Annotated in this window: 56 protein-coding genes and 2 pseudogenes; 16 read left to right on the forward strand and 42 right to left on the reverse strand. The window is 53.1% G+C overall.

Going from position 1 to position 56,904, the window contains the following annotated elements; all coding sequences use genetic code 11:
- The 4 genes from Q0510_RS21640 to Q0510_RS21655 all read right to left on the reverse strand — a co-directional run.
- Positions 1-1,037, reverse strand: a 1,037-nt coding sequence (locus Q0510_RS21640) for a DUF6443 domain-containing protein (RefSeq protein WP_298716296.1), incomplete at its 3' end; no start/stop codon positions are given.
- Between the two features lie 319 nt (positions 1,038-1,356).
- Positions 1,357-2,079 (reverse strand): shikimate dehydrogenase, encoded by a 723-nt coding sequence (locus tag Q0510_RS21645; RefSeq protein WP_298716299.1) that lies wholly within the window; start codon positions 2,077-2,079, stop codon positions 1,357-1,359.
- Between the two features lie 71 nt (positions 2,080-2,150).
- Positions 2,151-2,915 carry a phosphosulfolactate synthase gene (locus Q0510_RS21650; protein WP_298716302.1) on the reverse strand — a complete coding sequence of 255 codons (765 nt, stop codon included), beginning with the start codon at positions 2,913-2,915 and terminating at the stop codon, positions 2,151-2,153.
- 197 nt (positions 2,916-3,112) lie between these two features.
- A complete protein-coding gene (locus Q0510_RS21655; RefSeq protein ID WP_298716305.1) occupies positions 3,113-4,483 on the reverse strand; it encodes a tetratricopeptide repeat protein in 1,371 nt (456 codons plus the stop codon).
- A gap of 243 nt (positions 4,484-4,726) precedes the next feature.
- Here Q0510_RS21655 and Q0510_RS21660 point away from each other — a divergent pair, with 243 nt between their 5' ends.
- Positions 4,727-5,098 (forward strand): hypothetical protein, encoded by a 372-nt coding sequence (locus Q0510_RS21660; protein WP_298716308.1) that lies wholly within the window; start codon positions 4,727-4,729, stop codon positions 5,096-5,098.
- Positions 5,099-5,674: 576 nt separating this feature from the next.
- Here Q0510_RS21660 and Q0510_RS21665 read toward each other — a convergent pair.
- The 3 genes from Q0510_RS21665 to pafA all read right to left on the reverse strand — a co-directional run bounded on the left by Q0510_RS21665 (position 5,675) and on the right by pafA (position 8,960).
- A complete protein-coding gene (locus Q0510_RS21665; RefSeq protein ID WP_298716311.1) occupies positions 5,675-6,337 on the reverse strand; it encodes a hypothetical protein in 663 nt (220 codons plus the stop codon).
- A 56-nt stretch (positions 6,338-6,393) separates the two neighbouring features.
- Positions 6,394-7,146 (reverse strand): enoyl-CoA hydratase-related protein, encoded by a 753-nt coding sequence (locus tag Q0510_RS21670; RefSeq protein WP_298716314.1) that lies wholly within the window; start codon positions 7,144-7,146, stop codon positions 6,394-6,396.
- 137 nt (positions 7,147-7,283) lie between these two features.
- Positions 7,284-8,960: an alkaline phosphatase PafA gene (gene pafA / locus Q0510_RS21675; protein WP_298716317.1), complete on the reverse strand. Its 1,677-nt coding sequence runs from the start codon at positions 8,958-8,960 to the stop codon at positions 7,284-7,286.
- A 138-nt stretch (positions 8,961-9,098) separates the two neighbouring features.
- Between pafA and Q0510_RS21680 the strand changes: the two genes are divergently transcribed.
- From Q0510_RS21680 to Q0510_RS21690, 3 genes are all read left to right on the forward strand, one after another.
- Complete coding sequence (locus tag Q0510_RS21680) at positions 9,099-10,340, forward strand: pyridoxal phosphate-dependent aminotransferase family protein (RefSeq protein ID WP_298716320.1); 1,242 nt, start codon at positions 9,099-9,101, stop codon at positions 10,338-10,340.
- A gap of 565 nt (positions 10,341-10,905) precedes the next feature.
- Entirely contained in the window at positions 10,906-13,248 is a 2,343-nt protein-coding gene (locus Q0510_RS21685; protein WP_298716323.1) for a TonB-dependent receptor, read from the forward strand.
- Positions 13,248-14,327 (forward strand): PepSY domain-containing protein, encoded by a 1,080-nt coding sequence (locus Q0510_RS21690; RefSeq protein ID WP_298716325.1) that lies wholly within the window; start codon positions 13,248-13,250, stop codon positions 14,325-14,327. Before Q0510_RS21685 ends, Q0510_RS21690 begins: the two co-directional genes overlap by 1 nt.
- On the opposite strand, the gene Q0510_RS21695 is transcribed toward Q0510_RS21690, so the two are convergent.
- Positions 14,313-14,897, reverse strand: coding sequence for a hypothetical protein (locus Q0510_RS21695; RefSeq protein WP_298716328.1), 585 nt, complete (start codon positions 14,895-14,897; stop codon positions 14,313-14,315). The two genes, Q0510_RS21690 and Q0510_RS21695, sit on opposite strands and share 15 nt — an antisense overlap.
- Positions 14,898-15,047: 150 nt before the next feature.
- Positions 15,048-17,285 (reverse strand): phosphoribosylformylglycinamidine synthase subunit PurL, encoded by a 2,238-nt coding sequence (gene purL, locus Q0510_RS21700; RefSeq protein WP_298716331.1) that lies wholly within the window; start codon positions 17,283-17,285, stop codon positions 15,048-15,050.
- A gap of 257 nt (positions 17,286-17,542) precedes the next feature.
- Here purL and Q0510_RS21705 point away from each other — a divergent pair, with 257 nt between their 5' ends.
- The 3 genes from Q0510_RS21705 to Q0510_RS21715 all read left to right on the forward strand — a co-directional run bounded on the left by Q0510_RS21705 (position 17,543) and on the right by Q0510_RS21715 (position 22,191).
- Positions 17,543-19,738 (forward strand): glutamine synthetase III, encoded by a 2,196-nt coding sequence (locus tag Q0510_RS21705; protein WP_298716334.1) that lies wholly within the window; start codon positions 17,543-17,545, stop codon positions 19,736-19,738.
- Between the two features lie 151 nt (positions 19,739-19,889).
- Entirely contained in the window at positions 19,890-21,431 is a 1,542-nt protein-coding gene (locus Q0510_RS21710) for a TlpA disulfide reductase family protein (protein WP_298716336.1), read from the forward strand.
- A gap of 58 nt (positions 21,432-21,489) precedes the next feature.
- Positions 21,490-22,191: a hypothetical protein gene (locus tag Q0510_RS21715; RefSeq protein ID WP_298716339.1), complete on the forward strand. Its 702-nt coding sequence runs from the start codon at positions 21,490-21,492 to the stop codon at positions 22,189-22,191.
- A gap of 397 nt (positions 22,192-22,588) precedes the next feature.
- On the opposite strand, the gene accC is transcribed toward Q0510_RS21715, so the two are convergent.
- The 3 genes from accC to efp form a co-directional block, all read right to left on the reverse strand.
- Positions 22,589-23,926, reverse strand: coding sequence for an acetyl-CoA carboxylase biotin carboxylase subunit (accC, locus tag Q0510_RS21720; protein WP_298716342.1), 1,338 nt, complete (start codon positions 23,924-23,926; stop codon positions 22,589-22,591).
- Between the two features lie 80 nt (positions 23,927-24,006).
- Complete coding sequence (accB, locus tag Q0510_RS21725; protein WP_298716345.1) at positions 24,007-24,495, reverse strand: acetyl-CoA carboxylase biotin carboxyl carrier protein; 489 nt, start codon at positions 24,493-24,495, stop codon at positions 24,007-24,009.
- A gap of 67 nt (positions 24,496-24,562) precedes the next feature.
- Positions 24,563-25,129 carry an elongation factor P gene (efp, locus tag Q0510_RS21730; protein WP_298716349.1) on the reverse strand — a complete coding sequence of 189 codons (567 nt, stop codon included), beginning with the start codon at positions 25,127-25,129 and terminating at the stop codon, positions 24,563-24,565.
- A 165-nt stretch (positions 25,130-25,294) separates the two neighbouring features.
- Here efp and Q0510_RS21735 point away from each other — a divergent pair, with 165 nt between their 5' ends.
- From Q0510_RS21735 to Q0510_RS21750, 4 genes and pseudogenes are all read left to right on the forward strand, one after another.
- Positions 25,295-25,810 (forward strand): peroxiredoxin, encoded by a 516-nt coding sequence (locus Q0510_RS21735; protein WP_298716352.1) that lies wholly within the window; start codon positions 25,295-25,297, stop codon positions 25,808-25,810.
- A gap of 118 nt (positions 25,811-25,928) precedes the next feature.
- On the forward strand, positions 25,929-26,867 hold the full coding sequence (gene mdh / locus Q0510_RS21740) for a malate dehydrogenase (protein ID WP_298716354.1): 939 nt from the start codon (positions 25,929-25,931) through the stop codon (positions 26,865-26,867).
- A gap of 263 nt (positions 26,868-27,130) precedes the next feature.
- A pseudogene (locus Q0510_RS21745) lies at positions 27,131-27,549 on the forward strand (YceI family protein).
- A 76-nt stretch (positions 27,550-27,625) separates the two neighbouring features.
- Positions 27,626-28,090 carry a MarR family transcriptional regulator gene (locus Q0510_RS21750; protein ID WP_298716359.1) on the forward strand — a complete coding sequence of 155 codons (465 nt, stop codon included), beginning with the start codon at positions 27,626-27,628 and terminating at the stop codon, positions 28,088-28,090.
- Between the two features lie 9 nt (positions 28,091-28,099).
- Here Q0510_RS21750 and Q0510_RS21755 read toward each other — a convergent pair whose 3' ends face one another.
- From Q0510_RS21755 to Q0510_RS21765, 3 genes are all read right to left on the reverse strand, one after another.
- Positions 28,100-29,344 carry an MFS transporter gene (locus tag Q0510_RS21755; protein WP_298716362.1) on the reverse strand — a complete coding sequence of 415 codons (1,245 nt, stop codon included), beginning with the start codon at positions 29,342-29,344 and terminating at the stop codon, positions 28,100-28,102.
- A gap of 103 nt (positions 29,345-29,447) precedes the next feature.
- Complete coding sequence (locus Q0510_RS21760) at positions 29,448-30,155, reverse strand: VTT domain-containing protein (RefSeq protein ID WP_298716365.1); 708 nt, start codon at positions 30,153-30,155, stop codon at positions 29,448-29,450.
- 84 nt (positions 30,156-30,239) lie between these two features.
- Positions 30,240-31,619: a cation:dicarboxylase symporter family transporter gene (locus Q0510_RS21765; RefSeq protein ID WP_298716368.1), complete on the reverse strand. Its 1,380-nt coding sequence runs from the start codon at positions 31,617-31,619 to the stop codon at positions 30,240-30,242.
- Positions 31,620-31,820: 201 nt separating this feature from the next.
- Between Q0510_RS21765 and Q0510_RS21770 the strand changes: the two genes are divergently transcribed.
- Positions 31,821-33,275, forward strand: coding sequence for an amino acid permease (locus Q0510_RS21770; RefSeq protein WP_298716370.1), 1,455 nt, complete (start codon positions 31,821-31,823; stop codon positions 33,273-33,275).
- Positions 33,276-33,416: 141 nt separating this feature from the next.
- The gene (locus tag Q0510_RS21775) at positions 33,417-34,127 is read left to right on the forward strand and encodes a YebC/PmpR family DNA-binding transcriptional regulator (protein ID WP_298716372.1); all 711 of its coding nucleotides are present in this window, start codon (positions 33,417-33,419) and stop codon (positions 34,125-34,127) included.
- Between the two features lie 241 nt (positions 34,128-34,368).
- On the opposite strand, the pseudogene Q0510_RS21780 reads toward Q0510_RS21775, so the two are convergent.
- Positions 34,369-34,541: pseudogene (locus tag Q0510_RS21780) on the reverse strand (IS3 family transposase); the annotation flags it as partial.
- 95 nt (positions 34,542-34,636) lie between these two features.
- A complete protein-coding gene (locus Q0510_RS21785) occupies positions 34,637-35,593 on the reverse strand; it encodes a D-2-hydroxyacid dehydrogenase (RefSeq protein WP_298716375.1) in 957 nt (318 codons plus the stop codon).
- Positions 35,594-35,643: 50 nt separating this feature from the next.
- Between Q0510_RS21785 and Q0510_RS21790 the strand changes: the two genes are divergently transcribed.
- Positions 35,644-35,895 carry a hypothetical protein gene (locus tag Q0510_RS21790; RefSeq protein ID WP_298716377.1) on the forward strand — a complete coding sequence of 84 codons (252 nt, stop codon included), beginning with the start codon at positions 35,644-35,646 and terminating at the stop codon, positions 35,893-35,895.
- Between the two features lie 591 nt (positions 35,896-36,486).
- On the opposite strand, the gene Q0510_RS21795 is transcribed toward Q0510_RS21790, so the two are convergent.
- From Q0510_RS21795 to Q0510_RS21810, 4 genes are all read right to left on the reverse strand, one after another.
- Positions 36,487-36,648, reverse strand: coding sequence for a hypothetical protein (locus tag Q0510_RS21795; RefSeq protein ID WP_298716381.1), 162 nt, complete (start codon positions 36,646-36,648; stop codon positions 36,487-36,489).
- Positions 36,649-37,241: 593 nt separating this feature from the next.
- Complete coding sequence (locus tag Q0510_RS21800; RefSeq protein WP_298716384.1) at positions 37,242-37,586, reverse strand: hypothetical protein; 345 nt, start codon at positions 37,584-37,586, stop codon at positions 37,242-37,244.
- A 24-nt stretch (positions 37,587-37,610) separates the two neighbouring features.
- Positions 37,611-38,531 (reverse strand): DnaJ C-terminal domain-containing protein, encoded by a 921-nt coding sequence (locus Q0510_RS21805; RefSeq protein ID WP_298716387.1) that lies wholly within the window; start codon positions 38,529-38,531, stop codon positions 37,611-37,613.
- A 117-nt stretch (positions 38,532-38,648) separates the two neighbouring features.
- Positions 38,649-41,024 carry a thiamine pyrophosphate-dependent enzyme gene (locus Q0510_RS21810; RefSeq protein WP_298716390.1) on the reverse strand — a complete coding sequence of 792 codons (2,376 nt, stop codon included), beginning with the start codon at positions 41,022-41,024 and terminating at the stop codon, positions 38,649-38,651.
- A gap of 218 nt (positions 41,025-41,242) precedes the next feature.
- Between Q0510_RS21810 and Q0510_RS21815 the strand changes: the two genes are divergently transcribed.
- Positions 41,243-41,647: a DUF1573 domain-containing protein gene (locus Q0510_RS21815; RefSeq protein WP_298716395.1), complete on the forward strand. Its 405-nt coding sequence runs from the start codon at positions 41,243-41,245 to the stop codon at positions 41,645-41,647.
- A gap of 113 nt (positions 41,648-41,760) precedes the next feature.
- Complete coding sequence (locus Q0510_RS21820) at positions 41,761-42,954, forward strand: pyridoxal phosphate-dependent aminotransferase (protein ID WP_298716397.1); 1,194 nt, start codon at positions 41,761-41,763, stop codon at positions 42,952-42,954.
- 785 nt (positions 42,955-43,739) lie between these two features.
- On the opposite strand, the gene carA is transcribed toward Q0510_RS21820, so the two are convergent.
- The 21 genes from carA to rplN form a co-directional block, all read right to left on the reverse strand.
- The gene (carA, locus tag Q0510_RS21825) at positions 43,740-44,855 is read right to left on the reverse strand and encodes a glutamine-hydrolyzing carbamoyl-phosphate synthase small subunit (RefSeq protein ID WP_298716400.1); all 1,116 of its coding nucleotides are present in this window, start codon (positions 44,853-44,855) and stop codon (positions 43,740-43,742) included.
- Positions 44,856-44,949: 94 nt separating this feature from the next.
- On the reverse strand, positions 44,950-45,786 hold the full coding sequence (locus tag Q0510_RS21830) for a hypothetical protein (RefSeq protein WP_298716402.1): 837 nt from the start codon (positions 45,784-45,786) through the stop codon (positions 44,950-44,952).
- Positions 45,787-45,882: 96 nt separating this feature from the next.
- Positions 45,883-46,365, reverse strand: coding sequence for a 50S ribosomal protein L17 (rplQ, locus tag Q0510_RS21835; RefSeq protein WP_298716404.1), 483 nt, complete (start codon positions 46,363-46,365; stop codon positions 45,883-45,885).
- Positions 46,366-46,473: 108 nt separating this feature from the next.
- Positions 46,474-47,469, reverse strand: coding sequence for a DNA-directed RNA polymerase subunit alpha (locus Q0510_RS21840; protein ID WP_298716405.1), 996 nt, complete (start codon positions 47,467-47,469; stop codon positions 46,474-46,476).
- Between the two features lie 77 nt (positions 47,470-47,546).
- Positions 47,547-48,152, reverse strand: coding sequence for a 30S ribosomal protein S4 (rpsD, locus tag Q0510_RS21845; protein WP_298716407.1), 606 nt, complete (start codon positions 48,150-48,152; stop codon positions 47,547-47,549).
- A gap of 171 nt (positions 48,153-48,323) precedes the next feature.
- Positions 48,324-48,722 carry a 30S ribosomal protein S11 gene (gene rpsK / locus Q0510_RS21850; protein ID WP_298716409.1) on the reverse strand — a complete coding sequence of 133 codons (399 nt, stop codon included), beginning with the start codon at positions 48,720-48,722 and terminating at the stop codon, positions 48,324-48,326.
- Between the two features lie 111 nt (positions 48,723-48,833).
- Complete coding sequence (rpsM, locus tag Q0510_RS21855) at positions 48,834-49,214, reverse strand: 30S ribosomal protein S13 (protein WP_298716411.1); 381 nt, start codon at positions 49,212-49,214, stop codon at positions 48,834-48,836.
- Between the two features lie 46 nt (positions 49,215-49,260).
- On the reverse strand, positions 49,261-49,377 hold the full coding sequence (gene rpmJ, locus Q0510_RS21860; RefSeq protein ID WP_072360626.1) for a 50S ribosomal protein L36: 117 nt from the start codon (positions 49,375-49,377) through the stop codon (positions 49,261-49,263).
- Positions 49,378-49,412: 35 nt separating this feature from the next.
- Complete coding sequence (infA, locus tag Q0510_RS21865; protein WP_012789309.1) at positions 49,413-49,631, reverse strand: translation initiation factor IF-1; 219 nt, start codon at positions 49,629-49,631, stop codon at positions 49,413-49,415.
- 179 nt (positions 49,632-49,810) lie between these two features.
- On the reverse strand, positions 49,811-50,617 hold the full coding sequence (gene map, locus Q0510_RS21870; protein WP_298716414.1) for a type I methionyl aminopeptidase: 807 nt from the start codon (positions 50,615-50,617) through the stop codon (positions 49,811-49,813).
- Positions 50,618-50,720: 103 nt separating this feature from the next.
- A complete protein-coding gene (secY, locus tag Q0510_RS21875; protein ID WP_298716416.1) occupies positions 50,721-52,064 on the reverse strand; it encodes a preprotein translocase subunit SecY in 1,344 nt (447 codons plus the stop codon).
- An 80-nt stretch (positions 52,065-52,144) separates the two neighbouring features.
- Positions 52,145-52,591, reverse strand: coding sequence for a 50S ribosomal protein L15 (rplO, locus tag Q0510_RS21880; protein WP_298716418.1), 447 nt, complete (start codon positions 52,589-52,591; stop codon positions 52,145-52,147).
- Between the two features lie 97 nt (positions 52,592-52,688).
- Entirely contained in the window at positions 52,689-52,874 is a 186-nt protein-coding gene (gene rpmD, locus Q0510_RS21885) for a 50S ribosomal protein L30 (protein ID WP_298716420.1), read from the reverse strand.
- Between the two features lie 86 nt (positions 52,875-52,960).
- A complete protein-coding gene (gene rpsE, locus Q0510_RS21890) occupies positions 52,961-53,479 on the reverse strand; it encodes a 30S ribosomal protein S5 (protein ID WP_298716422.1) in 519 nt (172 codons plus the stop codon).
- Between the two features lie 33 nt (positions 53,480-53,512).
- Positions 53,513-53,866 (reverse strand): 50S ribosomal protein L18, encoded by a 354-nt coding sequence (gene rplR, locus Q0510_RS21895; RefSeq protein WP_298716424.1) that lies wholly within the window; start codon positions 53,864-53,866, stop codon positions 53,513-53,515.
- Between the two features lie 148 nt (positions 53,867-54,014).
- Complete coding sequence (gene rplF, locus Q0510_RS21900) at positions 54,015-54,569, reverse strand: 50S ribosomal protein L6 (RefSeq protein WP_298716426.1); 555 nt, start codon at positions 54,567-54,569, stop codon at positions 54,015-54,017.
- Between the two features lie 115 nt (positions 54,570-54,684).
- Complete coding sequence (gene rpsH / locus Q0510_RS21905) at positions 54,685-55,083, reverse strand: 30S ribosomal protein S8 (protein WP_298716429.1); 399 nt, start codon at positions 55,081-55,083, stop codon at positions 54,685-54,687.
- An 89-nt stretch (positions 55,084-55,172) separates the two neighbouring features.
- On the reverse strand, positions 55,173-55,442 hold the full coding sequence (rpsN, locus tag Q0510_RS21910) for a 30S ribosomal protein S14 (RefSeq protein ID WP_126246779.1): 270 nt from the start codon (positions 55,440-55,442) through the stop codon (positions 55,173-55,175).
- Between the two features lie 6 nt (positions 55,443-55,448).
- A complete protein-coding gene (gene rplE, locus Q0510_RS21915; protein ID WP_298716439.1) occupies positions 55,449-56,024 on the reverse strand; it encodes a 50S ribosomal protein L5 in 576 nt (191 codons plus the stop codon).
- Positions 56,024-56,368 (reverse strand): 50S ribosomal protein L24, encoded by a 345-nt coding sequence (gene rplX, locus Q0510_RS21920; RefSeq protein WP_109698269.1) that lies wholly within the window; start codon positions 56,366-56,368, stop codon positions 56,024-56,026. The genes rplE and rplX overlap by 1 nt, the downstream gene beginning before the upstream one ends.
- A 196-nt stretch (positions 56,369-56,564) precedes the next feature.
- The coding region (gene rplN, locus Q0510_RS21925) for a 50S ribosomal protein L14 (RefSeq protein ID WP_298716444.1) at positions 56,565-56,904 on the reverse strand (340 nt) is incomplete at its 5' end.

The following is a 56,904-nucleotide window of genomic DNA, read 5'->3' on the forward strand; positions in this document are numbered from 1 at the left end:
CCCGCCGCTCCCGGGAAACGATAGTGATCATAAAAGGTTTGCGTGAGCGTATCCAGTTTTCCGGGTGGCAGGATGGTATTTTTTCCCGCCCAGTCCCGCAATGCCGCGCCCGATAAAACCGTAGTCAACACGCCGGTCAACACCGGCCGGTTCAGCGCATCGTATCCCGTGGCCATCCACCGCCCTGTGGCACGGAGGTTCCCGCTTCGCTGCAACACCAGCCTGTCGCGGGCGTCGTATACATATTCCGTTTCCGGAATGCCAGGCGTCCGCGCGGTGACCTTTCTGCCGCGGGCGTCGTATTCGAAACGAAAAGCCAGGTCAGCAGCGAGCGCCGCGCTCAGTTTCCAGCCGTTTGCCACCAACACCGCCACCAGTTCGGGCGGAAAAATATATCGCAACCGTCCCAGCGGATCGAAGAGAAAATACGTGCATGCATACCCGTTATGCCCGTTCCCGGCACCCGCCGCCACCGGTACTTTCCGCATGACGACCCGCCCTTCTTTATCCTTGTAGGCAACCTGTTGCCGTTGGTTTTCATCCACCGAAACTTCTTTCTGCAACGCACCTGTTTCGTACATACCCGCAAACATGGGGAGCGCGCCTTCCTGCAAACCGGTATTCCAGCATGCTACCTCATCCGGCTTCGTATGTGCGGGAAATAAAAACGATTGTCCCCGGCCGTTCCCCTGCCAGCTATTTCCCGGCGCGCATATTTTCCTCACTTGTCTCCCGGGTGAAGGATCGTGAGATTTGCTGCCGAAAAACACCTGCTCCTGCGGTTGCGCGGTACTCCAGTATCGGTATTGGTCCGCAAATGCAAGATGCCTGAAGCGCCCGTTGCCGCCTTCGAAAGTAAAGGGCAGGTATTCCCGTCCCTGCCCTCCCCGTGTTTCAGGAATGGCGATGGTGACGATATCTCCGCGCAGCGGGCTTTTCCCTTTATCGACGGTTTGCAGGGACCTGCCCAGTCCATCGAAATAACGCGTCTCCCACAATTCCCTTCCATCCTGCTGCAGGGCCTGTACATCGCGCACAGCGCGGGATGGCTGCCATGTTCGTATATAATTCAACGGAACTCCGGCCGGATAAGCTACAGGTAAAGCAGGCACCTGCAAACGCGGCGGTGGCGTGGCTTCCGGGACTTGCCCGGCGGTATCGGAAATGATGAAAAATAACAGGGCACAGCATGCCCGAAGCAGGTTCTTCATACACAAACAATGGCAGGCCAGTTGAGTGGCCGCGGGTTAACAATGATTTCAGCGAATGTAAACGGGAAAAAGAAAACCTCCTAAAAAAGCATCTCGCTTTTTCGGAGGTTCGTTATTAAATCAGGTTATTTCGAAATACGTATGCCTATCGGTTCCAGATTTCCCAGGAAGCCTCGGCCTGGAGGATCAGCATCTCGTGACCATTTTTTGCAACCGCTCCCTGCGCCATTCCTTTCTGCATGAAAAGCGTTTCGGGAGGGTTATAAACCAGGTCATAAAACAGGTGTTCCGGTCCCGCAACCTCGTATGGCAAAGGCGGAGCCGCGTCCACGTTGGGGTACATACCCAGCGGGGTAGTGTTCACGATCAATGTGTGCGAGGCCATCATTCCGGGAGTTACCGCTTCGTAAGTAAGCGGTCCGCTCCGGCTGATCTCCGAAAATGCGATATTAAAATCTTTCAATACATATTTCACCGCCAATGCCGCCCCCCCGGTACCGAGCACCAGTGCTTGCGTATGATGCGCTTTCAGCAAGGGTTTCAGCGATCTTCCGAACCCCAGCACATCGGTGTTATGCCCGACCAGGCGCTTGCCTTCGCGGCGGATGCAATTCACAGCGCCGATGGCCTTCGCGGCATCCGACAACTCGTCGAGATACGGGATCACAGCCTGTTTATACGGGATGGTGACGTTCAGCCCTTCGAGCGCGGGATTCTCTTCCCACAATGCGGGGAAAGCGGAAATATCGGGAATGGGAAAGTTCTCGTAGGTGCAGCCGGGGATCTGTTCACGGGAAAACTTTTCCGTGAAAAATCCTTTCGAGAAGGAATGGCTGAGCGGAAAGCCGATAAGGCCGAATAATCGCACGTTTCAGGGGATTTCGTCAGATAAAAAAAGGCCAGGGCACTGTGGTCCTGGCCTTCGATGCGTTATGTTGCTTATTCTTTGTCAAGGAACAGGTGGAAGGTATCTCCACGGAGCCCGACGCGCATGGCTTCCAGGGGAATCACTTCATTCGGGGCCAGGTTGCCCAGGTTGGCGTTGCAGCCCACGAGCTCCAGGAAGTAGAGCTGCTGGTCTTTCTGCGGCGCTTCCCAGATGATTTTCTCAGCGGGGATCTGGGTCAGGATTTCCTGCACCAGGCCTTCGCGCACCTCGCCGCTGCCGCGGTAGATGCCCACGTTGCCACCTTCGCGCGCTTCCGCTATCACGTAGCTGGAACCGGCTTCCAGTTCGGCCCGCATCAGCTCGATCCATTTGTAGGGAGGAATGATATGCTCGGCGTCCTTGCTGCCCACTTCGCTCAGCACGAGGCCGTGTTTTGTGAGTTTTTCAATATAACCGCATTTCTCCGCATGCGGGATCGTGATCGAGCCGTCAGATACTTCCATGTAGCTGATGCCGTAATCTTTGATCACGCGAACGTATTCGTCGAACTGGTTGCGGATCAGGAATGCCTCGAACAGGGTGCCACCGAAGTAGATGGGTATATTGGCGGACTGATACAATTCAATCTTGGTGCGCAGGTTGGGCGTAACGAAAGAGGTACCGAAGCCGAGTTTCACGATATCCACATGCGGGCCCGCGGCGGACAGGAAATTCTTCACTTCTTCTACGCTCAGGCCTTTGTCCATCACCATGGTCAGGCCATGGCTGCGCGGTTTGCTGGTTCTTTCCGGAATTTGCGAAAGATTAAAATTCATTTTTCACGGTTTATATTCTTCTGAATGGTCATCACCACTCTCATAAGTATCAGGAAATGTGTCTTTTACAATCCCCCTTACAGAGCGGTGCCTGCTCTAAACTGGATTGGTCAGTTGGCTTTTAAATCGTAACAAAATAAAAAAACCGCGGCAAAAATAAGAAGTAATACGGATTGCGGGGCAAAAAATGACGAGGATCACCGTTTACGCCTGTACCGCCCTATCAGTTCCACGATAATCGGGTGCTGCAGTATGGAAGGGTCCAGTTCGAGGAACCTTTTGACCTGGCGCGGGAAATGTTGCAGGGCGTTCTCCAGGTGCAGGAGCCCGTCTTTCGTGCGGCCCATGGCGATGAGGATGGCGGCCCGGTAGTAGAGGAAAACGGGCTTGCGGCCTACTTTCGCTTCTGCATTATCGAGCTGGTGCATGGCTTCGTCGGTATGCCCGGCCAGGTACAACCCGCGGATGAACTCCTTCCAGGCGGAAGTGTTCGAGGGCCGGAGGCGCACTGCGTTGAGGAACTGGACGAGCGCTTCCTTGTCCATCCCCAGCTGCAGGTAACATTGGCCCAGGGTGATATTGTATTCGGCGCTTTGCTTGTTGATGCGGAGGGCGGATTGCAGGGCGCGCACGGCGTTTTCCCAGTTTTCCTCCGTCATGTAGCATTTGGCGATTTTGAGATACAGTTTATCGTCGCTCGGACTGAGATGCACGGCCTTGCGGTAGTAATAACGCGCCTGCGTGTATTTGCGCATTTTCTCGTAGCAATGGCCGATGGCTTCATAGATGACGTCTTCCGGCTTGGCGATCTCGAGGTGTTTCTGGAGCACTTCGATGGCGTCGTTGTATTTACGGAGACGGATATATGCGTCGCCCATGTTGCGGTACGCGTAATCGAATTTTTCATCGATTACGACGGCGTACTGGTAGGCGTCGATGGATTTTTCGTAGAGTTTGAGCCCCTGGTAAGCGGTGCCGAGGTTGAACCAGGCGAGCTGGTTGTAAGGGTGCTCGTTGATGATGTTGGTATGAAGACGGATGCTCTCTTCGTTACGGCCCGTAAACTCGGTCCAGAAGCAGATTTTATGAAGCGCTTCCTCATTGTTGGGATCGTATTCGAGGAGCATTTTGAGGCAGTCGAACACTTTTTCGAATTCTTCCCAGTCGTCGTATACATCGGCCAGTTCGAGGAGGAGATCGGTACGGTCTTCCCCTTCGAAGTGTTGTATCTGTTCTTCCAGCAGGGCGGCGGCTTTCTCGTGTTGGTTCATGGCGAGATAGACGTCGGTCTTGAGGATGTACAGGTTGATATCGTTGGAATCGAGAAGGGCGGCTTTTTCGAGCAGCTGGAGCGCTTCGCGGTATTTTTTCGTTTCGATCAGGAGTGCTGATTTTTTCAGGAGCAGTGCGGAGGAGAAGGGGAACTGCTCGATGGCGATCTCTACGGCCTGCATGGCGTTGTTGAGCTCGTCGTGCTCATCGTAATAATCAATGATCTGCTCAAAGGAATCTTCGTCCAGAAAGGCGTGGGAGCGCCCTTCCTTAAGATTTTCAAATTGCTGAAGCAAGTCCCTCAAATCTTCAAAATCCTCGTTAAACTCGTTAAATGATGGGAAGTCGTGATTCATTAATGTAAATATATGCGATTTTACCAACCCGCCAAAACCCGCCTCCGGCTACCACTCGTGTATTTTTTAACATTTTATTAAGGTTTCTGCTTATCTTGCGTTAGGATTACCTTATGATAGATAAATAATTCGTATATTTGCAGTACAATGAAAACGATCAAAATCATAATGCGCACAGTTTCAATGTCTTGCCTTCTGGTGAGCGCGTTGTTCCTTGTTGGCATCCGGGTGCACGCCCATGATCTTGGCGTAGCAGAACCGGAATACTTCGACGACAACAACGACAAAACGAAGAAGACTGAAACCCCGCATCGCTTTGCGATGCCGAAAACCAGCCTCAGCCTCGACGCCAGCTCCCGCGCGAGCGGCTTTCTGAAGCAAACCTTCAACCTGAGCTCTGACAATGCCGTGAACGTGAAGTCTACCATGACGATCCGGAAGGGCAACGTTACCTATATCCTCCCCTACACTGTTAAAGTGGCGCCGCAAGTGACTCCGCTGCCCGAAATGCAGTACCATCACCTGCAGGTTAAGCTGCCGTTCAGAAAGGGATAAGGTTTTTTTTGAAAGAGATTTTATGAAAAGGCTGCCGCAGGGCGGCCTTTTTCATTTCCACCCATTCCCGGCTGCCTGTCCGGCCCCGCCTCCTGCGCAATACGGCACAATTTCCCCGTATATCCCAACCTGATTTCGTATTGCCAGCACACAACTACCCGCATCATCCGGGGTCCCTTTCCATATGCTTTCCGTCAATCTCCCCGCTAAAGTAAAGTTATCCCCCCGCTACCACCGGCTTTCCGTATATATGTCCTGCCTTTATCCTGCCTTTGACCTGGGTCTGCCCTGCCTATATCCTGCCCTTTATAAGAGGCAGGATATAGGCAGGATACAAGCATGGTAAAAGCATGGCAAAGGCCTCTTTTTTATACTTTATCGGACCTTTTCCCTGGAGGCACCCTGCCTGCAAATGGAGTTGATACGAGGCGGAGAACCCGCCTTTCCAGCCAGATGCCCGGGAATACCTCCTCAGCCAGCCGGGCATACGCGCCGGGACAGCGCATCACTCCCTGCGATTCCGCATAAAAAAAGCCGCGGAGCGATCCGCGGCCTGTATGTGCAAGTAAGTTGGTGTTATCCCCTGATTTTCTTCAGTTCCTCCGCCGTAATCTCCCGGTAACCTTTTGGCACATCGAAAATCGACGCGGGAACGGGACTGAGGTCCACATTAGTAGCGATTGCCCGCATTTTAGAGCCTGATTTCGTGAGGATCTCGTATTCCAGGGGTATACCCTTCAGATTCTGAAAACGGCGGTTGTAATAGGGGTTTTCGGGCACAATGTCGGTTGTGTAGAAAACCTCGAAGGTGGCGCCGTCGGCCATGGTGCCGATCGTTTTCCGGCATTTGTAGCCCGCAATCTCCCGGGTTTCGGACTGGTCCGCGAACTGTATGGAAGCAAACCGCTTCACATCGGCCTCGTAAGTCTTTTTATCCGTTCGGATCAGGTATTTGTCGCCGTGGTTGTCCATCAGCGTGATCACATGTTCCTGCTGGGAATTGATGAGGTAAATATAGTTCACTACGTTGAAGTTCATATCCACCCTGCTCAGGTTCCCCCGAATGTACTGCGTCATGGAGCTCCCGGCAAACATGGCCTCCATCTGGAGCTGTTCCGGCGGCATTTCCACTTTGTAGGTAATCCTGGCGTCCGAAATGGTCCGCTGCGCCGAAACCGGCAGGGATGCGGCCAGGATAAGGACCGGCACCAGCAGGCGGAGAGGTGACATTTTTCGCATATAGAATGATTGTTATTCAGGTAAATGAAAAATCTGTGCCAAACGGCTGTTTTCCGCTACCATTCAGGTTTCTGTTTGTCAAGAAAAGCGGCGATCCCTTTCTGGCAATCGGGATGGCGCCGGGTTTCGGCGTTGGTGCGGGCCGCTGCTTCGAGCCCGCTTTCCAGGGAGCCGTCAAATACGTTGGCTATCAGTTGTTTGGTGACCGTCAGCGAGTTAGAGGAAGCCTCCGCGCAGAGGCCCTCCGCTATCGACTGTACGTGCCCGGCAATTTGATCTGCCGGCACCAGGCCGGTGATCATGCCATATCTTTCCGCCGTGGCGGCATCTACAAGTTTGCCGGTCAGCATCAGTTCCCTGGCCCTGCCCTCCCCGATCTTGCGGACGAGGAACACGCTCACCAGCGCCGGCACAAACCCGATCTTCACTTCTGTATACCCAAACCGCGCTTCCGGTACGGCATAGCTGAGATCGGCCACCGTGGCCAGCCCGCAGCCTCCTGCCAGGGCATCTCCCTCTATCTGGGCGATCACCACCTTCTTCAAGTCATATATTTCCCGGAACAGCTGCATCAGCTCCCGGGAGTCGGCATAATTCTCTTCAAAATCGTTTTGCTGCAATTGCCGCAGGTAATCCAGGTCGGCCCCCGCGCAGAATGCCTTGCCGTTGGCGGCCAGTATAACCACTTTCACTTTTTCGTCTGCCTCCGCCTGCGCGAACGCTTCCCGCAATTCCCGCACCACGGCCCCGTTGAGCGCGTTCCGCTTCTCCGGGCGGTTCAGCGTAATCGTGGCAATTCTCCCTGCCACCGTATAGGTTATACCTGACATGAACCAAATGTACAGGAATTATTTTTAACGTTTTAAACCCATGTGTAACTATATGAAAAACAAAGCGCCCCAACTGTTGAACAGCCGGGGCGCAGTGAATTTTATCGGTAATCCGCTTAGTGCGATACTTCTGTGATCGGGTGGCCTACGTTGCCGTTCGGCATCTGGATCCGGAGCATGGCCGCCACGGTGGGCGCGATGTCGGTCATATGCGTGGTGCGGTTGGTTTTGCCGGGTTTTACGCCCCAGCCCATCCATACCAGGGGAATGTGGGCGTCGTAGGGGTTCCATTGGCCATGAGTAGTGCCGGTTTTACCGCCATCGAAATAACCGGGTTGCAGCAGCACCATGATATCGCCGGAGCGCAGTACGTTGTAACCGTTGGTAACCATGGGTTTCTGCGGCTCGGGGAGCGCAGTGGTACCCAGGGCGTGGTGATCGATCATGTTGGCTACGCCGTTGAATTTCAGCCCTTCGCGGAGGATGTAGGCCTTCGCTTCTTCGAGCTTGCCTGCCGCGCGCAAACCATCGTTATCGAGCCAGAACTGGTAGTTATACGAAGCGATGATGGCTTTTTTGAAACCGAACTCCTTCTCGATGCCGGCGTTCAGGGATTTCATCATGGCGCCGTCGTCGAACAGGCCGGCGTGCATGTGGTTTTCCTGCATGAATCCGGGAACGTGCGCCACGCCATGGTCGGCGGTGATGAAGAAGAGCCACTGGCCCTTACCTACTTTCTGGTCGAGGTATTTGAAGAAATCGCCCAGGTCTTTGTCGAGGCGCAGGTAAGCATCTTCGGTTTCCACGGAATTGGGGCCGTGCTGGTGGCCGATGTAGTCGGTGGACGAAAGGCTCACGGCGAGGAAGTCGGTCACGGGGCCTTTCCCGAGCTGATGGCCTTCCATGGCGGCTTTGGCGAACTCCAGGGTGTAGGTGTTGCCGAAGGGCGTGGAAGAAAGGATGCCGAAGGCGTTGCCGGCGGAGCCTGCCAGTTCGTGGGGGAAGGAGGTGTTATCCTGCCCTTTGAACTTGCCTTCGTAGGGCTTTTCGTCGGCCGTGCTCTGGATGTACGTGTCTACCGGGTACAGCGTGGTCCAGGGTTTGGAGATGTATTCGCGGGGGAGCTGGCGGCGGTTGAAGGCGTTGGCCCATGCCGGCAGTTCGTTCATGTAGAAGTTGGAGGTCATCATGTTGCCGGTAACGCCGTCGTACCAGTACGCCGCGGTGGCGGTATGGCCTGCGGGGAGGATGGCGCCGCGGTCTTTGATGGCGATGCCTACCGTTTTGCTGCGGAAGTTGGTAGCCAGGCGGAGCTCGTCGGTGATGGTGGTGGTCCGCATGTTTTTGGGGCTCATGGCGCCGGCGGCGGCGCTGCCTCCAACGGCTGTAGCGGCGGTATCTTCGGTGCAGTACACGGAGCGTTTCACTTCGCGGCCGTACCAGTTATTGCCGATGATGCCATGGATGGCGGGAACGGATCCGGTGTAGGCGCAGGTGTGGCCGCAGGCGGTGATGGTCGGCGTATAGGGGATCAGCGTGTTCTCGCAGGAGAATCCTTCGCTGATGAGGCGCCGGAAGCCGTCGTTCGTATAGCGGTCGTAATACCGGTAGAGGAAATCCCATCTCATTTGATCCACTACCATCCCCACCACGAGTTTCGGGCGGGCTACATGATTTTCTGCTTTTTTCCCGTAGTTGGGCGGGAAGCCTTTGGCAGGCGACGTAGCCTTTTGACCAAAAGCAACCGGGGCCGACATCAACAGGAATACGGCTAGCATTTTAATACGGCTCATATAACGCTTATAATTAGTTCCTTTTAACGATGGTCCGTTCTGACGTGGAAAAAATAGGGTGTAAAAGTAACCTAAGTTTACAAAAAATAATATTTTAATACCTTTGTGGTCAAATTTTAATTTCATTTTAATCATCACATGGACATATTCGAGAAACTGCTGAAGCATATGGGTCCGATCGGGGAGCACTCCGAGCGCGCCCATGGATACTTTGCTTTCCCCAAGCTGGAAGGCGAGATCGGCCCCCGTATGAAATTCCGGGGCAAGGACAAGATCGTTTGGAGCCTCAACAACTACCTGGGCCTGGCCAACCACCCGGAGGTGAGGGCTACGGATGCCAAAGCTGCGGCGGATTTCGGTCTGGCCTCCCCTATGGGCGCCCGCATGATGAGCGGTAACACCAATTACCACGAACAGCTGGAAAAAGAGCTGAGCGAGTACATGGGCAAGGAAGACACGACCCTCCTCAACTACGGCTACCAGGGCATCATGAGCGCTATCGACGCGATTTGCAACCGCCGCGACGTGATCGTGTACGACGCGGAGTGCCACGCTTCCATCATCGACGGCCTGCGCCTGCACCAGGGGCACCGCTATGTGTTCAAGCATAATGATATCGAAGACCTCGAAAAACAGCTGCGCCGCGCCACGGAATACATCAAAACCAGCGGCGGCGGCATCCTCGTAGTTACCGAAGGCGTATTCGGCATGGCCGGCGATCAGGGTAAACTGAAGGAAATCGCGGCGCTGAAAGACAGTTTTGAATTCCGGTTGATGGTAGACGACGCACACGGCTTCGGCACTATGGGTAAAACCGGCGCCGGCACCGGCGAAGAGCAGGGGGTTCAGGACAAGATCGACCTGCTGTTCAACACCTTCGCGAAATCCGGCGCTTCCATCGGAGCGTTCATGAGCGGCGACAAAGCCATCATCAACTACCTGCGCTATAACATGCGTTCGCAGATCTTCGCCAAATCCATTCCCTTACCTTTGGTGATCGGTCATCTCAAGCGCGTACAGCTCATGCGCGCGCATCCTGAAATGAAAGCGAAACTCTGGAGCAATGTGAACAAACTGCAGCAGGGCCTGCGCGACCGCGGGTTCAATATCGGCAAAACCGATTCCCCCGTTACGCCGATCTACCTGCAGGGCGATATTCCGGAAGCCACGGCCATGTGCCTCGACCTCCGCGAGAACTATAACATCTTCTGCTCCATCGTGGTATATCCCGTTATCCCGAAAGGACAGATCATCTACCGCCTCATCCCCACCGCGGCGCATTCCGACGAAGATATTGAGCTGACGCTCAAAGCCTTCACGGAAACCAAAGCCAAGCTCGACGCGAAGGCTTACGCAGTAGCGGAAATCCCGGTAGTATAATTTTTTATGCCCAGGCAGAAAGGCGCTCCCGCAAGGAGCGCTTTTTTTATGCCCGGAAGCGATGCCAGGCTTTGCTTTGCGGAGGCAGGGAGTGACGCGGGGGGAGGCAAAAAAAGGGGGCTGATGGTTAGTCAGCCCCATGCAAACAAATCGTTCTTTCACTAGGTGTAATACATGATCTTCCAAGAATCGATCGTTCAGTAGGACATGGTAATAAAAAATCTTCGGGCTGGCATAGATCAGGGACGGTGAACGCCCTGGCTATAAAATATAATCAAGTCAGTTTATGCAAAGAGTTGAGAACCTTTCGGTTGCCTTGTGCCGGGCATGGTTAATTGAACATTCACAAGCTTTCCAAAAATAGCATTCCTACAGCTATGCGACTATTACACAAACGTTGTATTTCGTTAAGGAGCTGTTAAAACGTCCGTTCAGGGCAATAAAGTGTTGTAATCCCCGCTCCTGCTGTTTTTCCGGGTTCGAACAATATTTTTCCCGATCTCGTAAACAGCCGGGGAAGCAACGGCCGTACCTTTGCGCTGCATTTTCCTTAACTATATTTTGCATGAGAACAGTGATAATTGCGGCCTTTTTGCTTGCCGGCGCCCAGGGCGCCTACGCGCAGCAGGGCGTGATCCGCGGCACCGTCCGCAATGAGCAGGGCCAGCCCGTTCCTTTCGTTAACGTAAGCATTCCTTCCCTGAAAAAGGGGACCATCGCTTCGGCCGGCGGCAATTTCGTACTCGCCGCGCCCCAGGGCGAACATACCATCCGCATTTCGGGCGTGGGCCAGAAAAGCCTGGAACAGGCCGCCCGCTTCAGTGCAGACACCACCATTACCGATATCACCCTGCAATCCAACGGCGACCTCAACGAAGTGGTGGTTTCCGCCAGTCGGCGCCGGGAAACGCTCGATGAAGTGCCCTCTTCCATCACCATCGTAGGGCCCCGCGAGCTGGAGACGCAGAAAAGCATCAACAACAACCTCGGCGATATCATGGCCATGGCGGTACCCGGCCTGGGCTTCAGCACCAACCAGACCAGCAATACCGGCCAAACCCTCCGCGGGCGCAACCTCCTGGTGATGGTGGACGGCATCCCGCAATCCACTCCCCTGCGGGCCGGCGGTCGCGATATCCGTTCCATCGACCCCTCCGCCATCGAGCGCATCGAAGTCATCAAAGGCGCCACGGCGATTTACGGGAACGGGGCCGACGGCGGCCTGATCAACTATATCACGAAGAAAGGCCAGCCCGGCAAGCCCCTCAGCGGGCAAACCACCATCGGCGGCAACACCCAGCTGAAGAGCGCGCAACACACCGCCGGCATGAAGGTGGGGCAGCTGCTGTCGGGCTCCAAAGGGAAGTTCGACTTCGTGGTTTCCGGCCAGTACGAGCAAACCGGCGTGTATAAAGACGCCAAAGGCCAGGTGCTGTCGCCGGAATACAGTCTTGGCGAAACCCAGCTCTGGAACGGCTTCGGCAAGATCGGTTACAGCATCAACCCCAAAAACAGGCTGGAGCTGACGTACAACTTCTTCCAGAGCACCCAGAAAAGTGATTACATCCTTAAAAAAGGCAAATACGGGGATACCGCATCTACCGGCGTTCCCGGCACGCGCCCCGGCTCGCCCGAAGGCACACCTTTCAACCACAATGCCAGCCTGCACTGGAGCAGCGAGGGCATCGTTGGCGGTACAGACCTCGACGTGAACATATACATGCAGCGTTTCCGGACGATCTACAGCTTCGTGGATTCCTGGCCGGGCGGCGGGCAATCGCAGATCAACAGCAAGAAACAAGGGGTAAGGGTGAATTTCAACACCCCCATCCGCGCGGGCAAAAACGTGGACATCGAAGCCATGTACGGCCTCGATTTCATGAACGACATCACCAACCAGGACCTGGTAGACGGCCGCACCTGGGCGCCCGAAATGGATATGAAGAACTATGCCCCGTACGCCCAGCTGAAAACGACGATCTTCCGCCACTGGGTGCTGAAGGCAGGCGCGCGGTTCGAGAACATCAACATCGACGTTCCCGACTACACCACCATCATCAGCAAGAATAACACAACCGGCGAATACAATGTGGGCGGCGTAGCCGTGAAAGGCGGAAACCTCAGCTACAACGCGTTCGTGTACAATGCAGGGCTGCGTTATAATGAGTGGACGTTCTTCAAACCTTTCCTGAGCTATTCGCAAAGCTTCTCCATCGCCGACCTGGGCCGCACGCTCCGTTCAGCTAAAGAGAACACCCTTTCCCTCATCAATTCCAAAGCGGTGATCGCGCATAACTACGAAATCGGCGCCAGCAGCACGCTCGGCCCCGTGAACCTCGAAGCCGCCTATTATATCAGCACTTCCAAGCTCGGATCTTCCTACGTGCTGACCGATGGCCGTTTCGAGATCGCGCGCAACCCCGAGAAAGTGTATGGTTTTGAATTCGCGGCAGACGCCCGCCTGCTGAAAAACCTCCAGGCCGGCGCCACCTATTCCTTCGTGGAAGGCAAAATCGATAAAGACAACAACGGCAATTACAAAGACGCAGCCGACGCCTGGATGGGCGGCGACCGCATCGCTCCCCAAAAGATCACCGCCTTCGTGCAGTACGAGCCCATCGCGCCGCTGAGCCTGCGCCTGCAGATGCTCCAGGCCCTGAAACGCGACCGCTTCGAGCCTAACGACAAAGGCCTGTACGTGTACCCGCAGGGGCCGGTGAACAGCTTCGCCATCTTCAGCCTGTTCTCCAGCTTCCGCTTCGACGGCCACAGCAGCGTCACGCTCGGTGTGGAGAACCTGTTCAACAAAGATTACTATACCGTATTTTCGCAGTGGGATGCCCGCGACGAAAACTATGTGAAAGGGAACGGCGCGCGCGTCAACCTCCAGTACACATATAAGTTTTAATGGCATTATCGCAACAGATATTCCGGTGGCACCGGGTAACAGGTTTAATAGCAGGGGGCTTCCTCCTGCTATTAAGCTTTACGGGCAGTTTGCTCGTTTTCGCCGACGAGATCGACCACGCCCTCAACAAACAACATTTCACCGTTCAGCCGGCCGGGGAACGCCTTTCCCTGAACGAATTATATGCCGCAGGCCTCAGCGCCATGCCCGGGCGCCCTTATCTCACGTTCCTCCGCCTTCCGCAACAGCCCGAAGAAGCGCTCATCATGCGGGCGGAATATAACGCGGAAGATAAAGTATACCTCTACCTCAACCCCTACACCGCGGAAGTGCTCCAACAGCGCGGGAACAAGGAATATTTTACCGGGGCGCTCCTGTTCCTGCACTTCACTTTATTGAGCGGGCGCAACGGCTCCATCGTGATCCTCACCATGGCCGTGGTCATGCTCATCGCCATCGGGACGGGACTCTACGTTTACCGGAAGCATTTGTGGAAAGTGCTCACTTTCCGGGATAAGATCGAGTGGAAATTCCGGCGGCGGCGCTGGCGGAACCTTCACCGGATCGTGGGGGTATGGTCGCTGGTGTTCAACCTCCTGATCGTGATCACCGGGATCCTGATACAGTGGAAAGTGGTGAGCGCGCGGGTGGGGAAACCGGCTCCGTCCATCGCTGTTCAGCAGTCCATCGATTTCGACGCTCTTGTACAGAAAGCCCATGCGGAAATTCCGGGGTATACGCTGCGGGGGATCCGTCCGCCGCGCAAGGAAGGCGGGCCGGTGCTGTTTCTCGGCAGCGCGGGGGAACCGTTGATTTTCGGGGAGTCGTCGACCACCGTTTCGCTTTCGTCCGACAGCGGCCATGTCATCAAGAAGACCATTTTCAGCGAAGCATCCGCTTCCGCGAAATGGAACGCCGCCGTTAATCCCCTCCACTTCGGGAACTACGGCGGCATACCGCTTAAAATACTCTACAGCTTGCTCGGGTTAACACCAGGTGCGCTCGCACTGTCGGGGATACTGATCTGGTATCGCCGGAAATGGTTGTCCGCTTCCCGTAAAAGATCAGCGTCCGTTTAAGACGTGCTCAACGGCCAGGGGATCCTGCATATTCACACCGGAAGATTTCAGTTTGTCGCTCATCACGCCGCTCGCCACCACGTAACGGAAGTTATAGAATGGCATGAGGGTGGTTTCCAGTCCGTCGGGCACTTGCTTCCCGGTGGTATTGGCCGTCCAGTAGTAATGGATGGTGAGTGTTCCCTGGCGGTATTCGTATGCGAAATTATGCACGACGTCGGAGGGGTTGGCCGCCTGGAAAGAGAGCGGCAGGGGCATCCAGTTGTGCACGCCTTTAGGGATCATGTACACCAGTACCAGTCCGTTATCGATAACATCTTTGGTGATTTCGGGGGCTTCCATGGTGATGTACTTGCTGAAATGCAGTTTCACCTGGTTGTTGCCGTAATCGAGGGCGTAGTGGCCGGGGTATTTCCAGGTAGACGCCATGGTGGTGAATTTCTTTGCGGTGATGTTGGCGTTGCCGTCTGCACCGTCTTTCCCTGCCGGACCGGCGGGGCCTTCTTTCTTACAGGCGCCGAGGGCGATTAAAAGAACCGTTGCCAGCAATGTAATCTTAATATTCTTCATAACTGTTGAAGGGTTTATGGGGTGATTTTCTGGACGCAAGCTAGGAAGGGGGAACGGCTGTGGTGCGGGGGAATTAACGGATGGGGGGATTGGGTTTACGAAAAAGGGCTGACCATGCGGCCAGCCCTTCGTATACAATGGCTAATTGAATTACAGATGGCTTTCGAGTGCGGTATCGTACTTCACTTTCCAGTCGGCGGTATTGCCCCAGTTTTCGCCGTCAACGATCATGCTGTTGCCTTTTACGGTGCCGAGCAGTTCGAAGCGAACGGAAGTGGCGGAAGCGTCTACCAGGTTATGGAGCAGGGACTCGAATTTCTCTTTGTCGGCCGGGTTAACGGTCACCACCACGCGGGACTGCGCTTCACCGAACAGGAAGGCGTCTTTACGGAAGTCTTTGTTGGTGTTGATGTCGAAACCGGATTTACCTGCCATGGCGCTCTCGAGGAGGGTGATGAACAGGCCGCCTTCGCTCACGTCGTGGGCGGACTGTACCAGGCCGGCGGCGTTGAGTTTGGTGATGGCTTGCTGGAGGCGGTGTTCTTCTTCCAGTTTGAAATGCGGGGCGGGGCTGAATTCCACGCCGACCAGTTTATGGAGGTATTCGGAGCTGCTGATATCGTTATAGCTGCGGCCTACGAGGTAGATGAGGTCGCCGTTATTTTTGAAATCGAGGGTGATGCGTTGTTCGATGCTGTCGAGCACGCCGAGCATACCGATGGTGGGCGTGGGGTACACGGGGCCGTCGGGGCTCTGGTTATAGAAGCTCACGTTACCGCCGGTAACGGGGGTATTGAACTTGCGGCAGGCTTCGCCCATGCCCTGGATGGCGTGTACGAACTGGTAGTAAACTTCCGGATCGTAGGGGTTGCCGAAGTTGAGGCAGTTGGTGATGGCTACGGGTTCGCCGCCGGAGCAAACGATATTGCGGGCTGCTTCGGCCACGGCGATCTGTCCGCCGGTGTGGGGGTCGGCGTAAACGTAGCGGGAGTTACAGTCGGTGGTAACGGCGAGCGCCTTTTTGGAACCTTTCACCACTACGATGGATGCATCGGAGGGGGCGTTGGTGCTGGCGTTGGCGGTACCTACCATGCTGTCGTATTGCGTATATACCCAGCGTTTGGAAGCGATATTGGGGAGTTGCGCGATTCTCTCGGCTACTTTCCGGGCATCGGCTACGTCGGGAACGTTCTGGATATCGAACTGATTGATTTTCTCGAAGTATTTGGGCTCAACGTACGCGCGGTGGTACTGGGGGGCGCCGCCGCCGAGCACCAGTGTCATCACTGCGGTGAAGCCAACCACCGGCACGGCTTCCAGTTCGCCGTTCATGTAGAAGCGGAGGACGGGCTCTTTGGTCACTTCGCCGATCTGTACGCAGTGGAGGTCCCATTTCTCGAAGATATCGAGCACTTCTTTCTCGCGGCCTTTCTGCACCACGATGAGCATGCGTTCCTGGCTTTCGGAGAGGAGCATTTCCCAGCCTTTCATATTCGCCTGGCGGGTGGGTACCTTATCGAGGTGGATGATCATGCCGTGTTCGCCTTTGGCGGACATTTCGGCGGTGGAGCAGGTGATACCTGCGGCGCCCATGTCCTGCATGCCGACGAGGGCATTGGTTTTCACCACTTCGAGGCAGGCTTCGAGGAGTTTCTTTTCCTGGAAGGGGTCGCCTACCTGAACGGCGGGGAGGTCTTTGGCGGATTCTTCGGTAATGTCTGCGGAAGCGAAGGAAGCGCCGCCGATGCCGTCTTTCCCGGTGGCGGAGCCCACGATGAATACGGGGTTACCTTCTCCGTAGGAGGTGGCGGAAACCATGGTACCTACTTTCAGCACGCCCACGCTCATGGCGTTCACGAGGGGGTTGGTGCCGTAGCAGTCTTCAAAATATACTTCACCGCCCACAGTGGGTACGCCGAAGCAGTTGCCGTAATGGCCGATGCCGTGTACCACACCTTTCAGGAGGTGCTGGTTCTTTTTATCATTAATGTTGCCGAAGCGCAGGGAGTTGAGGGCCGCGATGGGGCGGGCGCCCATGGTGAAGATATCGCGGTGGATACCTCCTACCCCGGTGGCTGCACCCTGGAAAGGTTCGAGGGCGGAGGGGTGGTTATGCGATTCGATTTTGAAAACGCAGGCCCAGCCGTCGCCAATATCTACCAAACCGGCATTTTCCTCACCAGCTTTCACGAGCAGCCTGCCGCCTTCCCGGGGTAAGCTTTTCAGCCATACGATGGAGTTCTTATAGCTGCAGTGCTCGCTCCACATCACTGAGTACATGCTCAGCTCGGTGAAGTTGGGTGTACGGCCCAGGATGGATTTTATGCGTTCAAATTCGTCAGCTGTCAGTCCTAACTGTTCGGCGGTTTCAACTGTGGTCGTTTGCATGAATTGAGAAGGTTTATAAAAGAAGATGCAAAACTACATAGTTTTCTATCAATAGACAAGAATGAACCCGAAAGCCCCAAATACAAATTATTAATTTTTTAATATATCAGTTTTGAGGGTTTCAGCCTTGGAATATTTGGCCGAATTTTAAAAATATAAGGTTTTTTCCGGGCAAATGCAATTTTTTGGTAACAATTCCACGATTTGCTTGCATTTTAAACCAAACTGGCGTTTTTTTGTATAAAATTTTTCACATCATGCAATCGTTACGCTTTCAAGCGCTGGAAAATCTGACCGGCGTTGACTTCAAAGTAAAGCCAGAACTGAACGGCAAGATTACCGACGTTTTCGGCAGCAACGTGTTTACCGGCAAAGCCATGCGGGAACACCTCAGCGACGAGGCTTATAAAAGCCTGATGAATTCCATCAAGGGCGGCAATAAGATCGAGCGCAAAATGGCCGAACAGATCGCTTCCGGCCTGAAATCCTGGGCAATGAAGAAAGGCGTAACCCACTACACGCACTGGTTCCAGCCCCTCACCGGCACTACCGCCGAAAAACATGACTCCTTCTTTACTATTAAAGGCGACGGTTCTTCCATCGAAACTTTCGACGGCGACGCCCTCGTACAACAGGAGCCTGATGCATCCAGCTTCCCGAACGGCGGCATCCGCGCCACCTTCGAAGCCCGCGGCTACACCGCCTGGGATCCTTCCTCCCCCGCTTTCATCATCGAGCAGGGCACCGGCAGAACCCTCTGCATCCCCACCATCTTCGTTGCCTACACCGGCGAATCCCTGGATTACAAGGCGCCCCTCCTGAAGGCCCTCTCCTCCCTGGACAAAGCTGCCGTTGACGTGTGCAACTACTTCGACAAAAACGTTACCAAAGTTACCGCCACCCTCGGCTGGGAACAGGAATATTTCATGATCGACGAAGGTCTGGCCAATGCCCGTCCCGACCTGCTGCTTACCGGCCGCACCGTTGTAGGCCACGCGCCCGCTAAAGGCCAGCAGCTGGAAGATCACTACTTCGGCGCCATCCCCGAGCGTGTATACGCTTACATGCGCGATTTCGAAGAAGAATCCTACAAACTGGGCATTCCCCTGAGAACCCGTCACAACGAGGTGGCCCCCGCTCAGTTCGAGTGCGCTCCCATCTACGAAGAAGTAAACATCGCAGTTGACCACAACTCCCTGCTGATGGACGTGATGAGCAAAGTGGCCAAACGCCATAAACTGAAAGTGCTCCTCCACGAGAAACCCTTCGCAGGCATCAACGGTTCCGGCAAACACAACAACTGGTCCCTCGCTACCGATACCTGTGTGAACCTGCTGGCTCCCGGCAAAACACCGAAAACCAACCTGATGTTCCTCACCTTCTTCGTGAACACCATCAAAGCGGTACATGACTACGCCGACCTGATGCGCGCTTCCATCGCAACTCCCAGCAACGACTTCCGTCTGGGCGCCAACGAAGCTCCCCCGGCCATCATCTCCGTTTTCACCGGTAAATACCTCTACGAAGTTCTGCAGGAAGTTAAATCCCGCGTGAACAACAAGTTCGACGAACAAGACGAGGCTATCCTGAAACTGGACCTCCACCGTCATATTCCGGAGCTGATGCTCGACAACACCGACCGTAACCGTACTTCTCCGTTCGCGTTCACCGGTAACAAATTCGAGTTCCGCGCCGTAGGTTCTTCCGCAAACTGCGCTTCCGCTATGACCGTAATGAACACCATCATGGCTAAAACCCTGGTTGAGTTCAAGAAAGAAGTGGACAGCCTGATCGAAAAAGGCGAGAAGAAAGAAATCGCTATCATGCAAACCCTCCGCAAATACATCGTTGATTCCGAGAAGATCCTCTTCGAAGGCGACGGTTATAGCGAAGACTGGGCGAAAGAAGCAGAGAAACGCGGTCTGCCCAACGTAAAAACCACCCCGAAAGCTCTGGATGCCTTCATCTCCCCGAAAGCAACCAAACTGTTCACCGAAATGGGTGTGTACAACGAAAAAGAACTGCACGCTCGTCACGAAATCCTCCTGGAAGATTACGTGAAAAAAGTTCAGATCGAAGCCCGCGTGATCGGCGACCTGGCTACCAACCACATCCTGCCCGCAGCTGTGAAGTACCAGAACGACCTCCTCACCAACATCAAAGGACTGAAAGATGCAGGTTTCGGCGACGACGCTTCCAAAGCGCAACGCCAGATCGCAACCAAGATATCTGAACACATCAATGTCATCAGCGAAAACGTGCAGGCAATGATCGAAGCACGCAAAGTAGCCAACAAGCTGGAAGACAGCCGTCAGAAAGCCATCGACTACTGCGAGAAGATCAAAGAACCGTTCTTCGACACCATCCGTTACCACTCCGACAAACTGGAGTTCCTGGTGGATGACAAGATTTGGGGCCTGCCCAAATACAGAGAACTGCTTTTCTTGCGATAAAAACCGTAAGATTGTTTTGGTGTATGATGGCCCCCGGTATTCACCGGGGGTTTATCTTTTTATAGCCTTCCCGTTTTTATGGAAACTTTAACTACGGATAACCCGTAGCCGTCGTATTATGGCTTATTTTACCGGAAATAAGCTACCCGTCATGATAAGATCCCTGAAAATCCTGGCGCTCCTGGCCAGCCCCTTAACCCTCTTTTCCCAGCAAGCCGAAATGCCCCCACGCATGGAATCCACGAATCAGCCCGCGCGCTTCGGCCCGCTCCGGTTCAGGGAAGATTCCGTCACCATTATCGGGGAATACAAAAACTTCACTGGCGGTCCGCCATTTAAAGTAGCCGTTTCGGAATGGATCAGCAATAACCAGGCAACCTATTCCGCCCCTATCGATTCCAACGGCCATTTCCGGCTGACGTTCCCCATGCCGGCGCCCGGTGAGATCCACATCGATTTCGGCCGCGCCAGCTTATGGAATGTAGCCATCCCCGGCGAAACGATGTACCTGTCAGCCGATATGAACAAAATAGAAGGCCCCAAACGTGGCGATACCGCCGCCATTACCGCGTGGAAAGAACATACGGCCACCATTTTCGAGGGTTCAAATGCCCGATTGCATAACGATATTTACCGCTACTGGCGCCACCAGGCAGCTTCGAGTAACCAAACCGGTTATGGATCACGCCAATGGAACGAACAATTCAAACTGGACGCGTTCTGCGATACCGTCCACGGCATTTTCCGATCCAGGATGCAATTTCTCCAGGACTACCACCGGCGAACCCCGCTGGAGGCACGAGCCTTACAGTTTATTGAAACCACCTTGCGCTATAGTAATGCTTCCGTCCTCACCCAGCGTTACTATTACGTATTGTGGAATGACCGCGTGAAACATGAGAAACGGTATTTCGCCACTATAGACTCCATCGTCCGCCCGGTACTCACCACCGGCTATCTGGCAATGGATTACCGGACTGTCCTGCGTGACATCCATTCCCACATATCCACCAAAGCCCTGAATCTCCCGGGCAGCAATATCGATTCCCTCCACAACGAATACATCCTGCACCCTGTCGAAAGATCGCTGACGCAGGCATGGCTGGCCTCCATCATCCAGCGGCAGGGGCACGTGCTGGATGATTCCATGATGACGGCGCTGCGCGCCAGCGTGAAAGAACCCTATCTGATCAAACAACTTACTCAGCGCAACGATGCCCTGAAAGCGTTGCAGGCCGACAATGCGCTGCTGGCCGGCGCGCGTCTCATCACCGAGTTCCCGGAACTGAAAACGAGCGCCGAAATCTACCGGCACATCACCGCCCCTTACCGCGGTAAAGTGATCTATCTCGACATCTGGGGCACCTGGTGCATTCCCTGCCGGGAAGCCATGCAGCATATGCCCCCCGTAAAAGAACAATATGCGGGAAAAGACGTCGTATTCCTGTATCTCGCCAACAGATCACCAATGGAAGCATGGAAAAACACCATTAAACAACACCGGATCACCGGCGCAAACGTGGTACATTATAATTTGCCCGCCGCCATGCAGCAACTATTCGAAAAAGATTACCTGGACGAGGGCTTCCCCACTTACATGCTGATCGATAAGGAAGGGAAATTAGTCACCCAAAAAGCCCCCCGGCCGCACCATACTGCCGAGCTCATAACAGCCATTAACAAACTTTTATGACCTCTCCTTTAAACTTCCCTCCCCCATGCCGGTCTATGATGTATAAAAAATGATCGCCATGATGAAACAAATTGTATGGATGGTGCTGCTTTCCGGAACGGTTTCCCTGGCCAACGCCCAGGAAAAACCCGCACCCAACGCAGACCTCAAGCTGTCTGAACAGCAAACGACCCAGGTTCGCGATATTAATAAAACATATATCGACGGCCTGAAGGAATTACGGAAAAACGAAGCCCTTAGCAAGGAAGACCGCAAGGCTAAACACGACGCCCTTTCAAATTCCCGCAAAGACCAGCTGAAATCCGTACTGGATAAAGACCAATACGCCAAATGGGAAGAAAATCAAAAACGCTTCGCAGAACGGAAAAGCCGCTACCACGGCAAGCATGGTAAAAAAGGCGAGTTTGCCAAAGGCGGAAAAGAAGGTATGCGCGAACGCCGCAAAGGCCACCACGACCGCAGTGAAGCAGCCGTAAAAGCACTGGGCCTCACCGAAAAACAAAGCGTCGACCTGAAAGCCATCAACAAGGAATACATGACCAAAGCGATGGCGCTCAAAGACGCCGATAAGGCCGAACGCCGGGAGAAATTCAAATCCCTCCACACCGAGCGCGACGCTAAAGTAAAACTGGCCCTGGGCGATGAGAAATTCTCCCAATACAACGAATGGCGCCAGAAAGAAAGAATGCAGCACAGGCACAGCCGTAAAGACGGCATGCACAAGAAAAAACCCGCTGCGCCCGTTACAGAGAAAAAATAAAAAAGATATCTCCGTCAATATGGTTCAAGGACGGAAGATTTTCATCAGACATACAATGAGATAACGTTTTAAGGTTTAATGCAAGGGGCCGTCCGCAGGGATGGCCCTTTTTTATGCATTCGTACCATCATCTTCATGGTTCGTCCCATTTCCCCGAAGCGCATTGCCGCGCAGGGTACTTTTACATATCGATTTACCGATCGAACAAGAAATTAATCACCGGCAGGGTTGTTTTGCCTGGCCGGGATTGCTGCGCGGACTTACGCGCGCAGCCCCATAACCTTCGTATAATTTTATGAGAGCGGGCTGCTTTTGCGGCCTGCTATTTTAATTTGAATGGACAAAACGACAAGGGCCCCCGATTCCGGGAGCCCTTTCGTTTATTCCGTAGCTGCGGTTATTGCAGTTTGAATGTTTCAGTGAACTTGGTGGTAAAGTTGCCTTTCCGGAAGTTCTCGTCCTGCATGAGTTGCTGATGGAAGGGAATGGTGGTTTTCACTCCTTCGATCACGAATTCGGACAGGGCGCGTTCCATGGTGTTGATGGCTTCTTCGCGGGTCTGGGCCACGGCGATCACCTTGGCGACCATGGAATCGTAGTACGGCGGGATCACATAACCGGCGTAGATGTGGGAATCCACGCGCACGCCATGGCCTCCGGGTGTATGGAGGACGGTGATTTTACCCGGTGAAGGGCGGAAATCGTTATGCGGGTCTTCCGCGTTGATGCGGCACTCGATAGCGTGCATCTGCGGCGTATAGTTCTTCCCGGAAATAGGAATACCGGCGGCGATCTTGATTTGTTCCTTGATAAGGTCGAAATTGATCACTTCTTCGGTTACCCCGTGCTCCACCTGGATACGGGTGTTCATTTCCATAAAGTAGAAGTTGCGGTGCTTGTCTACCAGGAACTCGATCGTTCCCACGCTTTCGTAATTGATGGCGGAAGCGGCTTTGATGGCGGCTTCACCCATTTTTTCACGGAGCTCGGGCGTCATGAAGGGAGAAGGAGACTCTTCCACCAGCTTCTGGTGACGGCGCTGGATGGAGCAGTCGCGCTCGCTGAGGTGGCATACTTTGCCGTACTGGTCACCTGCGATCTGGATCTCGATGTGACGGGGCTCTTCCACGAATTTCTCCATGTAGATGCCGTCGTTGCTGAAAGCGGCGCGGGCTTCGTTTTTGGCCATTTCGTAGGCATTGGCGAGCTCGCTGTCGTCCCAAACCACGCGCATCCCTTTACCACCGCCGCCGGCGGTTGCTTTGAGAATAACGGGCAGGCCCATTTCCTTTGCCAGTTGCTGGGCTTCTTCCACGCTTTCGAGGAGGCCTTCGGAACCGGGGATCACGGGCACGCCGGCTGCGATCATGGTTTCTTTGGCGGTCATCTTGTCGCCCATCCTGCGGATCATTTCCGGGGTGGGGCCGATGAACTTGATGCCGTGCTCGCCGCAGATCTCTGCAAAGCGGGCATTTTCGGCGAGGAAGCCATAGCCGGGGTGGATAGCGTCTGCGTTGGTGATCTCGGCAGCAGCCATCAGGTGAGGGATATTCAGGTAAGAATCGCTGCTCTGCGGCTTTCCGATACACACGGCTTCGTCGGCGAAACGGACATGAAGGCTGTCTTTGTCCGCCGTTGAATAAACTGCCACTGTCCTGATCCCCATTTCTTTACAGGTGCGGATGATGCGCAGGGCAATCTCGCCACGGTTGGCGATCAATATCTTTTTGAACATGTTACGCGAATAGTGTTATAAAAAACAGCGAAAGGAAAAAGGTTGCAAGCAACCTTACAACCTTCGACCGTTATGCAATGTTACGGCTCTACAAGGAAAAGCGGCTGGTCGTATTCTACGGGTGAAGCGTCGTCCACCAGTACTTTCACGATCTTTCCGCTTACTTCGCTTTCGATTTCATTGAACAGTTTCATGGCTTCGATGATGCAAACAACTTTGCCCGGAGCCACTTCATCGCCCACGTTCACGAAGGACGGCTTTCCGGGGCCGGCGCTGCGGTAGAAGGTACCGATCATGGGAGATTTGATGGTGATGAGGTTGCTGGCAGCGGCAGGAGCTGCGGCAGCGGGAGCAGCAGGCGCAGCGGCAGCCGGAGCGGCTTGCGCTACGGGCTGGGGAGCAACGGCAACGGGCTGGACCGCGGTAACGGCCGGCACGGTTACGATCTGCTGTACTTCGTTATCTTTCTGCTTTATTGTAATCTTAAACTGGTCTTGTTCAATGCTCAGTTCGCTGATGTTTGACTTGTTGATCATTTTAATCAGCTCCTGAATCTGTTTAAAGTCCATGTAGACAGTTTTTGGTTTTAGTAATTTGCTGGTTCGCGAAATGATTGGATATGAGAAAAGTATATGGCTATTCTTTTACGCGCTCAATATATTCGCCGGTTTTGGTGTTGATGCGGATGAGCTCGCCTTCGTTCACGAACAGGGGCACCATGATGGTGGCTCCGCCTTCAACGGTGGCGGGCTTCAGGGTGCGGGTAGCGGTGTCGCCCTTCATGCCGGGCTCGGAATAGGTTACTTTCAGCACGATTTTGTCCGGCAGCTCCACGCTCATGGGAAGCTCCGTCTCGGTATTGATGGCGATCGCCACCTCGTCTCCGTCTTTCAGGAACTGGGGCGCGTCTATCATTTGCTCGGCCACAACGATTTGCTCGAAAGTTTCTTTATCCATGAAATTGTACCCGCTGTCGTCCTGGTACAGAAACTGGTATGCTTTTTTCTCTACGCGTACCGGGTAAATGGTATCGCCGGAGTTCCAGGTGTGTTCGATGGAACGGCTATTGTCAACCCCCTTCAATTTGGCCCATACCTTGGCAGCTGCACGGGCGGTTTTGTTCTGACCAAACTCTACAACAGAATACAAACTGTTATCCAGCTTGATGATTAATCCTGTTCTGATATCTGCGGTGGTAGCCATAAAAGGTCAAAGATTTAAAGTTAAAAATTTACATTAAGGATTGCAAAAGTAAAAATTTTAGAATATGAACAAACAAATCTTGCCGGATTTCCCACAAAAGCGGTATAGATTTGATGCCAAATGGCCCTGCAGCCGTATTACTTTAACAATTAAACAAATATAAAGATGCGTACATGGTTATTCGTGCTCTTATGCCTCCCGACAATCCTGAAAGCCCAATCCGGGCATAATCATGGCCAGGCCCAGCAGGCCGGCGCAAAGCTTCCGCCTTTCAAACAGTACACATTCGTCGCCCCTTTCCAGCTGACCGCCTACACCGGGCAGGTGTTCACCAAGAACGACCTCCCCAAGGGCAAGCCCACCATGGTATTCCTCTTCAGTGTGGAATGCGACCATTGCGCACACATGACGGAAGATATCCTGAAAAATATCGACAAGTTCAAAAAAGCCAATATCCTGATGGTAACGCCTTTCAAACTCGAACGGATGAAGGCCTGGTACGACCAATATAAAATCGGCAACTACCCGAACATCATCATGGCCGCCGAGCCCACCCGGCAGATCGTTTATTACTACGACCTGCAGAATTTCCCCGGCGTTTACCTCTATAATAAGAAAGGCCAGCTGGAAGCGGATTACGAAGGTACGGTTAAACTGGACACCGTGTTAAAGCATTTGTAAAATTTCCCCCGGGGCCCTCCAACCCGGAAATTTTAGCAGTTTGCACCGAAATTACGGTTACGATATCCTATTTTTGTTACCCAAATAATTCTTCACCCTTTTTAAATATTCAGATACGATGAAAGTAACTGTTGTAGGAGCTGGAAACGTGGGCGCAACCTGCGCTAACGTGCTGGCCCACAGAGATTTCCTGCAGGAAGTTGTGCTGCTCGACATCAAGGAAGGCACCGCGGAAGGCAAAGCGCTCGACACCTGGCAGCAAGCCCCGATCGATTACTACAGCACCAAAGTGACAGGCGTTACCAACGATTATGCTAAAACCGCCGGCAGCGACGTAGTGGTAATCACCTCCGGCCTCCCCCGCAAACCCGGTATGAGCCGCGACGACCTGATCTCTACCAATGCCAATATCGTTAAATCTGTTACCGAGAACATCAACAAATATTCTCCCGACGCTATCATCATCGTAGTTTCCAACCCGCTGGACGTTATGACGTACTGCGCGTTCCTCACCGCGAAGAAAGACAGCTCCAAAGTGTTCGGCATGGCCGGTATCCTCGATACCGCCCGTTACCGCGCCTTCCTGGCGGACGAGATCGGATGCTCCCCCAAAGACATCCAGGCCATCCTCATGGGCGGCCACGGCGATACCATGGTTCCCCTCCCCCGCTACACCACCGTTGCCGGTATCCCCGTAACGGAGCTGGTGGCTGCCGACAAACTGGATGCCATCATCCAGCGCACTAAAGTTGGCGGCGGCGAAATCGTGAACCTCCTCGGCACCTCCGCCTGGTACGCCCCCGGAGCAGCAGCAGCCCAAATGGTAGAAGCGATCGTGAAAAACGAAAAACGCATCTTCCCCGTTTGCGCATGGCTCACCGGCGAATACGGCCTGAAAGACATCTACCTCGGCGTTCCCGTAGTACTCGGCACCAACGGTATCGAGAAAATCATCGAACTCGACCTGAACGAAGGCGAAAAAGCCCTCCTCCACACTTCCGCCAAACACGTGAAAGAAGTAATGGACGTGCTCGACAACATGAAAGCTCCCGCCTGATAAAGGCACCTCATCTTACCGAAAGCACCCGGCAACGGGTGCTTTCCTTTTTTCCACCGCACCCCGTCCCGTTCATATCATTGATTATCGTACATTTGTAACGGACTACATCAACTAAAATCAACACCGGTCCCAAAAACCATGTCATGAGCAAGCTACTGTTTGCCATACTGTTATGCTCTTCGTTGGCCTCGATAGCACAAAGCCCGGTCTGGAAAGCAGACCGCGATCACTCGTCCGTATCATTCTCCGTCACCCACCTCATGATCTCCAAAGTGGAAGGCAGGTTCCGGGAGTTCGACGGCAACATCACCGCCGCCAAACCCGACTTCTCCGACGCCTCCATAAACGCGACAACCACCTAAAATCGAGCGATTTCCTCCACGCGGAACAGTTCCCCAGGCTCTCGTTCCAAAGCACCGCCTTCCGCCGCATCACCGAAGGCAGGTACCAGCTGGAAGGAGACCTTACCATCCGCGACGTCACCCGCCGCGTCAAATTCAACGTCACCTACGGCGGAATTACCTCCGAAGGCAAGAAACAAAGCGCCACGTTCAAAGCGACCACCTACATCAACCGGTTCGACTATAACCTGCAGTGGGACAAACTCACCGAAGCAGGCGGCATGGTAGTCGATAAAATGGTCAGTATCATGCTCAAACTGGAATTCGTAAAACAGTAAACGGCCGCACCCCGGAGCCCCCGTTGCGCTCCATTTGCCGCCAATCCGTTAATATTGCAAGATATCTTTGCTGCATATGTCCAATATTGAAAAATTAATCTCTATCAGGAACTTCACCAGTGAACACCATAAAGGGCTCGTCAGCCTCATCTTCGTAGGCAACTGGATTATTTCCAAACACCAGAATTTTTTCAAGGAATACGATATCACCATGCAGCAGTTCAATATACTGCGCATCCTGCGCGGGCAACACCCCAAATCCGCCAGCATCAACACCCTCAAGGAGCGCATGCTCGACAAAATGAGCGACGTGTCCCGCCTCGTGGAAAGGCTCCGCAAAGCCGACCTCGTGGAAAGGAAAAGCTGTGAGGCCGACCGGCGCGCGGTAGACGTGAAAATCTCCGCCAAAGGCCTCGACCTCCTGAAAGAAATTGATGAAAAACTCGACAAACTGGAAGAACCCCTCAAACATTCGCTGTCTGACAAGGAAATGGTGCAGCTCAATAAACTGCTGGACAAAATCCTCAGCTCCTACGAATAACGCTGCTCCCTACTCCTCTACATAATCCAGGTCTTTCCCGAACGTTTCCTCCATAGAATACGCAAAAACAAACGCCAGCACGATACTGAGCACGCCGGTCACCAGGCCGCTCTGCAGGTAGCTCAGCCCCGCGGTCTGCAATCCCCCGAACACCAGCGAAATCACCGGCAGCAGGCCCCGCGCGTAATTCGGTACGGTCGTAGCCGCCGTAGCCCTCAGGTTCGTGCCAAACTGTTCCGCCGCCACCGTCACGAAAATCGCCCAGAAGCCTACGCTGAAGCCCATAATGCCGCATACGGTGTAAAACATCGTAACGCTCGCGTCGTACATGAGGAAATACAGGATCACGCTGGCCAGGCAAAGGGCGTAGAAGATGTACAGCACCTTCTTCCTGCTGCGGAGCACCTGGCTCAGGTAGCCGCTCGCCAGGTCCCCGAAAGTGAGGGCGGCGTAACAGATCATGATCGCCTTGCCCGGGTCGATCGGGCCCTTCACCCCCATTTTTTCCGCAAAAGCGTTGGAGAACGTCATCAGGATACCCACTACGAACCAGGTGGGCAACCCGATCATGATGCATTTCAGGTAACGGAAAAATCTTTCCTTATCGGTGAAGAATTTAAAGTAATTGCCGCGGCTCACGCCGGATGTCTTTATATTATTGAACATCCCTGACTCCACCACGCTGATGCGCAGGATGAGGAGCGCCAGGCCCAGCCCGCCGCCGATGTAATAACAGATCCGCCAGTTATCGCCGAAGTATTCGGATACGAAATAAGCTGCCACCGCGCCGGAGATCCCGACACTGGCCACGATCATGGTGCCGATGCCGCGCTTCTCCTTCGGCAGCACTTCCGAAACGAGGGTGATCCCCGCACCCAGTTCTCCCGCCAGGCCCAGGCCCGCCACGAAACGCCAGACCATATACCAGAAAATGGCATTTTCTCCCCCTACCATCCCATTGGCGACATTGGCCACGGAATACAGGAGGATGGATCCGAAAAGGACGGACAGCCGTCCCCGTTTATCGCCCAACACCCCCCAGATGATCCCCCCGATGAGCATGCCTACCATCTGGATATTGATCAGCCACATGCCCACGGAATCGATTTCGGCGGGGGATAGTCCGAGTGATGCAAGGCTCTTGATCCGGATGATACCGAACAGGAGCAGGTCGTAAATGTCGACGAAGTAACCCAGGGAAGCCACGATAACGGCGGCATTCAGCAATTTGACGGGCTTGTTGGCGGAATTCATAAAGGGCTTGACGATTTAGGTTGATACGTGGATGCGGAAAATAGGTTCTCTATAAAAAGAAAGAGACGCAAAATTATTGCGTCTCTTCAAATATCAAAATTTATTAAGGTTTTACTTCTTCCTGCTTTTCAGGCTTCGGCGTTTCGATGGGGTTGCCGAATTCATCGAAGTGGGCGTGGATGCCGGATTTCCCGAAAATCATTTTGAACGCCACCGGCAGGGTTGTGATCACCACGATGATTACGATGATCCATTCCAGGTGGTTTTTCAGTGTTGGGAAGGCTTTATCGAGGAAGTGGCCTGCCAGCATCAGCGAAAATACCCAGGTAAAGGAACCAACGATGTTCCAGAACATAAATTTTTTTCGCTCCATCCCCACGATCCCCGCGATGATGGGGGCGAACGTACGGACGATGGGAAGGAAACGGGCCACGAAAATTGCGCCGCCGCCATATTTGTCATATACTTCTTTCGCCTGCCAGAGGTGCTTTTTCTTGAACAGGAAGCTATCTTTTCTTTTAAACAGGATGGGCCCGGTTTTTCTGCCGAACCAATACCCCACGATATTTCCGAGCACGCCCATAATCGCGATGATGGTCATCATCACTACAAGCGGCATATTGAAAAAGCTTTCGGCCAGCAATTCTGCATAAATACCTGCCACAAAAAGCAAGGAATCACCCGGGAGGAAAAATCCGATAAACAAGCCCGTCTCCGCGAAAATTATCGCCAGGATCAGGTAATAACCTCCGTTTGCTATAATCCACTCAGGGTTAAGAATGTGCTTGAAAAAATCAATAATCTGGTCCATGCTGATGTTTAAACTATCTGTTTTAAGCGGCTAAAAATAATCTTTTATATGTCAAGAGGAAGTTAATATTTCCTGAAAGGTGCCTTAGGCTTTGGTTTCAGGCGACAAATTCTTGAAATCGACTTCTCCTTCCCACTTTCCGATCACGGCAGTGGCCAAACAGTTGCCTATTACGTTTACCGAGGTCCGCGCCATGTCCATAAGCTCGTCGATACCGAGGATCAGGAATACCGGCCATACCGGCAGGTGGAAGGAGGCTACCGTGCCAAGGATGATCACCAGGGTTGCACGGGGCACACCGGCCACGCCCTTGCTCGTCAGCATCAGGGTAAACACCATGAGGATCTGCTGGGGCCAGGTGAGCGGCGTGCCGGCCGCCTGGGCTACGAACACCGACGCCAGGGCCAGGTACAAGGTGGAACCATCCAGGTTGAAGCTATAGCCGGTCGGCATTACGAACGCGATGATCTTCCGCGGAACCCCCATCCGCTCCATGGCCTCCATGGCCTTGGGCAGCGCGGATTCCGAACTGGTAGTGGCAAACGCGATGGACACCGGCTCTGAAATTTCCTTGATAAACCGCCTGATGGGCAGGCCGATGATGAGCGCCACCGGCACAAAAACCACCAATACGAATACCGCCAGCGCGGCATACAGGGTAATGAGCAGCTTGAAGAGGTTCCCCAATACGTCGAGCCCGCCGTGGCCCACCGTGTAGGCGATGGCGGCGCCCACGCCCACCGGGGCGAAGTACATCACGATATTGGTGAATTTGAACATGGTTTCGGAAAGACTGCCGCAGAAATCCAGCATGGGCTGGCGCATTTTGTCTTTCACCATGAGCAGCGCGATCCCGAAAATCACGCTGAACACCACGATGGGAAGGATTTCTCCATGGTAGATGGATTTGGCGATGTTTTCCGGGAAGATGTGCAGGATGATATCCTGCCAGTTCTGCGGTTTGGTGGCCGGCAGCTCTTCGTGGCCCACAGGCGGCTGGGGAACACCCACACCCGCCTGGGAAATATTGATGGCCGCCAGGCCGATGAACAGGGCGATGGTGGTGACGATCTCGAAATAAACGAGTGATTTCCAACCCATACGGCCCACCTGTTTGATATCGGAGTGCCCGGCGATGCCCACCACGAGCGTGGCAAAGAGCAGCGGGGCGATGATGGTCTTGATCAGTTGCAGGAAGACTTTACTGAGCACCTGGAAGTTCACGGCGATGGCGGGCCAGTCGTGCCCCAGTTCGCCGCCCACGAGCATACTCACGAGGATCCAGGTGGTGAGGGATTTCTTGGCGATGGCATACCAGACAAAAGCGGCCACGGTGATCCAGCGGGTGATCATGAGCAGGTCGGCAGGGAAAGTGCCTGTGAAGTTGTAATCAATGACATGCAAGATGGCCACAATCGTAAACACGATCAATGCGGTGATCCCTGCCTTCCTAATATTCATCATGAAATAGCGGTGATTTATTTGGTTTAGATCCTATAAAAGTTGCCCAAAAATAAGGTTCTCGGGCGAAATTCCCGCAGATACCCCCTACCGCTCGTACATAAAATAAAATATGGGTTTTATCCTGAACACATTATATTTGACGATCTGAAAACAAATCTAACCGCTAGTTTCTAGTATCAACCATCAACTTCTATTCAATTTATGAGTAACCTTTTTGCCAAGAAACCGATGTCGGTCCTGCTCGGTGAAGCAGCAGACTCTGAAAAAGGTCTGAAACGGACACTCGGTTCAGGGGCGCTCGTTGCATTGGGTATCGGAGCCATCATTGGTGCCGGCCTCTTTTCCCTGACAGGCATCGCGGCGGCAGAGAATGCCGGTCCCGCGGTAACCATCTCCTTCGTACTCGCCGCTGTCGGTTGCGGTTTTGCAGGCCTCTGCTACGCAGAATTCGCCTCCATGATACCGGTTGCCGGAAGCGCCTACACCTACTCCTATGCCACGATGGGCGAATTCATCGCCTGGATCATCGGTTGGGACCTGGTGCTGGAATACGCCCTCGGCGCCGCCACGGTGGCCGTTAGCTGGTCGAAGTATCTCCTGGAGCTCCTCCACAAATTTGGTATTCATATCCCCCACCAGTTTGCCGCCTCCCCCTGGGAAACGGTGAACCTCAGCGATGGGACCATCATCAGCGGCGGCTGGTTCAACCTTCCCGCCGTTATCATCGTCTGCCTCCTTTCGCTGCTCCTCATCAAGGGTACCCGCGAATCCGCAGGGATGAACAACTTCCTCGTGATCCTGAAAGTAACCGTGGTGATCGTATTTATCGTTCTCGGCTGGAGCCACATCGACCCCGCCAACTACGATCCTTACATCCCCACTAATACCGGTAAATACGAAAACTTCGGGTGGACGGGCATCGCCACCGGGGCCGCCGTGGTGTTCTTCGCCTTCATCGGCTTCGACGCCGTGTCCACCGCCGCCCAGGAAGCCAAGAACCCCCAGAAAGGCATGCCCATCGGCATCCTCGGTTCCCTCCTGATCTGCACCATATTATATGTGCTCTTCGCCCACGTTATGACCGGGCTGCTGAACTATAAAGAATTCGCCGGCGACGCCAAACCCGCTGCCACCGCCTTCGCGCAAACCGGGTACGACTTCCTGCAAACCGGCCTGATCATCGCGATCCTCGCTGGTTATACCTCCGTGATCCTGGTGATGATGCTGGGCCAGTCCCGCGTGTTCTACTCCATGAGCCGCGACGGCCTGCTGCCCAAATTCTTCAGCGACGTACATCCCAAATTCCGCACCCCCTGGAAAACGAATGCGTTCTTCATGGTGTTCGTCAGCCTGTTCTCCGGCCTCGTTCCGGTGAGCGACCTCGGCCACATGGTGAGCATCGGTACCCTCTTCGCCTTCTCGCTGGTGTGCGTGGGCGTATTGATCATGCGCAAGAAAATGCCGGAAATACCCCGCGCATTCAAAACGCCGCTGGTACCCTTCGTGCCCATCATGGGTATCCTGGTATGCACTTACCTCATGTACTCCCTGCCCCCCGAAAGCTGGGGCCGCCTCGCCATCTGGCTGGGCCTCGGCCTGCTGATTTATTTCACCTACAGCCGTCATAACAGCAAACTGGGCAACAACAAACCGTAAAATCGCATCTATCCATACAAAATCCCGCCGCAATGGCGGGATTTTTATTTCCCCGAATCCCGGATTTGCCCGGAATTTAATATTTTTGCAGCCTCCTTATTCGCCGGTCCGCCGGCACATAAGCAAACTCTTTCAAACACTATGGGACGTATTTTTGAAGTAAGAAAAGCGACCATGTTCGCCCGCTGGGACCGCATGGCCAAACAATTTACCCGCATCGGTAAGGAAATCGCCATGGCGGTGAAACAAGGCGGTCCGGACCCTGACAACAACCCCGCACTCCGCCGCTGCTTCCTGAACGCCAAGGGCGTAAACATGCCGAAAGACCGTGTGGAAGCCGCCATCAAACGCGCGATGGGGAAAGATAAGACTGATTATGAAGAAGTTGTATACGAAGGATATGCCCCCCATGGCATTGCCGTGATGGTGGAAACCGCTACCGACAACACCACCCGTACCGTTGCCAACGTGCGCATGCACTTCAACAAAGAAGGCGGCAGCCTCGGCAACAGCGGATCCGTAGCCTTTATGTTCAACCGCCTGGGCGAATTCAAAATCAAGAACAACGGCCAGAACCTGGAAGACCTCGAACTGGAACTGATCGATTTCGGACTGGAAGAAATCGGGGAAGACAGCGAAGGCAACATCATCGTGCGCGCCACTTTCACCGAATTCGGCAACATGGCCAAAGCGCTGGAAGAAAAAGGCCTGGAAGTGATCGCCTCCGAGCTGAAGCGCATCCCCGCCAACACCGTGGAACTCAACGAAGAACAAGCCAAGGAAGTGCTCCAGCTGATCGACCGCCTCGAGCAGGACGAAGACGTTCAGCAGGTTTTCCACAACCTGAAATAATCGCCCCCACGATATATTCGCAAAGGCCCGCCCAACCGGCGGGCCTTTTTATTAAGCCCACCCGGAATAAGGCGCGGATCGGGTTTGTTGAGACGCCATTCCAGTTGCGATTATCTGCCCCCCGAACAAACCTACCGGAAAGCCACCGGAGAATTTAAAAAAACACTGGAAGCCGCCCTCAAGGAAGCCTGTAAAATGAAGGCAGGACGAAAAGTCGACCTGTAAACCGGAAACAGGATTTATGTTTTCTCAACCACACCAAAACAGTGCTCCGCCCCTGAATACCATAACGTTTTGTGCCTGCTTGTAACTCAATGCGCCTTTTTCAACCTCTCCAACTACTTGTAATTTAAAAGCAAGGGTATAATCCCGTTGACTTCGATGAACTCCTGATAGTGACTTAGATTTACTCATTTTGATAAATTTGGTGTCAACATATTTCAGGACGGGTCACCCGCATACAAAAAGCCTTCAGGCAGCAGGCTTTTTAATATTGTGCAGGTCCGGGACTATCCGCCGATGACATTTTGCGGCTTCCCGTCCAGGAAAGCTTTCACATTTTCCACCGTTTTATCCATGAGCCGCGAACGCGCTTCCCGGGTAGCCCAGGCGATGTGCGGCGTGATGTAGCAGTTGCGGGCCGATAGCAGGGGATTGCCTGCCGGAGGGGGCTCGGCCGATAAAACATCCAGTCCCGCCCCCGCGATGACGCCTTTGTTCAGTGCATCCGCCAGGTCGGCTTCATGAATAAGGGGGCCGCGGCTGGTATTGATAAGGAACGCGGAAGGTTTCATGGTGGCGAGCAGGGCGGCGTTCACGAATTCTTTGTTGGCGTCGTTCAGCGGGCAATGGAGCGAGACCACGTCGGCCTCCCGGAAACAGGTGGCCTGGTCGGTGAAGGTGACGCCTTGCATTTTGTCGCGCTCGGGATGTTTGTGGCTCACGATCACGCGCATACCGAATGCCATGGCGATGCGGGCCACCGACTGGCCGATCTGCCCGAATCCGATGATGGCCAGCGTTTTGCCGGCGAGCTCCATGAGGGGCATTTTCCAGTAGCTGAAATCGGGGCTGGCGGTCCAGTCGCCGTTGCGGACGGAAGCGGCGTGCAGGCCTACCCCCTGGCAGAGTTCGAGGATAAGGGCGAAAGTGAGCTGTGCAACGGAGGCGGAGCTGTAGGCGGGCACGTTGGAGACGGTGATGCCTTGCGCGCGGGCGGCGGCTACGTCCACTACGTTGTACCCGGTGGCCATGACGCCGATGTATCGGAGGTCCGGCAGTTGTTGGATGACGGACGCGGGGATGAGGGATTTATTGGTGAGGAGGATGTTGGCTCCGCGGGCGCGATCGGCTACGGCGCCGGGTGCCGTCCTGTCGTGGACGGTTACGGTGCCGAGGGCTTCCAATGCGCTCCACGACAGATCTCCGGGCTGCAGGGCATATCCATCCAGAACTACGATCTTCATTTGCGCTTATTTTTGGTGAAGGACTAAAATAAGAAAAGCAATCCGCAAACGTGCATGTCTTCCTGGTGTTTCCCGGTCATAAAAATGGGATCAGTCTGGTTGCCGTGAAGGCAGCTTTTCTGATCCCGGTTGCAAAAATCAACAAAAATGATCCAGGTTCATGCTTGACGACCTGGTTATACGGCGGGTTGCTATTGACTGCAATGGATGTAAAAAAATTGCCCGTCAATGTGACGATGCTGCAGTGCAACATCCCTGGCGGCAATCAAATGATGTGGTTAACAAACAACATCACCCATTAGCTATTTAACGATTAAATCCTTTTGGAAAAGTCCAGTTTATGATTGCTTGCCTGCCTTGCATCGGCATGCTGAACACCAATTTGGAGGGTGGAAAAAACCCGTTTATGACTGCTTGCGTGCCGATGCGGCGCAATGCACCCTGCTGATACCGGTTTTCCAGGTGAGCCGGAGTATCTGCACTTCTTTCACAGGTCCTGCCATGTTTCATGCGCGGCCAACCCCAAAACTTCATTACCTGTTACGTGCTCCATTCCCTGCTTGCATCGGTAAGGATGCATCATTATGCCTTCGACTCACGGGGACGGCTATAACCGGGGCGGGCAGTGGATTACCTGCTACATGCTTCTTCTCCAGCTTGCATCCGTAGGCTGCATCATTTTGCCTTCTCCTCACGGGGATGGCTATAACCGGGGCGGGCAGTGGATTACCTGCAGCATGCTCTAACCCTGTTTGCATCGGTAAGGCTGCATCTTTATGCCTTCGACTCACGGGGACGGCTATAACCGGGGCGGGCAGTGGTTTCAGGGTATCGGGCCAGCAATGGGATGAAGGGGGATAAGATACCCGGGCGGCAACAGGTGCTTGTTTTCCTTAGCGTAACAATTGCACTTTATGAAAAACATTGTTGAGCTTGTCGATCACGAAATTGCCATAAATCGACCGGTATGTGCCATAGCAGGTTTTACCGCTGACTTCCATATTGTGCTCTTTGCCCAGCGGGTGCATCCCTTCAACCAGGCCCGTAAACCGCATCCGTTGTAATTGGCCGCCGCAACGGCATTTGATTTCAGAAAGCTTCTTGTGAGAGTATACAATGGTACTGCATCTAATACATCTTGCTTCCATAGTTCAGTTACGTTTGTTTGTTACAAATTTTGGTTGTCTAACGCAAGTCTTCCTTGAGCGTAAAAAATAGCACGGGTAACAAACAGCTCATGTGTTTGTATAGTCTAAAGAGGAGAAAAATGTTGCAGAGGGTTAAAAGAAGAAGAAAACCTGAGCCTGTTTTTTCCGGGAGGTTACTCCGGCAATGTTTGGATCATGGTTAAAAATGCTTTTAAAAACCAGGCCAGGTTCGTAGCAAACAATTTCAAAGGATATGGGTGAAATCATTGTTGGATCTGGCGCCACGGCTTCCCGCAACCCGCTGAATAAAGAAGGCCGCCCCTTACAGAACGGCCCCCTTTTTCAGCCTATTTGAACCGTCTAAGCAATTTCATTGTTGATCGTGACTGCAATTTATCTCATTCCATTAACCAATGAATAGCAAACAGAATAATGAACAGACAATGAACATTCCTGACGAAAATGAACAAGCAAGTATTTGATAATAAGATAGATATGAATTAAAATGAATAACTTTTCTTAAACAGCATCCACTGGGCCTGCGCGACCGCAGGATTGCGGGGATCGCTGTTAACGATTAATAAATACCCCGCCAGCCGGCTCAATTGCCAATCCTCCGCCATCTCACCTCCCTGCCAGCAGTAAATTCGCCGGAAATTCAACGTCACCGGCATCCGCAATGCCGCACAGGCCTGCATTGCACGGTCCAGCGCCATCCGCAGGCCATCCGCCGTATACCCCAGCATTTCCCGCAACTCACTGGCGTAAAAATCAGGCGCCGCATCCGCCTCCACCCGGTGCTGCTGCTCCAGGATCGCCTCCAGGTAATCGATTGTCTGTAACATAAGCTTTCATTTTTTACAGATTTACTATTCGCGTTTCGCCAGCTTCCGGAACAGCTCCTTCTCCTCTTCCGTCAGCTGCTGCGGCACGGTAATCCTGATCCTCACATAAAAATCCCCCGGCACACCGTTCCCTCCTTCCGCCTCCGGCAACCCTTTCCCCTTCAACCGGAACAACCGCCCGCTATCCGAACCCTCCGGGATCGTCAGCTGCACCGCGCTCCCCGGCACCGGCACCTGCACCTTACCGCCCAACACCGCCGTATACACATCTACCGGCACCTCCAGGTACACATCCCGACCCTTCAGCTCATACCCCGCTCCCGGTGCAATGCTCACTTCAATCAGCAAATCCCCTGGCTCACCACCGTTCATGCCCGGGTTGCCCTTGCCCTTCAACCGCAACACCTGCCCGTCGGTCATCCCTTTCTTTATCTTCAGGTTCAGCTTCTGCCCGTTCACGTTGATCTGCCGCGTACCGCCGGTATACACCTCTTCTATCCCGATATCCATCGAAGCCTGCAGATCGCCGCCACGGCGCGTACGCGCCCTGCCCTGCTGCGCCCTGCTCCGGAAACCACCTCCGAACAGGTGCTCGAAGAAGTCCGAAAACTGGCCGCCGTCGCCAAACATATCCTCCGCACTGTACTGCCCGCCCCCGCCCTGCCGGGAACGCCACCGGCTCCAGTCAAAGTCGCCCTGCTGCTGGCCCGCCTGTTCATAATATTTCCAGTTCTCCCCGAATTCGTCGTACTTCTTCCGCTTCTCCGCATCTCCCAGCACTTCATACGCTTCGTTCAGCTCCTTGAACTTCTCCTCCGCGAGCTTGTCGTCGGGATTTTTGTCCGGGTGATACTTGACCGCCAATTTGCGATACGCCTTCTTTATCTCGTCGGCGCCCGCTTTCTTGTCCACGCCCAGTATCTTGTAATAGTCTTTGTATTCCATATCTTCAGTTATAACAATTCTTGCGCCGGCCTTGTTGGGCAGCCAGTTTGACAAAAAAAGCGCCCCCTGCAGCATACAGGGGGCGCTCACATTCACGATAATATGGTGGCAGGTTCGCTACTCCCTGATCATGTCCATGACAACTTTTACGACATCTTCCGCATTGGGTTTGGAGAAGTAGTCGCCATCGGACCCGTAAGCCGGGCGGTGCGCCTGGGCCGAAAGGGTGCGGGGCGCCACGTCGAGCCAGCGGTATCCGCCCTGTTGTTCCATCACTTGCTGGAACATGTAAGCGGTGCCGCCGCCGGGAACGTCTTCGTCCACGAACAGGATGCGGTTGGTCTTCTTCAGCGATTCCAGGATAGAATGGCCGGTATCGAAGGGCAGGAGCGTCTGCACGTCGATCAGTTCGCAGGAAACGCCGAGCCCGGAGAGGGTTTGCATGGCTTCCTCGATCACGCGCAGGGTACTGCCGTAGGAAACGATGGTGATGTCGGAGCCTTCGTGGAGGATTTCCGGAACGCCCATAGGCACGGTGAATTCCCCGATGTTCTCCGGCATTTTCTCTTTCAGGCGGTAGCCGTTCAGCGATTCGATCACGATGGCGGGTTCATGGGCGCTCAGGAGGGTGTTGTACATCCCGGCCGCCTGCACCATGTTGCGGGGTACGCAAACGTAGAAACCGCGCAGGGAGTTGACGATCATCCCCATGGGGCTGCCCGAGTGCCAGATGCCTTCCAGCCGGTGGCCGCGGGTGCGGACGATAATGGGGCAGAACTGCGTGCCGCGGGTGCGGTATTGCAGGGAAGCCACATCGTCGCTGAGGGGCTGCAGGCCGTACAGCAGGTAATCCAGGTATTGGATTTCCGCGATGGGGCGCAGTCCGCGGAGGGCCATACCGATGCCCTGGCCCATAATTGTGAGCTCACGGATGCCGGTGTCGGCGATGCGGGTCTTGCCATGCACGGCCTGGAGGCCGGCAAAGCCCTGGTTCACGTCGCCGATCTTGCCCACATCTTCCCCGAAGGCGAATACCAGCGGGTTGTTGTGGAACAGCTGATCGAAGTATTTATTCAGCACTTCATAGCCGTTGATCACGGGAGCGTCGTCGGCATATAATGCGGGCACCTCCGGTACGTTGAGCGCCGAATTGGCGCCGGTGGCGTACAGCAGGGTGTTGTAATTTTCTTTTTCGGTAACGAGCTGGTTGTCGTAGAACAGCTGCAGTTCGCTGATGGCGGGCGAGAAGTCGCGCGGGTGGCGGAAGAGGATATGCGCGGCGGTTTTGAGGACATCCCTGCGCAGGGGCTCGCGGTTGGCGGTCAGCTCCTGGATGGAATGTTGTACAAACTCAGTATCGGCGCGGCCTTCTTCAATTACCTGGCGGCAGATGCCAGCCAGTTCCTGCACCTGGCTGCGGATGGGCGCGATATACTTTTCCCATGCGCGTTTGCGGCCTTCGTGGGCCAGCACTTTGGCTTCGGCTTCGATTTCCTGGAGCGAGCCTTCGTCGGCCAGCGCGTTATCGACGAGCCAGTGGCGCATTTTGGTGTTGCAGTCGAACTCTTTCTCCCATGCCAGGCGGTCCTTGCTTTTGTAGCGCTCGTGGGAGCCGGAGGTGGAGTGCCCCTGGGGCTGGGTGATTTCTTCTACGTGGAAGAGCACGGGAACGTGGGTTTCGCGGGCTTTGCGGATACCTTCTTCAAAGGCTTCGCAGAGTCCGGCGTAATCCCATCCTTTTACATTATAAATCTCCAGACCGTTGGTTTCCTCGCCTTTGCGGAACCCTTCCAGCGCGGCGCTGATGGAGCCTTTGGTGGTTTGCAGCTTGCGCGGAACGGAGATACCGTAGCCATCGTCCCACACGAAAATACATAACGGCACCTGGAGCACGCCGGCGGCATTTACGGTTTCCCAGAAATGGCCTTCGCTGGTGGAGGCATCGCCGATGGTGGCGAAGCAAACCTCGTTGCCCTGGTGCGAAAGATGCGTGAGCCCTTCCAGTTCCGGTACTTCGCGGAACAGCTTGGAAGCATAGGCCAGCCCTAAAGCGCGCGGCATCTGGCCGGCGGTGGGCGCCATATCGGCGGCGGTGTTCTTCTGCGCGGTGAGCGGCAGCCAGTTCCCGTCTGCATCAATATTAGGGGTGGCGAAATGTGAGTTCATCTGGCGGCCGGCGGAAAACGGATCGTTCTCCAGGTCCGGATCGGCGTAGAGCTGGGAGAAAAACTGCTCTACATTGGCGACGCCGGTGGCAAACGCCCAGGTCTGATCGCGGTAATAACCGGAACGGAAATCGCCCGGTTTGAAATACTTGGACATCGCAATCTGGGCTATTTCCTTGCCATCGCCAAATATCCCGAATTTGGCCTTCCCGGTCAGCACCTCGCGGCGCCCCAGAAGGCTCACTTCCCTGCTGATACATGCCAGCCGGTAATCATTCAAAACTTCCCTGCGGAACTCTTCAAACGATAACTGGCTTTGCATATTCATAGCTAATTCGTTGTTTTCGATCATGCCATCCTTGTTAAAGCACAAATGTAGGGGAATTTGATGAATGGGTAAATGTCCCGGTGCATCGTGCTAAAATTAAATTTTTAAGAAATTTTTAATATCTTGATATGCATGGTTCAGTTTTTGGCCGTAAATTTGAACTGGAAACTGGTAGAAACGTAAATGTCTAACCAAATCGTTTAAAAACCAATGTTATCATGAAAAAATTCGTTGTATCCCTATTTGCAACTTTACTGGTAACCACATCACTGTGGGCGCAGGCACAGAACGGAGGCGGAACGGCTAATGCAGTGGACGCCAAATTGAAATTCAAGAAAGAAACGATGGACTTCGGCAAAACCAAGCTGAACAAACCCGTTACCGTTACTTTCGAATTCACCAATATCTCCAAGGAACCCGTGCTGATCGAAGCCGCCAAGCCCAGCTGCGGCTGCACCACCCCGAAGTGGACAGTAGAGCCTATCCTTCCCGGAAAGGCAGGTACCATCACGGCCACCTACAACGCCAATGCGGCAGGTAAGCCGATGAAAACCATCTACCTGAAGTTAAAGGGAGTTGACCAGGAGAAGGAACTGTTCCTCACAGGAACCGTCGAAAACTAAGAGAAACAAACGCAAATAGATGCCTCCCGATCCAAACGGGAGGCATTTTTGTTTTATATCATTTATAACATGGCGAGTTGCCTTACCTTTGCCTCGCAAAAAACCAACACCAAATGCCGAACATCAGTCAGCGCGGCCAGATCATGCCGCCCTCTCCTATCCGCAAACTGGTTCCCTTCGCAGAAGCAGCCAAAAAGAAAGGAGTTACGGTTTACCACCTCAACATCGGCCAGCCCGATATCGAAACGCCGCAACCCGTACTCGACGCCGTGCGCCATTCCGACTTCAAAATCCTTGAATACAGCCACAGCGCAGGCAACGAATCCTACCGCCGCAAACTCACCACGTATTATGACCGTTTCGGCATCCAGCTGGACCACAACCAGATCATCGTTACCACCGGTGGCTCCGAAGCGATTATCTTCGGTTTCATGGCCTGCCTCGATCCGGGCGACGAAGTGATCATCCCCGAACCTTTCTACGCCAACTACAACGGCTTCGCCGTGGAAGCGGAAGTGAAAGTGGTGCCCGTTACCTCCGGCATCGAATCCGGCTTTGCGTTGCCCCCCATTGCTGATTTCGAAAAGAAAATCACGCCCAAAACCAAAGCCATCCTCATCTGCAATCCCAATAACCCGACCGGTTACCTCTACAGTCCCGAGGAACTGAACGTGCTGCGGGATATCTGCAAAAAATATAACCTCTACCTGTTCTCCGACGAAGCTTACCGCGAATTCGCGTACGACGGCAATACCCTTTCCGCCCTGCAGCTCGAAGGACTGGAAGACAACGTAGTGGTGTTCGACACCATTTCCAAGCGTTACAGCGCCTGCGGCGGCCGTATCGGCGCGCTGGTGACCCGCAATAAAACCCTGCTCGACTCCGTGATGAAGTTCGCACAGGCCCGCCTGAGCCCCCCGAGCTTCGCGCAGATTGCCGCTGAAGCAGCCGTGGACCTGCCCCTGGATTACTTTGACGGCATTAAGGCGGAGTACAAAAGCCGCCGCGACCTGCTGGTGAAACGCCTGAACGAGATCCCGGGGGTATTTTGCCCCAATCCGGGCGGTGCTTTCTACGCCATGGCGAAACTGCCGATCGATGATGCCGACAGGTTCTGCCAGTGGCTGTTGGAGGATTTCAGCTATGAAAAGCAGACTGTCATGCTGTCTCCCGGCACCGGCTTTTACGCCACTGCGGGTTTGGGCAAGCAGGAAGTGCGCCTGGCGTATGTTTTGAACCTGTCTTCCATCGATAAGGCGATGACTGCTTTGGCGAAGGCGCTGGAGGTATACCCTGGCCGCCGCTAAACTGTCAGCATATACTGCCAGTTTGTGTTAAAAAACCATCAAATCTGAAAACCTGACAAAAATCATGTTTTCGAAATGAAGGGCCTGGAAAGCCTGCCAGAAGGCTAATTTCACATTATAAATAATTCTATATAGCGTTTTTTATTCTTTTCGTTTAAATTTTTGCAATTTAAAGTTTTGAAATTTGATTTTTATGCCTACTTTTACTGTGTAATCGGGACGCAAAGGTGCAATAGAATTAAATGACAAAATTTAATATACATGTTAGACAAATTTCTAAACCTGCTTTGCAAAAAATTAACTTGTATAATTTTGACAAATGGGAAAATGGCCCGACCTTTGCATTATCAACATTATGTAAAAAATCGGCGAAGAACTAAAACGTTTTAGCTAAACAACATATTTTTGTATCAGTTTTTCATAACGTGGAATTTATAAAGGCAAACGGCTCTGATCACAGAGCCGTATTTTTTTTCTATATAGTTTCCACCACTTCCAACCGATTGCATTTTGAAATCCTCTATTTCAAGAAAACTTACCGTCTTTTAAAAACATACACTACCCGAATTTTTCCTATTATTGTCATGTAATGAAAAGACAAGGTGGGTATCGTGCCTAACCGCATGGTACCTTTCGCTAGTTTTCATAACGTGGAATTTTAAAATGCAACGGTCCTGACTCCTCAGGACCGTCTATTTTTCTCCTGATCCTATTTTCCGGCACTTACCCGCATAAAAAAAGGCCCCCAGTGCGGAGGCCCTTCCTATCTTACTACATACACCAAATTATTTGGTGTGGTTGCGGATCATCGTAAAGAAATCGTCGAACAGGTAACGCGAATCGTGCGGGCCCGGTGTGCTTTCCGGGTGATATTGCACCGAAAACGCCGGTTTGTTCTTGATACGGATGCCTTCCACGGAATTGTCGTTCAGGTTGATGTGCGTCACTTCCACATTGTCGGAAGCTGCCACCGCCTTCGCGTCGATCGCAAAACCGTGGTTCTGCGTCGTAATCTCGCTCCTGCCGGTCAGCAGGTTCTTCACCGGGTGGTTTAGCCCGCGGTGGCCGTGGTGCATTTTATAGGTCGGGATGCCGTTGGCCATGGCCAGCAGCTGGTGCCCGAGGCAGATGCCGAAGAGCGGGCGCTCGGCGGCCAGTACTTTCTTAATGGTGTCCACGGCGTAGGTCAGCGGAGCGGGGTCGCCGGGGCCGTTGGAAATGAAATAAGCATGCGGCTTAAACTCCTCGCACTCTTCGAAAGTGGTTTTGGTAGGGTGTACTTTCAGGTACGCGCCTTTTTCGGAGAGGCATTTGAGCATATTGCGCTTCACCCCGTTGTCGAGCACCGCGATGCGGATTTCTGCGTTGGGGTCGCCCACGAAGTAGGGCTCCTTGGTGGAAACCGCCTCGCAAAGGGCGAGACCTTCCATCGAGGGCACTTCTTTCAGGCGTTTGGCCAGTTCCTGCTCATCGAGGATCTCGGAGGAGATAATGCAGTTCATGGCGCCCTTGTTGCGAATGTGGGCCACCAGCGCGCGGGTGTCTACCTCATGGATGGCTACCAGGTTGTTCTCTTCCAGGAACTGGGCGAGCGACTGGTCCGCCATCTTGCGGGAATAGTTGGAAGCGATGTTCTTGCAGATCAGTCCGCTGATTTTCACAGCGCTGGATTCCACGTCTTCCTTCTTGGTGCCGTAGTTCCCTACGTAGCAGTTGTTCATGATCAGCACCTGTCCTTTGTAGGAAGGGTCGGTGAACACCTCCTGGTAGCCGGTCATCCCGGTATTGAAACAAAGCTCCCCGGATGCGGTCCCTACTTTACCGAACGCTTTTCCGTGGAAAACGGTGCCATCTTCGAGCAACAGCATGGCAGGCTGTGTAGATCTGATAGTCTGCGGCATTTCTTCTTACCCTTTCTTTTTTATGCCCCGTTAGGGACGATTAAAACTTTGCAAAGTTAGGGCATGATTTTGAATTTCGCGCAGGTTTTTCAGATCAATTCAAATGAATGGAAGTCATGATTTTGTCAGCCGCCTGTTTGCCGGTGGCGTCGTCCGCTGCGTGGGTCACTAACAGCTGTACCTGGCTGCCGCCGCGGACGAATATCAGGCTTTGAAAAGCCATGGGAGCGGTTTCCCGCAAAACGTAAGAACCTTGCTGGAGCAGGGCCGGCTGCCCGTCGATCTGCAATTCCCTGGAAGTATAACTGAACCGGGACACGCCGGAGCGGGTTTCCATGCTGCGGGCGGTTTGTTGTGCGGCCGTTTCGAGCAGGATGCTGGATTGGGAGAGATAGACGGATTCCTCCATACGGATGACGATCCCGTCGGTCTTCCCTCCTGCCTGGAAGGCTTTTACCCGCATATTGGGGCGGTCTTCCGGGGATTCGGGCTTCAATGACAGCGGGCTTTGCATCCGGATGAGGTGTCCCCGGAAAGTGCGCCATTGGGCCTCTTCCAGGAGGCCGGCCGATACGCGGGGCTCGCGGAATACGGCCATCAGGTACGGTCCGTACAGGAAACTCAGCCCGGTGCAAACGACAAACACGGCGATAGCAGCCGCGAGCGTGAGTTTCTTTCGCCCGGTAAACCCGGCCTTCCGCGCTTTCCGGCGCTCCAGGGCGGTAAACTCCGCCTCGGAAATACCATATTCCCGCCCGAAGGCTTCGAGCGAGCCGCCGGGATGCTGGGCGAGCCAGTCTTTATAAATAACAGGAAATTTTTTGCCGCAGGCGTCGCAGAAGGTGAGGTATTCGGATTTCAGCGCGCTGTGTTCGCTGCAGTGTAGGCATTTCATGTAGTTCATAGGAAGGGGCGTTAGTTGCCGGTGCATCTAAATTACGTTTTTTTTATATATATACAATAGATAGGGGCATAAAAAAGGGATAAGGTACAGACCTTATCCCTTGGGTATAGCTTTATCGAAAAACTACTCAGCAGCAGGAGCTTCAGCAGCGGGTGCTTCGGCTTCGCCTTCCGCTTTTTTCTTACCGCCGGCACGACGGGTTTTCTTGGCGGGGGCTTTATCAGCAGCGGCAGTTTTGCCGTAGATTTCGTTGAAATCAACCAGCTCGATCAGCGCAGTTTCGGCGTTGTCACCGATACGTTTGCCGAGCTTGATGATACGGGTGTAACCACCGGGGCGGCTGGCGATTTTCTCGCTAACGGTACCGAACAGTTCCTGGATAGCTTCTTTGTCCTGCAGGTAGGAGAACACGATACGACGGTTGTGGGTGTCGTCGGTTTTACCGCGGGTCAGCAGGGGCTCAACGTAAACGCGGAGCGCTTTGGCTTTGGCCAGGGTGGTGGTGATACGTTTGTGAGCAATGAGTTCGCAAGCCAGGTTGCTCATGAGGCTTTTCCGGTGAGCGGCTGTGCGGCTCAGTTTGTTCAATTTCTTTCCGTGACGCATGACTATTTGATATTTGGTTTCCCTCGCACCGTGTCAGGAATTGCAAGGTACTTGTTATAAAATGCAAATCACGCCCTCCATAGCGGCGGCGTGATTTACGCTTGAATACTATTCTTCGTCGAGCTTCAGTTTGGACAGGTCCATACCGAAGTGCAGGCCTCTTTCGCCCAGCACCTGTTCGATTTCGCTGAGGGATTTCTGACCGAAGTTGCGGAATTTCATCAGTTCTTCCTGCTCGTACTGTACCAGTTCGCTCAGGGAGTTGATTTTCGCCGCTTTCAGGCAGTTGAATGCGCGTACGCTGAGATCCAGGTCTTCCAGGGGAGTTTTCAGGATCTTGCGCAGCTGCAGGGTTTGTTCGTCTACCACGTCTTCTTTTTCAGCGTCTTTCGTATCGAAGCTGATGTTTTCATCGGTGATGATCATCAGGTGCTGAATGAGAATGCGGGAAGCTTGTTTTACCGCTTCTTCCGGGTGGATGGTACCGTCTGTCACAACTTCCATGATCAGTTTCTCGTAGTCGGTCTTTTGTTCCACACGGGTGTTCTCGATGCTGTATTTCACGTTTTTGATGGGCGTGAATACGGAATCGATCGCGATATAACCAAACACTGCATCTTTGGGTCTGTTTTCCTCAGCCGGAACATAACCGCGGCCTTTGCCGATGGTCAGTTCGATATCCAGCTTGGCGGAAGGATCCAGGGTGCAGATCAGCAGTTCGGGGTTCATGATCTGGAAAGAGTTGGTCGCTTTCTCGATCATATCTGCCCGGAACTCGGTTTTGCCTTTGATGGAGATCTGGATTTTTTCGCTGCTTACTTCATTCTCAACGATTTTCTTGAAACGAACCTGTTTCAGGTTGAGGATGATTTCAGTAACGTCTTCCGTGATACCTTTCAAAGTGGCAAACTCGTGATCAGCGCCTTCGATCTTGATACCCACAATGGCATAGCCCTCCAAAGACGACAACAGCACGCGGCGGAGCGCGTTACCAATTGTCACACCATAACCCGGTTCTAACGGACGGAATTCGAATTGAGCTTCAAAGTCGGTTGACTTCTGCAAAACGATCTTGTCAGGCTTTTGGAAATTAAGAATTGCCATTGATATGCTTGATTTATGTTTTTAAGGTATGTTATACGGCTATAGCCACCCCGGGTTCCGGGATGGCTATATCGTTATTACTTGCTGTACAATTCCACGATCAGTTGCTCCTTGATGTTCTCAGGAACAGATTCCCTTTCAGGATAAGCGATGAAAGTACCTCTCAGTTCTTTCTCGTTGAAGTCTACCCAGTTGAATTTGGGGTTCTTGCCGCGTACCTGGCTGGTAACAGCGGTGTTGCCTGCGGATTTGGCTTCCAGGCCTACAACGTCGCCGGGTTTCAGCTGGTAGGAAGGAACGTTTACCACCACGCCGTTAACGGTAACGTGTTTGTGGGAAACGAGCTGGCGGGCGGCCGGGCGGGAAGGCGCGATGCCCATGCGGAACACGGTGTTGTCCAGACGTGCTTCCAGCAGTTTGATCAGTACTTCACCAGTAACGCCTTTACGACGGTTTGCTTCTTCGAAGAGGTTACGGAACTGTTTTTCCAGTACGCCGTAAGTGTACTTCGCTTTTTGTTTCTCTCTCAGCTGTTGAGCGTACTCACCCAGTTGTTTGCGCTTGCGCTGTGCGCCGTGCTGACCGGGAGGGTTGCTGTTCTTGCCTAAATACTTGCCATTTCCTAAAATGGGCTCTCCAAAAATCCTGGAGATCTTGGTCTTTGGTCCTGTGTACCTTGCCATGTTCTGTTGTGCAGATTTTTAGTTACGGTGCACGCTCATTTAAAAATCTTAAAATCCGATCGTGCACCCACTGGTGAATGAATAAATATAATAAAATATGAATTACGAATACGAATTAACCGGTACAAAAGTTCAATTGTACCGGATAATTCGTATCGGAATATCTGATGACTATACCCTTCTCTTTTTCGGAGGACGGCAACCGTTGTGCGGCAGCGGCGTAACGTCTTTGATCAGGGTTACCTCGATACCGGAATTCGCGATGGCGCGGATAGCGCTTTCACGGCCGGCGCCGGGTCCTTTCACAAACACGTCAGCTCTTTTCAGGCCGGCGTCGATAGCAGTTTTGGCGGCATCGGAAGCAGCCAGCTGGGCAGCATACGGAGTGTTCTTCTTAGAACCCTTGAAGCCCATCTTACCCGCAGAAGACCAGGAGATAACCTGACCCTGCTTGTTGGTGATGCTCACGATGATGTTGTTGAAACTTGCAGAGATGTGTACATCGCCGAAGTTATCCACTTTTACTACCCTCTTTTTAGCGGCAGCTTTAGTATTCGTTGCTTTTGCCATAATTCGTTATAATTCCAACTATGAAACTCCAAATCCGGTTGTCTATAAAAACCCTTTATGCCGCCGCCTCCCGGATTTGGACGGAGGACCAGCAGACCAGGGATCCTATCACTATTTCTTCGTCGCCTTCTTCTTACCAGCAACCGTCTTACGCTTACCTTTACGGGTACGGCTGTTAGTACGGGTGCGCTGGCCTCTAACCGGCAGACCTTTACGGTGACGCAGCCCGCGGTAGCAGGCGATATCCAGCAGGCGCTTGATGTTCATCTGAACTTCAGAACGCAGTTGACCTTCAACTTTCAGCTCAGCATTGATGATGTTACGAATCGCAGCCTGCTCATCGTCATTCCAATCCTTTACTTTCTTGTTCAAATCAATTTCCGCCTTGTTCAGGATATATACTGCGGTGGAGTGACCGATTCCGAAGATGTAGGTCAGTCCAATTTCACCCCTTTTGTTTTTAGGAAGATCAATACCGGCTATACGTGCCATATTAATTGTTTAGTTTATTATTCTTTATAATGAGTAACAGATGCGATTATCCCTGACGTTGCTTAAAACGGGGATTCTTTTTGTTGATCACCAGCAATTTACCCTTGCGGCGAACGATTTTGCAGTCTGCACTTCTTTTCTTGATGGAAGCTCTTACTTTCATGAGTCAATAGTTATAAATCTACTAGTGTATTTTACTTACTTATACCTGAAAATTATACGACCCCTGCTCAAATCATAAGGGCTCATCTCTACTCCAACCTTATCGCCCGGCAGGATGCGAATATAGTGCATCCTCATTTTTCCAGAAATGGTCGCCAAAATCTCATGCCCATTCTCCAGTTTTACCCGGAACATCGCATTTGATAAGGCTTCGAGAATAATACCATCCTGTTTAATCAGTGCCTGTTTCGCCATAAAAATTTTTAGGAATGCAAAGATACCATAAAAAGTTCTGAATCAGAAAAATTTAGGGCAAATTATATTTATAAATATCCGGTTTGTGGATAAAGTCCCCTCCCCTGTTGTGCATAAGTTAATAACAGCCTGCTAAACAGAAGTATATGTATGTGGAAATATTATCGTAACCTTTTGTCTTATTGCGCTACCGCTCCCGCCAAAACCGGGTTTTGCTGCTCCGCAGCCTCGATTTCCACAAAAGTGGACAGCACATCCGCCTTGCCTTTCTGTACCGAAACCGTGTGTTCGTAGTGGACAGACACCTTCCGGTCCCTGGTCACCACCGTCCACCCGTCCTCCAGGTACTCCACATCCCGGGTGCCCAGATTCACCATCGGCTCGATCGCGATCACAAGCCCCTCTTTCAGCACCGCTCCGCTGCCCCTGCGGCCGTAATTCGGCACCTGCGGGTCCTCATGCAGGTTGCGGCCCAAACCGTGCCCTACGAGCTCCCTGACAACGCCGTAACCCCGTTCCCGCTCCAGGTAGTCCTGGATGGCATATGCAATATCGCCCACGCGGTTGCCCACCACCGCCTTCTCGATGCCCTTGTTCAGGGCGGTCTTGGTTGCGGCCATCAGCTTCCGCACATGCGCCGGCACTTCGCCGATCGCAAATGTATAGGCGCTGTCGCCATGGAAATCGTTCTTATACACGCCCACGTCTACCGATACGAGGTCGCCCTCGCGGATGATGTAGCTGTTGGGAATGCCGTGCACCACCGCTTCGTTCACGGAAATGCAGCAGGTATTGGGAAAACCTTTATAATTTTTGAAGGAAGGCACCGCGCCGTGGTCGCGGATGAATTGTTCCGCAATTGCGTCGATGTCCAGCGTGCTCATGCCGGGCTTCAGCTGACGGGCCACTTCCGCGAGGGTAGCGCTCACCAGCTGGGCGCTTTCGCGCATCAGCTCAATTTCTTCTTTCGTTTTATAATGAACCATAACATGCAAAATTAACTAAAAATGACGAGACGGCCGTGCCGTAAACTAAACAGCCATCCTGCCCATTGGTTCAGGATGGCTGCTAATATGTTTCGCCTGGCGGTTACGCGTTGGCGGGAGATGTTCTGCCTTTGATGCGGCCGGAGCTCATGAGGCCGTCGTAGTGACGCATGAGCAGCTGGCTTTCGATCTGCTGCAGGGTATCCAGGATTACGCCTACCATAATCAGCAGGGAAGTACCGCCGAAGAAGGTTGCGAACTGGCTGTTGATCCCGAGTGCGGCAGCGATGCCGGGCAATACGCCCACCAGTGCCAGGAACATCGAACCGGGGAGGGTGATCCGGTCCATCACGGCGCCGATGTAATCAGCGGTGGATTTACCGGGTTTCACACCGGGGATGAACCCGTTGTTGCGTTTCATTTCATCCGCCATTTGGGTGGGGTTGAAGATGAGCGCGGTGTAGAAGAACGTAAAGACGATCACCAGCACGGCATAGATCACATTGTACCAGGGGTTGGTGTGGTCGCTGAATATGCGGATGAAGCCCGAAGCGCTCTCGCTCTGGGTGGCAAAACCGATCGCCGTGGCCGGGATGAACATAATGGCCTGGGCGAAGATGATGGGCATAACGCCTGCAGCATTCACCTTGAGGGGAATGAACTGGCGGACGCCGCCGTATTGTTTGTTACCGACGATTCGTTTGGCGTAGTTCACGGGGATTTTGCGCGTTCCCTGCACCAGCAGGATGAGCCCGATGGTGATCACGATGAACATGGCAATTTCCACGAGGAATACGAGAAGACCACCGCCCGCGCCTGTGATTTTCAGGGAGAATTCCTGCAGGAGGGATTCCGGGAGGCGGGCGAGGATGCCCACCATGATGATGATGGAAGTACCGTTACCGATGCCCTTATCCGTGATTTTTTCACCCAGCCACATAACGAACAGCGTTCCGGCGGTCAGCACCACGGTGGTGGAAAGCCAGAACATGACGTCGCCGTATCCGGGAACAAGCGCTCCACCGGATTGCGTCCTCAGGTATGCAACGTATGCGCTGGCCTGGAAAGCCGTCACGATTACGGTGAGCAGGCGGGTGTATTGGTTGATCTTCTTCCGGCCGCTGTCTCCTTCTTTCTGGAGTTTCTGGAAATAGGGAACAGCGATCGTCAGGAGCTGAATGGCGATAGACGCAGAGATATAGGGCATGATGCCGAGGGCGAAGATGGATGCGCGGGAGAATGAACCACCGGCAAACATGTTGAACAGCCCAAGGATACCTTGCTGGGAAGTCTCGGAGAATTTGGCCAGCTCGTTGGGATCGAGACCGGGAAGGGTGATATAGGAACCAACACGGTATACCAGTACCAGGAGCAGCGTTGTGAGGATGCGCTTGCGCAGGTCCTCGATACTCCAGATGTTCTTTATGGTTTCGATAAATTTCTTCACAGGAAGATAAGAGTTTAATAACGCGTGCAAAAATTCGAAAAGACGCACTACTCCGTAGGCGCCTTCTCTATCGTAATTTCTTAAACCAGTTCCACAGAACCACCAGCTGCTTCGATGGCTGCTTTGGCTTTCTCGCTGATTGCGTTCACTTTCAGCGTTACTTTGCTCTTCAGCTCACCGTGGCCCAGCACTTTCACCTGGTCGGTTTTGCTGATAAGGCCGTTCATGTAGAGGTTCTCGAGGCTGAATTCCTGGATACCGTATTTCTCGATGATCGTGTCCAGCTGGCCGAGGTTGAATACTTTATATTCTACGCGGCTGATCGGGTGGAAACCGCGTTTCGGCAAACGGCGCTGGATAGGCATCTGGCCACCTTCGTGACCGCGTTTGCTGGAATAACCGGTGTTGGATTGCGCACCTTTGTTACCTTTCGTAGAAGTGCCACCTTTACCGGAAGCTTCGCCGCGACCGAGGCGTTTTTCTTTATGTACCGCGCCTTGTGCAGGGCGGAGTTGATGTAAGCTCATTTGTGTAATTGTTTTACTTGCGCGGAAATCAACCGCTCGCTTTTACAATGATAATTCAAAAAAACAGAAAGCCAAATGTAAAAATGAAAATTTTACATTATGCATTCACTTCTTCCACTTTCACCAGGTGGTGCACGGCGCGAACCATGCCCAGGATCTGGGGGGTGGCTTCAACCTCAACGGTATTGTTCATTTTTTTCAGCCCGAGTGCCTTCAGGGTCAGTTTCTGACGTTCAGGACGATCGATACCGCTTTTTACCTGGGTGATCTTAATCTTTGCCATTTTTACTATGATATATTTCCTTTGAAGAATTCCGGTATCCAAAAGGGCAAGCCCTCCGGAACCGGGGTTATATCCGCCCGGGATTATTATCCGTTGAAAACTTTCTTCATGGACACGTTGCGGGTCCTGGCAACCTGGATGGGTTCGCGCAGCATGCCGAGTGCCTTGAAGGTGGCTTTCACCACGTTGTGGGGGTTAGCGGAGCCGAGGGACTTCGCCAGCACGTCGGTGATACCGGCGCTTTCCAGAACGGCGCGCATGGAACCACCGGCGATTACACCCGTACCATGAGCAGCAGGCTTCACCAGCACCTTGGCAGCGCCTTCCTTAGCCAGCTGATCGTGAGGGATCGTACCGTGGTGAATGGGAACTTTGATCAGATTCTTCTTTGCATCGTCGATACCTTTGGTGATCGCTTCCTGCACTTCCTTGGCTTTACCAAGACCGTGACCTACCACGCCATTTTCGTTACCCACAACCACCAGCGCGGAAAAGCTGAAAGTACGACCACCTTTGGTAGTCTTTGTAACCCTGTTGATAGCTACAACCTTCTCTTTCAGTTCCAGATCGCCGGCTTTTACTTTATTGAATGAATTCTTTGCCATTTTTATTTAATAAGAATTACGATATCAGTTTGATTAGAATTGCAGACCGCCTTCGCGCGCGCCTTCGGCAGTTGCCTTCACGCGGCCATGGTAGAGATAACCGGAACGGTCGAACACGCAGCTGGTAACACCCAGTGCAGTCGCCTTAGCCGCCAGGGCAGCGCCCACTTGCTTGGCTTTCTCGGTTTTGTTGCCAGTCACACCTGCCAGCGCTTTATCGCGGGAAGATGCAGATGCCAGGGTAGTACCGGTGGTATCGTCGATCAGCTGGAGATAGATCTCCGAGTTGCTGCGAAATACGGACAGTCTGGGCTTCTGTGCAGTTCCGCTGATCTTCTTACGGATACGGAAGCGGATATTCTGTCTTCTGTTTGCTTTTGTAATCATTACTTTAAGTATTTGATCTCCCGATGCTGCCGGGACTTTATTTGTAAAGTAAACACCGGAACCGGGTTCCAATGTTTACTTCAAAGTTTTGAAATGTTCCTGCTCCTGCCCTTCAGTGGCTTACGCCGCGAGGAGAAAGAGCCGGGGATTATTTACCGGCGGATTTACCAGCTTTCTTACGTACAACTTCGTCGCTGTAACGTACACCTTTACCTTTGTACGGCTCGGGTTTGCGGAGGCTGCGGATTTTAGCGGCAACCTGGCCCAGGAGCTGGTTGTCGATACCTTCCAGCTGGATCAGCGGGTTCTTACCTTTTTCAGTTACGGTGTTCACCTTCAGTTCCTTCGGAATCTCGAAGATGATGTTGTGGGAGTAACCCAGTGCCAGGTCGATCAGCTGACCGTTGTGCGCAGCCTTGTAACCCACACCTACCAGTTCCAGTTGTTTCTTGAAACCTTCGGTTACGCCGGTCACCATATTGGCGATGAGGGCGCGGTACAGACCGTGCAGTGCGCGGTGGCGGATCTGGTCGGTCGGGCGGGTGATCAGGATCTCCCCGTCTTTCACTTCCACTTTAATATCGCGGTCGATCGCTTTTTTCAGTTCGCCTTTGGGACCTTTTACAGTCACCTCGTTGGTAGCGCTAACAGTTACTGTTACACCGCTCGCCAGTTTAATCGGACTTCTGCCTATACGTGACATGATTCGTCAGTTTATGTTGTTGTGAGGCGGCATCCCGGGTTCAGCCCGTATAGAAGGCTTAATAAACGAAAATGCCGTTGATCCCGCCCTGGTAAAGGACGGGATCAGAATATGATTAATATACGTAGCAAACTACTTCGCCACCTACGTTTTGTGCTTTTGCTTCCTTGTCGGTCATTACACCTTTGGAAGTGGAGATGATCGCCACGCCGAGACCGTTCTTGATACGTTTGAAGTCTTCAGGTTTGGAGTACTGGCGCAGACCGGGACGGGAAATCCTTTGCAGGTCCTGGATAGCAGGAACTTTGGTCTGGGGATCGTATTTCAGGGCGATCTTAATGAGGCCCTGCTTGTTGTCTTCCTCGAACTTGTACTTCAGGATATAACCTTTGTCGTACAGGATCTCGGTAATGCGTTTCTTCAGTTTGGAAGCCGGAATTTCCACGATCCTGTGGTTTGCCATCTGGGCATTGCGGATGCGTGTCAGAAAATCTGCTATTGGATCAGTAACCATTGTTAGTTAAAGTTGAAAATGTGTACAATGCGATATCCAATCGATATAGATAGGAATCAAAAAACTACTTCGGGAGCCCCCGGTGATAATTACCAGGAAGCTTTTCTTACGCCAGGGATTTTACCTGCCAGTGCCATGTCGCGGAACATGTTACGGCAAATGCCGAATTGACGCATGTAGCCTTTGGGGCGACCGGTCAGCTGGCAACGGTTGTGCAGGCGAACGGGAGAAGCGTTTTTGGGCAGTTTGTCGAGCGCTGCGTAGTCGCCTTCAGCTTTCAGCTGTGCGCGTTTCTCAGCGAACTTAGCCACCATGGCTTCTCTCTTTCTTTGTCTGGCTTTTACGGATTCTTTTGCCATGTGATATTATTGTTGATCTTTTTTGATGTTCTTGAACGGCATACCCAGTTCTTTCAGGAGCTCGTAAGCTTCTTCGTTGGTTTGGGCAGTGGTTACGAAAGTGATATCCATACCGGTGATTTTGGTCACCTTGTCGATGTCGATCTCCGGGAAGATGATCTGCTCGGTCACACCCAGGGTATAGTTACCGCGGCCATCGAATGCTTTCTCGTTGATACCCTTGAAGTCGCGTACGCGGGGCAGGGAAACAGCGATCAGGCGATCGAGGAATTCGTACATGGTTACACCGCGCAGGGTCACACGCGCGCCGATGGGCATGTGCTTACGCAGCTTAAAGTTAGAGATGTCCTTTTTGGACAGGGTAGCGATGGCTTTCTGACCTGCGATGCGGGTCATCTCGTCTACCGCGATGTCTACCAGTTTCTTGTCACCTACGGCACCGTTGATCCCCTGGTTCAGGCAGATCTTGGTCAGGCGGGGAACCTGCATCACGCTCTTATAGTTGAATTTCTTGTGGAGTGCAGATACCACTTCGTTGCGGTATTTGGTCTGCAGTCTGGGCTGATATGATGTGTTTGCCATTATTTGATTACCTCCCCTGATTTTTTAGCGATACGAACTACTTTACCGTTTTCCCGCTGACGGCTAACACGGGTAGCTTTACCAGCCTTAGCGTCCCACAACATTACGTTGGAAAGGGAGATCGGAGCCTCCTGCTTAACGATACCACCTTTGGTATTCTGGGCAGTCGGTTTCGTGTGCTTGGTGATGATGTTCACGCCCTCTACCAGCACTTTCGGGTTGGTTGCGTCAACGATGACTTCCAACACCTTGCGCGCTTTGGTACGGTCCTTGTCCTCACCGGAGATAACCACAACCAGGTCGCCTTTCTTAATGTTGAACTTAGGCTTAAATCTAGTTTTCATCTGTTTGTTTGTTTATACGCCAAGCAAAACTTGGGTCTCGCTTGATTAAAATATATGTCGTTTTATGAAACGGGTCGCAAAGATATGCAAAGATTTCGGATACTGAATTCAGTTATTCACATAAAGACTGTCACAATATATAACCTCCTTATGCCTAACTACTTGAATCCTGTATCCGAAATCCTATGTCGACTCCTTAAAGCACCTCGGGCGCCAGGGAGATGATCTTCATGTATCCTTTATCGCGAAGCTCACGGGCAACCGGACCGAAAATACGGGTACCGCGGGGCTCGTCAGAGTTGTTCAGCAATACTACGGCGTTGTCGTCGAAGCGGATGTAAGAACCGTCGCGGCGACGGAGCTTCTTCTTCGTCCTAACAATAACAGCTTTGGTTACGGTACCTTTTTTCATACCGCCACCGGGGATCGCGTCTTTCACAGTCACCACAATCTTGTCGCCCACACCTGCGTAGTCCTGGCCGGAGTTGCCGAGTACGCGGATGCAGAGCACTTCTTTCGCGCCACTGTTATCTGCT

The organism is uncultured Chitinophaga sp., assembly GCF_937874145.1.
Lineage (GTDB): Bacteria > Bacteroidota > Bacteroidia > Chitinophagales > Chitinophagaceae > Chitinophaga.

What these genes read in the sequence shown, in the direction of transcription:
- Q0510_RS21650 (WP_298716302.1), bottom strand. Translation starts at nt 2,915, where the DNA reads ATGAATTTTAATCTTTCGCAAATTCCGGAAAGAACCAGCAAACCGCGC.
- Q0510_RS21660 (WP_298716308.1), top strand. Translation starts at nt 4,727, where the DNA reads ATGTCTTGCCTTCTGGTGAGCGCGTTGTTCCTTGTTGGCATCCGGGTG.
- Q0510_RS21665 (WP_298716311.1), bottom strand. Translation starts at nt 6,337, where the DNA reads ATGCGAAAAATGTCACCTCTCCGCCTGCTGGTGCCGGTCCTTATCCTG.
- pafA (WP_298716317.1), bottom strand. Translation starts at nt 8,960, where the DNA reads ATGAGCCGTATTAAAATGCTAGCCGTATTCCTGTTGATGTCGGCCCCG.
- Q0510_RS21680 (WP_298716320.1), top strand. Translation starts at nt 9,099, where the DNA reads ATGGACATATTCGAGAAACTGCTGAAGCATATGGGTCCGATCGGGGAG.
- Q0510_RS21685 (WP_298716323.1), top strand. Translation starts at nt 10,906, where the DNA reads ATGAGAACAGTGATAATTGCGGCCTTTTTGCTTGCCGGCGCCCAGGGC.
- Q0510_RS21690 (WP_298716325.1), top strand. Translation starts at nt 13,248, where the DNA reads ATGGCATTATCGCAACAGATATTCCGGTGGCACCGGGTAACAGGTTTA.
- Q0510_RS21695 (WP_298716328.1), bottom strand. Translation starts at nt 14,897, where the DNA reads ATGAAGAATATTAAGATTACATTGCTGGCAACGGTTCTTTTAATCGCC.
- purL (WP_298716331.1), bottom strand. Translation starts at nt 17,285, where the DNA reads ATGCAAACGACCACAGTTGAAACCGCCGAACAGTTAGGACTGACAGCT.
- Q0510_RS21705 (WP_298716334.1), top strand. Translation starts at nt 17,543, where the DNA reads ATGCAATCGTTACGCTTTCAAGCGCTGGAAAATCTGACCGGCGTTGAC.
- Q0510_RS21710 (WP_298716336.1), top strand. Translation starts at nt 19,890, where the DNA reads ATGATAAGATCCCTGAAAATCCTGGCGCTCCTGGCCAGCCCCTTAACC.
- Q0510_RS21715 (WP_298716339.1), top strand. Translation starts at nt 21,490, where the DNA reads ATGATGAAACAAATTGTATGGATGGTGCTGCTTTCCGGAACGGTTTCC.
- accC (WP_298716342.1), bottom strand. Translation starts at nt 23,926, where the DNA reads ATGTTCAAAAAGATATTGATCGCCAACCGTGGCGAGATTGCCCTGCGC.
- accB (WP_298716345.1), bottom strand. Translation starts at nt 24,495, where the DNA reads ATGGACTTTAAACAGATTCAGGAGCTGATTAAAATGATCAACAAGTCA.
- efp (WP_298716349.1), bottom strand. Translation starts at nt 25,129, where the DNA reads ATGGCTACCACCGCAGATATCAGAACAGGATTAATCATCAAGCTGGAT.
- Q0510_RS21735 (WP_298716352.1), top strand. Translation starts at nt 25,295, where the DNA reads ATGCGTACATGGTTATTCGTGCTCTTATGCCTCCCGACAATCCTGAAA.
- mdh (WP_298716354.1), top strand. Translation starts at nt 25,929, where the DNA reads ATGAAAGTAACTGTTGTAGGAGCTGGAAACGTGGGCGCAACCTGCGCT.
- Q0510_RS21750 (WP_298716359.1), top strand. Translation starts at nt 27,626, where the DNA reads ATGTCCAATATTGAAAAATTAATCTCTATCAGGAACTTCACCAGTGAA.
- Q0510_RS21755 (WP_298716362.1), bottom strand. Translation starts at nt 29,344, where the DNA reads ATGAATTCCGCCAACAAGCCCGTCAAATTGCTGAATGCCGCCGTTATC.
- Q0510_RS21760 (WP_298716365.1), bottom strand. Translation starts at nt 30,155, where the DNA reads ATGGACCAGATTATTGATTTTTTCAAGCACATTCTTAACCCTGAGTGG.
- Q0510_RS21765 (WP_298716368.1), bottom strand. Translation starts at nt 31,619, where the DNA reads ATGATGAATATTAGGAAGGCAGGGATCACCGCATTGATCGTGTTTACG.
- Q0510_RS21770 (WP_298716370.1), top strand. Translation starts at nt 31,821, where the DNA reads ATGAGTAACCTTTTTGCCAAGAAACCGATGTCGGTCCTGCTCGGTGAA.
- Q0510_RS21775 (WP_298716372.1), top strand. Translation starts at nt 33,417, where the DNA reads ATGGGACGTATTTTTGAAGTAAGAAAAGCGACCATGTTCGCCCGCTGG.
- Q0510_RS21785 (WP_298716375.1), bottom strand. Translation starts at nt 35,593, where the DNA reads ATGAAGATCGTAGTTCTGGATGGATATGCCCTGCAGCCCGGAGATCTG.
- Q0510_RS21795 (WP_298716381.1), bottom strand. Translation starts at nt 36,648, where the DNA reads ATGCGGTTTACGGGCCTGGTTGAAGGGATGCACCCGCTGGGCAAAGAG.
- Q0510_RS21800 (WP_298716384.1), bottom strand. Translation starts at nt 37,586, where the DNA reads ATGTTACAGACAATCGATTACCTGGAGGCGATCCTGGAGCAGCAGCAC.
- Q0510_RS21805 (WP_298716387.1), bottom strand. Translation starts at nt 38,531, where the DNA reads ATGGAATACAAAGACTATTACAAGATACTGGGCGTGGACAAGAAAGCG.
- Q0510_RS21810 (WP_298716390.1), bottom strand. Translation starts at nt 41,024, where the DNA reads ATGAATATGCAAAGCCAGTTATCGTTTGAAGAGTTCCGCAGGGAAGTT.
- Q0510_RS21815 (WP_298716395.1), top strand. Translation starts at nt 41,243, where the DNA reads ATGAAAAAATTCGTTGTATCCCTATTTGCAACTTTACTGGTAACCACA.
- Q0510_RS21820 (WP_298716397.1), top strand. Translation starts at nt 41,761, where the DNA reads ATGCCGAACATCAGTCAGCGCGGCCAGATCATGCCGCCCTCTCCTATC.
- carA (WP_298716400.1), bottom strand. Translation starts at nt 44,855, where the DNA reads ATGCCGCAGACTATCAGATCTACACAGCCTGCCATGCTGTTGCTCGAA.
- Q0510_RS21830 (WP_298716402.1), bottom strand. Translation starts at nt 45,786, where the DNA reads ATGCACCGGCAACTAACGCCCCTTCCTATGAACTACATGAAATGCCTA.
- rplQ (WP_298716404.1), bottom strand. Translation starts at nt 46,365, where the DNA reads ATGCGTCACGGAAAGAAATTGAACAAACTGAGCCGCACAGCCGCTCAC.
- Q0510_RS21840 (WP_298716405.1), bottom strand. Translation starts at nt 47,469, where the DNA reads ATGGCAATTCTTAATTTCCAAAAGCCTGACAAGATCGTTTTGCAGAAG.
- rpsD (WP_298716407.1), bottom strand. Translation starts at nt 48,152, where the DNA reads ATGGCAAGGTACACAGGACCAAAGACCAAGATCTCCAGGATTTTTGGA.
- rpsK (WP_298716409.1), bottom strand. Translation starts at nt 48,722, where the DNA reads ATGGCAAAAGCAACGAATACTAAAGCTGCCGCTAAAAAGAGGGTAGTA.
- rpsM (WP_298716411.1), bottom strand. Translation starts at nt 49,214, where the DNA reads ATGGCACGTATAGCCGGTATTGATCTTCCTAAAAACAAAAGGGGTGAA.
- rpmJ (WP_072360626.1), bottom strand. Translation starts at nt 49,377, where the DNA reads ATGAAAGTAAGAGCTTCCATCAAGAAAAGAAGTGCAGACTGCAAAATC.
- infA (WP_012789309.1), bottom strand. Translation starts at nt 49,631, where the DNA reads ATGGCGAAACAGGCACTGATTAAACAGGATGGTATTATTCTCGAAGCC.
- map (WP_298716414.1), bottom strand. Translation starts at nt 50,617, where the DNA reads ATGGTTCATTATAAAACGAAAGAAGAAATTGAGCTGATGCGCGAAAGC.
- rplO (WP_298716418.1), bottom strand. Translation starts at nt 52,591, where the DNA reads ATGAGCTTACATCAACTCCGCCCTGCACAAGGCGCGGTACATAAAGAA.
- rpmD (WP_298716420.1), bottom strand. Translation starts at nt 52,874, where the DNA reads ATGGCAAAGATTAAGATCACCCAGGTAAAAAGCGGTATCGATCGTCCT.
- rpsE (WP_298716422.1), bottom strand. Translation starts at nt 53,479, where the DNA reads ATGGCAAAGAATTCATTCAATAAAGTAAAAGCCGGCGATCTGGAACTG.
- rplR (WP_298716424.1), bottom strand. Translation starts at nt 53,866, where the DNA reads ATGATTACAAAAGCAAACAGAAGACAGAATATCCGCTTCCGTATCCGT.
- rplF (WP_298716426.1), bottom strand. Translation starts at nt 54,569, where the DNA reads ATGTCACGTATAGGCAGAAGTCCGATTAAACTGGCGAGCGGTGTAACA.
- rpsH (WP_298716429.1), bottom strand. Translation starts at nt 55,083, where the DNA reads ATGGTTACTGATCCAATAGCAGATTTTCTGACACGCATCCGCAATGCC.
- rpsN (WP_126246779.1), bottom strand. Translation starts at nt 55,442, where the DNA reads ATGGCAAAAGAATCCGTAAAAGCCAGACAAAGAAAGAGAGAAGCCATG.
- rplE (WP_298716439.1), bottom strand. Translation starts at nt 56,024, where the DNA reads ATGGCAAACACATCATATCAGCCCAGACTGCAGACCAAATACCGCAAC.
- rplX (WP_109698269.1), bottom strand. Translation starts at nt 56,368, where the DNA reads ATGAAAACTAGATTTAAGCCTAAGTTCAACATTAAGAAAGGCGACCTG.